Genomic DNA, 57,671 nt, shown 5'->3' with positions numbered 1-57,671 from the left:
AGACGCAGGATTAAATCCCAAGTCGGACTTGCAAATTCTATTTTTAGAAGAAAAGGCAGTGGAAGCGTTAGCAAAAGGAATTGTTGATGTCTGTACACTTGCTAGTACGGCATATCAAAGACAATTACAAAAGGCAGGTTTATCTGAGAGTGCATTTTCAGTGATAGCAACTGGATCAAATCTCCCCGATGATGTGTTTGTTGCTAGTAGTCAGCTTGCTCCCGCCTTTATCGAACAGATGCAACAGTTGATGCTCAAGCATCAAGATAAACTCATTCAAGCTATTTTGGTATCCCCAGCTAACAAGAAGTTTAAAGGCTCCAAAATGGTTACGGCTGTTGATGCTGATTACAACACGATTCGGGAAGTTTATAAAGCAATTGGACAAGGTGATTTCATTAACTGAGTAATAAATTAATTATCAAAAAAATGAAACGGCGTAATTTTATTTGGCAATCTCTACTATTTGTTGGTGGTTGTACAGTAGCTACTAATTCCAGTAATAGTACTTTTAACAAAGTGCTGGACAGTGCGCCCAAGCAACTAAAATTTGCAGTCACAGATATTAAGGGACTACAAGATTTACAGCGGGATTATGGAGCCTTTCGCACTGCATTAGAAGATGTATTAGATATCAAGATTGATTTTATCCCCGTTGAAAATACCATAGCGGCGGCACCAGCATTGCAGTTGGGTCAGATAAATCTAGTTCTTGCAGGCCCATCAGAATACGTGATTTTAAATGCCAGGGCGAAAGCAATTCCTGTTGTTGCTCTCGAACGACCAAAGTACTACTCAATAGTTGCTGTTCGTGCCAACAGTGGTATCAAGTCACTGTCTCAATTAAAAGGGAAAAAAATTGCTCTGCGAGCAAAGGCAGGAACTGGTGGCCATCTTTACCCGACAAAGCTTCTTATGGATGCTGGGTTAAATCCTAAGTCAGACTACCAAAGTTTGTTTTTAGAAGACAAGGGCTTGGAAGCGTTAAGAAAAGGAGATGTTGATGCCTGGGCAGTTTCTATTTCAAGGTATGAAAAAATGCTGCGAAAGGCAGGTTTATCTACAACAGAATTTCCAATCATAGCGACTGGATCAAACCTGCCCAGCGATGTTTTTGTTGCTAGCAGCCAGCTTGCTCCCGCCTTCATCCAACAAATGCAACAGCTCATGCTCAAGCATCAAGATAAACTCATCCAAGCTATCTTGGCATCCCCAGAAAATGAGAAGTTTAAAGGCTCCAAAATGTTAGCGGCTACTGATGCCGATTACAACATGATTCGAGAAGTTTACAAAGCAATCGGACAAGGCGAGTTCATTAGCTAAGTGCTATCAGAATTTCAAAGTAATTTTATCTATTAAGCAACTATATGCAACGACGAAATTTCATCTATTATTCCCTACTATTTGCCGCTGGTTGTACGGCAGCTAGCAGCAATAAATATAATGTTATAAGTTCTAAATCAAGTGTGAGTTTGCCCAAAAACCTAAGATTTACATCCACAGATGAAAAAAATATCGAAGAATTACAAAGCAATTTTGGGGCATTTAAAACAGCAATAGAGCAGGTTTTGGAAACAAAAATTGAGATGGTTTTGGTTCAAAATTACATTGCGGCGGTGACAGCCCTACAGTTGGGTCAGCTGGATCTCGTCCTGCTTGGGCCATCTGAATATGTGATTTCACGGGCGAGAACGCAAGCTGTTCCCCTTACTGCTATTACACGCCCAAACTATTACTCTCTGTTTGCAGTCTATACTAAAAGCGGAATCAAATCACTGGCACAATTGAAAGGTAAAAAAATCGCTTTAGGAAACTTGGGTGCAGCAGGTAGTTATATTGGTCCAATGAAGATTTTGATAGATGCTGGATTAAATCCCAAGACAGACGTCGAAATTGTGCTAATTAAAGAAGAACAGAAGCGCATTCTGGCTTTAAAAAAGGGTGAAATTTATGCCTCAGCATTTTCTAACAACACCTATGACCGAGAAGTTATACAAAAAAAAGCAGATAGCGAGTTTTTAGTCATAGCAAAAAGCCCACCTCTACCCAACGATGTCTTTGTTCTCAGTAGTAAATTTGAGCCTGCTGTTGTTGAACTGGTGCGATCGCGCATTCTTCAAAACCAAGATAAACTTATTCAAGCTCTTTTAGTCGGTCGCAAGCATAAAAAGTACAATCAATCCCAGTTCATCCCTGCGAATGATGCTGATTACAACATGATTCGCGAGGTTTATCAAGCAATTGGACAAGGACAATTTCTTTAAAACTTGAAGGTCGTTCGCATGGTTCCTACAAATATACTATCGTTGTTATCGTTGTTATCGTTGTGTTCTGGATTGGTAATCACAAATAAGCCAGGGGTAATAGTGATGTTATCTGTGAGTTTGAACCGATAGAAACCCTCTATATGTAAGGAGGTGTCCCGATCGGCGACTAGGCTACTTTCTGTAACCTTTGGTGGCATACCGATGACAATACCAGCTAAATTACCTTTTCCTCCCAAATCTGGAAAAGCTAAAGTTACAGCATAGTTCAAGATATCTGCGTTGTCGTCGCTGACTTCCGAGTGGGCAAATGAATAGCCTAACCAACCAGAAACAGTAAATTGAGGACTAATTCGCCAGCTAGTTTCTAAACCAAAGGAATCTGCGGAAGTAGCGACATTATCAAAGGGTCTACGGGCATTATCGCTACCTGTACTACCCGTCAGGTTGACACCACTATTGCTCCCTCCAGCATAGTAGGAGTGGACGTATGTCAATCCTATATCTAAATTCTTGATTGGCGCAAAAAGTACTTGTGCTAAAGCGCTGTAGTTACCATCGAAAAGCCCATTTTTCTTAGCAGGATCTTCAGCATCACTGACCATATAGGCGAAAGTGAGACTGGCGCGATCGCTAAACTCGTAGTTTATCCCAAATCCTGTACCGTCATTAGTTCGGTAGATGGGGTTATACCGCCCAAAGCGAGAAATCGCGCCGCTGCTAGCGCTACTTACGGGACTCAGCGTTTCTGCAATGTCTGTCATTTCTGTTTCCGCAGCAGCAACCGTAACTCTCACGCGATCGCCGATTGGGAAGTAATAGTACAGGTCATCTATACTAACTCGGTTGTCTTCATCTCCATCGAACCCCAAACGAGTCATTCTAGTACCTGTGACATCGCCTTGAAACTCAGTTATGTTTTTGGTTTGCAAGCGGGTTCTTAAAAGGTCTTTGCCAGTAAAGCTAGTATCAAAATTCAGACGTACCCGATTGGCAAATATAATATTATCTTGCAAATCTGGGTTGTTATTGCCATTGTCGTCTTCGTCAGCTGCTTCCTCACCAAAAACACCAGCTACAGCAAAGATAGCCTCACCTGTGAGTTTCGTGGTGGTAGAAAACTGATTTGCCTCAAGTTCAGCGGTACGCATTTCCAACGCATCTACACGACTCCGCAGGGTAGCTAGTTCAGCGGAAAACTCCTCTCGCAGCTTTTGGAATGTAGCTAAATCTTCTTTAGTTACCAAATCAGCTGTAGCAGTAGCAATTAATTCATTCACCCGATCTAAACAAGCATTCAAACCAGCAGCAAATTCGTATCGCGTCATGGTTCGATTGCCGCGATACGTACCATTTGGATAGCCAGCAATACAACCATACCGTTCTACCAGGGATTGCAATGCATCGAATGCCCAATCTGAAGGTTGTACGTCAGACAGTTGAGAGACAGAGGTGACTTGCGCCACGGCTGCCGATACTTCAGCTGTAACTTTTGAGGACGATAAAAACAAGGTTGTGACTATAACAGCGGGACTAAACAGCAAAGAATTGAACAAAATTCTTGATATCACTTTTTCACATCTAATCTAAATTGGCTTAAAATCTAAAAAAAAATTGATACTAAACAAACTGTAAAATTACTGAAAATTTACGCCCAATTGCAAGTACTTACGTAGAAATACTGTGGTGACAATTTGTCATGCAACTATAATTGGGTGCATTTTAGGAGAACAGTTAACAGTTATACGGATGACTGCATAAGTTTTTTAGAAGCTGATTTCCGCTGTACTGATTTGTGATATCTCAGTAATACCACTACTGTTTGATGCGTGATTTCCGAATAAAATCAATGCTGTATCTCTATTCGCATCACCATTTTGAATGTATTTGCCAGCATACTGATGAGTATAGAATATTTTCTCAGATATTAGCTACAAAAAGCATTTACCTATAGCTTTGTTTATTACTATTTTTTTTTTAAATGAAATTGATAAAAATGCTATTTCGAGGTTCTAGTTCTTCTTTAGAAAATAAAGCGAAAACAAAACAGGTAAATTCAAAAGCTTTACCTACTTTCCTGAATCGCTTCACCAGCAGCTTGAGTATTGCCAAAAAAATTGGTTATGGATATTCACTGTCAATTGGTATTGCTGTTTTAGGAACTAGTAGCGGCTTAGCGATCGCTGATTACTACGAAAAACAAGCTCAGAAGCAACTAGAATTAGCCTCTCAGCAAGAAAGTAATTTAAGGAAGTTAGAAAATGCAGTGATAATGACACGAATACATCCGCAACGCTTAGTTAGCGTGCTTGAAGATTCCATTTGGTTAGAATTTGAAAAAAGTAAATTTTTGGCAGATATTTCTCAAGTGAAGGCAGAATTAACTGAGCTAGAAGATTTTGTGAAAAATAATCCTAATGGATTAGCTGTAGAAAATAAAGATTTACACAAATTATTAAATAAATATCAAACTAATACAGAAAAATATACTGAACTTGTCAAATCATGGTGGCAAATAATAGACTTTAATAAGTTAAACTCTGGAAAAATTCAAAGTAACCAAAATGACTTAGCAGTTTTGCTGAAAGGAGAGCAAAGTATTCGCATTAATGTTAACTTTGAAATGCTCACAGAGGAGTTAAGTCGAATCTTAAAAATAGCTGAAAATCAAAAACAGCAAGCAAATGCCAGATTTAGGCTTGCTCAAGAGTTGCAACTGCTAATTATTATTGGCAGTATGGTGTTATCGGTTGTATTAGCAGCAGTACTAGCACTGTATACTAGTAGAGCGATCGCCAGTCCCCTACAAGCAGTAACAAACGTCGCCAGACAAATCACCGCAGAATCAGATTTTAGCCTGAGAGCTAATGTCGCAAGCACTGATGAAGTGGGTACATTAGCAACCTCCCTAAATCAATTGGTGCAATGGGTGGGAGATTACACTCATGAATTAGAACTAGCTCGCCAAACCTTAGAAGAACGGGTAGAAGAACGAACCCTAGAACTAAAAGAAACGCTGCAAGACCTGAAAGAAACTCAAACGCAGTTAATTCAAACAGAAAAAATGTCCTCTCTTGGACAGATGGTAGCAGGAATAGCTCATGAAATCAATAACCCTGTTAATTTTATTTACGGCAATATTGAATGTGCTAATAATTATATTCAAGATTTACTGAATTTATTAAATTTATATCAGCAGCATTACCCCGATCCACAGTCGGCAATTGAAGAAAAAATAGAAGAAATTGATTTAGATTATCTGTGCGAGGATGTATCAAAAGTTTTGTCTTCAATGAAAATAGGCGCTCAGCGCATTCGGGAAATTGTACTGTCTTTGCGGAACTTCTCCCGCTTAGATGAAGCTGACATCAAAAAGGTAGATATTCATGAAGGAATTGAGAACACGCTGTTAATTCTCAATCACCGATTTAAGCAAGGAGTTGAAGTTATTAAAGCTTATGGTAATTTACCTTTGATTGAGTGCTATCCAGCGCAACTCAACCAAGTGTTTATGAATATTATTAGCAATGCTATAGATGCACTGTTAGACGATAAAAGTGATGAAACAAGTAAAGAAATTAAGATTGCTACATCCAGAGTCAATGATAGCTATATTAAGGTCAGTATCAGCGATAATGGCCCTGGAATTTCACCGGAGATAAAAGCAAAGCTATTTGACCCTTTTTTCACAACTAAACCAGTAGGTAAAGGTACTGGTTTAGGGTTAAGTATATGTTACAAAATCGTTGAAAAACATCACGGAAAAATTGAAATTTTTTCCGAAATTGGTCGAGGTACAGAATTTGTAATTTCCCTACCTATTCAAACAGTATAGGGACTCCAGCAGAACCAATTGCTAGCGATCGCCAATCGTTAATTGCAGCCTGTTTTTGCAATTTTTGTAAACCGAACTAAGTACAGCTTTGCGTAAAAAAGTGGCGATTTCAAACGCAGAGGGGCGCAGAGTCAGCGCAGAGGTTCGCAGAGTATTTCAGAATTGTATTCGCTACAAATTTATGAAATGTTGTACTAAGCACCAGCGGCTTTCGTCCGTCCGCTGCGTTGATTTATTATACCAATTTAAAAAATGATTATTTTGTGTAGCTCTGAGGTTATTTGACTTCTATGATGTGTTTGATGGTTAAACATTTGCACGTAGTAGAAGGATCTGGGTACTCTTCTATTTCTATTCAATCTCTCACTCCAAAATTCAAATATCTCATCAAGCCAATCCTGAGAAGATTCTTGAGATTATTGAACAAGTTTTTCGTCAAATTCAAAACGTGCAGATTTTAATTCACTATATTCAGAATACGGGATGAAGCTTGGATCGAATTTGGAAAGAGTTTTCGTAATCTCCATAATATTCTTCCTGTAATTTGAGATTAAATTCTCGCTCAATATCTGGAAGTACTAAATTGCGAACCTCGCCTGTAATTTGAACTTCTGTGTTACCACCCTTGGGCAAATCGAAAGGCTGACCGGAAGCATTTATGACTAAGATTGGTTCACCGCCAAAGTATTGGCGATCGCTCACTGTGAAGGATGTTGAACCGACTGTTTGCAGCGGCTTGCTTCTAACCGTCACAGTTCTTCCAACCAGTTCTTCGGATCGGTTGATCACCTCCGATGTGGTGACAGTTCCTGGAGGTGCAGCTTCCGGTTGCCCACTGACATAAGAAAGCACGAGGTGATACCATATCCCCTCGCTTTTTATAAATTGTTAACTCTCTTGACAAAGACTGCAAAAATTAATACACCTAATTTAATTATTGCCGGAGATACAATTTATGCAACATGCAGTTAAGATTCTAGAACCAACAGATTTATGGTATTTGCAGAATAATATCAATAAAGAAACTAATAAATATTACCATCCCACCAAAAATATTCCATTTGTTCAGCAAGTTGAAATTAGCCTGGAAAATTCAGGAACTATAATTCAAAAAGGAGCTTTGCACAGATGTGTAGGTAAGTTAACTTATGGTGTTTATAAAACTGATAACCGTTTGAGAGATATGTGGGTAGCTTTGAGAACGGAAATCGAATATAACGCACCTGTATATCAAGGTACGGGTATGGTTTACCTAGAACCTAGACCAAAAGGACATTTCTTACATTACACATCTGTTGAAATATCAGACCGAGAGCAATGGGAATTTGATGATGGTGTTTTTCAATTTTGTTCAGATAATGTAGTTATGGGTGCAAAAAGATTAAAATTCCGACAAATTGCTGGTTCTGGTGATGGTAAATGGAGGCTTGCTTTAAGAGCCTTATCCGGACAGATTGCTCAAGTTGTTACAGGTACCACTGCACCCGCTAGGATTATTGAATTAAGAAGAGGAGAAGTTTTAATTGCTGATTATGACATGGTGAAAGGATATACAAACGGTATTGAAGAAGATTATCGCAAATTAGGTCATTTTGGCAGAGGCGGTGGAGAGGGTTTTATTTGGATGTATGGTGGTGAAGGTAAATTATTAGTAACTGAAACTGATGGTATGGGTCTAGGTTAAAGTCAAAAGTCAAAAGCATGCCCAAGGGGCGCAGCGAAGGGTCAAAAGTCAAAAGACTCCTCTTGTCAGGCAAAGACGCAATTTGTAGAAGAAATTCTTCAACAAGCACTGTCGTGATGCCTTGCTTATCATCCCATCGGTTATCCGGGTGATTGTCTATCGTGGAGTTCCGGCAATGGCAATGTTGCGTTTGCCCACGCGGGCTTCTGATGGTAAAGCGAATTTACACAGAGGTGGTGTTGGTGTAGGTATTGACCTCTCGACGGGGAAAACATTGGTTGGTATCCAGAAAAACCGCTACATTGACAACCATCCTGAGACGGGACACCCGTTGCGCGATCGCCAAATTCCTCATTGGCAAACTATTTTGGAGATGGCTGCAAAGTTAGGCGATAAAACAGAGTTTGGCTATCTCGGTGTTGATATTGTTCTCGATCGCCAAAAAGGGCCGCTGTTATTGGAGATAAATGCTCGTCCGGGACTTTCAATCCAAATTGCCAATCAAGAGGGGTTGATTCCACGACTAGAGGCAATTGATTCTGCCTTGCCAAAACTCTCAGGAATTCAAGACAAGATTGCGTTTTCACAAAAAACATTTGCAGTAGAAATCAGGTAAAATACCTGACGCGATAAGAGTACTAAGTACAGCTTTGCATAAAAAAGTAGCGATTTGAAACGCAGAGGCTCGCAAAGGTAAACGCAGAGGAACGCGGAGTCTTTGTGCAAAAATTTCGCGCGCGAACTTACGAAATGTTGTACTAAGCTAATTGGCATTTAAGTTGCATATTTAGTTAGGATTGGGAATTCAGAATTTACCAGACAAGAGGCTTGTGTATTTTGACTCCCGAATTCTGACATCCCTGGTTGAGAAGAATGCAAGTTAAATGCACATCAGCTTACCCCAAGAAGCCTGACCGCACAGCTAGGATGAACAAAGATATAGTCTTATATTTGTTTCGGAATTGGCTGCGAGGCAATAGCAACATGCCCAAATGGAAATTAGTAACTGAATTCTCGTTTGACAGTGCCCACTACATCAAAGATTACGATGGCCCGTGCGGTCGGATGCATGGGCATACTTACAAAGTGCGAATCGAAGCAACTTCAACAAAACTGCATTCTTCACAATACTGTCCGCATCCAGTTATGGTGTCTGATTTTAGAACCTTGCGCTGGGCTAAGCAAGATGTTTCCAAGGGAGGACTCGATCATTGCGTGCTTAACGAAGTCTTGCCTCCTGAATACGAAACAACTGCTGAGATGATTGCTAAGTATATTTATGACGAAACTAAGAAGCGAGTGCCACCAGATGTACTGTTAAAGGTTGCGGTGTCAGAAACTCCGAATTCTTGGGCAGAGTATGAGGATGATTGATCCACCCACTGCGATCGCTCATACTACAAGGCTAGCAGGAGAGCAGTGTAAATTGCCGCACCCAAGACAAATGCCCAAAAGCGGCTTTCTCGTTCTTCTGGTAGTTCTTCTTTGAGAACATTGAGAACAACTCCCCCCGCTAAAAAGGCAAATAAAACCGCGATCGCTGCTTGGTCAATTTCAGTACTGCTACCCAGCACCCAACCGATAATAATTGCTGCTGCTAGTATCCAACGACCGATGCGATCGTAGACATGCATATAAAAGCTATCGATGTTGGTAATTAATAGCTAGGAAATTTCTGATGGTAGAGGTGAAATAGCCAAAAAAGCATCAGTATTTTAAATAGGGATTTAACTAACTTATATCTAATCAAAATAAAGTCATATGCGAACAACAAGTAGAAATAATAATCAGAATCCTTCTGAGTTTAATTGTTCTGAGCTTAATCTGCAATTTATCAACCTTAAGATAGATGCATTAGCGAAAACAAATAATCAAAAGTCGAAACTTTGGGAACACAAAGGCGCAACTCACTTATTGCTAGCGCTGATGACAACAGGAATCGGGTTGTTAAGTGGTTGTGCAGTCGAATTTGATCGAATTATTCCATCTGCACGCGACACTTCCCCCCAAGTGCAACGAACGGAAGAACCTGGCGATCGCCCACTGACACCAACTCCAGAAGACACCAATTTTGTGGTTGCAGTTGTAGAAAAAGTAGAACCAGCTGTAGTACGAATTAATACTGCTCGAACCGTAAGACCCGAACTTCCGGAGGTTTTTAACGATCCGTTCTTTCGGCGGTTTTTTGGCGACCGGATACCAACACAGCCGCAAGAGCGAGTTGTGCGCGGAGTTGGCTCTGGTTTTGTCATCAATCCTAATGGCCAAATTTTGACTAATGCTCACGTAGTCAATGATGCTGATACAGTTACGGTAACTTTTTCTAACGGTCAAACTTTTGAAGGTAAAGTACTAGGAACAGACACCGTATCAGATATTGCAGTGGTGCAGGTTCCTGCTCAGAATTTGCCAACTTTAGAATTGGGAAATTCCGAGCAAGTGCGACCAGGACAATGGGCGATCGCTATTGGCAATCCCTTAGGTTTGCAAGAAACTGTGACAGTAGGCGTTGTTAGTGCGGTAGATCGCTCTGTCAGCGATTTTGGAATTTCCGATCGAGGCGCTGGCTTTATTCAAACTGATGCAGCTATTAATCCTGGTAACTCCGGCGGGCCTCTTTTAAATGCTCGCGGTCAAGTTATTGGCGTCAACACTGCTATTATCCAAGGTGCTCAAGGGATAGGCTTTGCCATTCCTATCGACAGAGCACAAAGAATTGCCCAACAATTGATTACCGAAGGCAAAGTTGAATATCCTTACATAGGTATTGAAATGGTAAGCCTCACACCAGATGTTAGGCAAAGAATTAACAATCTTCCCAATAGTGATATTCGCGTGGAAGCAGACAGAGGAGTTGTCATTATCCGTGTCGTTCCTGGTTCTCCAGCAGATCGAGCAGGATTGCGATCGGGAGATGTCATCCAGCAAATCAACAACCAACCAGTTACTACAGCGGAAGAAATTCAGCAAATAGCTGATAAAAGCGGTATTGGTAGCAACTTGCAAATACAACTTTTACGTAATGGACAGACTCAGCAAGTCACAGTCCAACTGGCACCTCGTCCAGCCCAAAACCAGTAAATTTTTCCTTTGCTCAAGTACGGTTGGGCTGGCTATGTATATTCCGAAGATCCCCCCAACCCCCCTTAGCAAGGGGGGCTATAAAATTCTATGCCCCTACCCAATGACAAATGACCAATGACAAATGACAAATGACGACCCTCACGAGTTAAATTTATTCGTGCCGATCTATTTTTCCACAGAAGAATTAGATTTGTGATGTGCGATCGCGGTTGGTGTTTCTTGCTCGTAATATTTTTTTGTGTCTCCCTGCCATTGGTTCAGTATATCTTTGACCAAAACTTCTTTGATCCAAAGCGGAGGTTTCCTCCGTAGACGCCCTCCGGGCGGCTTTCCAAAGGGTTCGGAACTTCGGAGCATCCTGCCCGCCCGTATAAAATACAAGATATTTTACGTTTAATTATGTTGACCTACTTATATCAAGTCCGGATAATCACTTGATATTCCCACTGCGATGCTCCGAAGGAGCGGTTTTTGACCATCGCAAGTATTAGGTAATACCCCAATTACCAATTACCAATTACCGACCTCAACGGATAGTATAAGTGTTCAAGCAGACATGAGATTACTTGTCCTACTGTAAGGGTAAATAAATAGTGAATGTGGCTCCCTCACCGAACTTGCTATTAGCAGTAATGCTACCTCCGTGGGCTTCGATAATGCGTTTGGCGATCGCCAAGCCTAACCCCACTCCCCGACCTTGACGAGAGCGATCGCCTGTGTAGAATTGCTCAAAAATCCGGGGAAGATCGCTGTCTTTTATCCCTTGGCCTTGATCGCGGATTGTCACAACTGCTTGTTTATCTTGCTTGTAAGCAGTGATGAATATTCGGGAATTGGGGGTTGAATGTTTAATGGCGTTATCCAATAAGTTGAGAAATGCTTGCAACAGCCGTTCTGAATCACCCTGTACTTGCAAGTCAGCTACGTTTACATGGGCGGAAATTTGCGAATTTTGCATTCGCGTTTCCACAGCCCTGACTGCACGGCTAATTAAACTAGCAAGCGGGATATTTTGTTTTTCTAGGTGTGTCACCCCAGTTTCCAAACGTCCCAAATCCAGCAGATCGCCAATTAGCCGTGAGAGTCGTTTGGTTTCGTCTTCTACATTTTGAAAAAAGCGATCGCGCACCGCCGGATCGGAAGCAGCCCCACCACGGAGGGCTTCAACCGTCACCAAGACATTACTGATGGGAGTGCGGAGTTCGTGAGATACGTTTGCTAGAAACGCCCGTCGTTCTTGGTCGAGTGAAGCCAAGCGTTCACTCATACGATTAAGTTCTAGTGCTAACTGATCCAACTCGTTGCTTTGGCGAATGTGCAGCTTATCGCCAAAATGACCACTACCTAGGCGAGTTGGAGGGCAACGATTGTAATTGAAAAAGCTGTAGCAGTAACGCTGACAAGCGAACCAGCAACGGCTGAGAGCAGACCACGCGCACCATCCGGGCCACCAGTGTAAATCCAGCCCCACTCTTCAAATGGCCCGTAATAGCCAGCTCGATCAAGAGTCAACATTGCCAACGTCAAGGCGATGGCGATCGCTGCCATAATTGTTGGGACGAACCAGTAACTAGAATGGAGCGAGTCCCAAAGCTTGCTCAGCTTGATGTTGTTCATAGTTCGCCGGGAGTAGATGAGCCGTTGTTTTGCGATCGCATTTCAGCGAGTTTTCTGAGCGAACCACTGATGCTGCGAGGTTTCGGCACTTCACCCCGACCAGCAGGCCAGCCTTCGCGTTGACGAGTGCGATCGCCATCCGTCTCTTCCGTTTGGTCGTGGAAGAGAATTTGCTGTGTGGGGAAAGGTAAGTCAATACCGTTAGCCATCAGTTTCTTCTTAATGTTAGTCAAAACCCGATCTCGCGCATCCAACGCATCAGCACGTCGCGGTGGTTGAATCCACCAACGAGCGCGGATATTTACGGTACTCTCTGCTAATTCCATTACCAGTGCATCTGGGGCAGGTTCTGCCAAGACTCCTTCTGTTTCGTACATCGCTTCCAGAATTAAATGCTTGGCTCGATCAATATCATCCCCGTACCCAATACCAACATCGTACTCGATGCGACAACGCTAAAACAATGTTTGGCAGCAGGACAAAAAAACCATTGACCATCGCCTGAACCTTTTCCCAGGCACTTGATATCTCTGCGTTCATCCCTCTACTCGCTCATCAGTCGTAGCTGATGATAGCCAAAAATAAAAGGGTGAAAATCTACCTCAGGACTTTTAATTGGTGTAACGCGAGGAAGATTGTATTTGGCACTAAAACTCTTGGTGTCTTGGTGTCTTGGTGGTTCAAGATTTTTTAACCACCAAGGCACAAAGACACCAAGTATTCTCAGACTATTGCTAAACGATAGTGAAGGCAGATTGTTGCAGAAGATTGGCATTGACGCCGTTGAGAACGGCTAAAGTTTCGTTTTCAATCCCAATGACTGTATTGTTACCAGATTGGGTGATAGATATTTGCCCGAAGCTCAAGCCGCCTGTAAGACCAATGAAATCTTCACTGATGTTGAAGTCAACAATGGTGTCGGAACCTTCACCTTCTGCTAAAACAAAGGTATCGCGATCGCTTCCTCCAAAGAGAATATCATTTCCCAGACCGCCGCGTAGCGAATCGTCGCCAGCACCAGCCCAAAGTAAATCGTTGCCTTCTGTACCAATCAATTCGTTGTTGCTGTCATTGCCAATAATGAGAGCATTACCAGCGCCATCATCAAAGATAATATTTTCCTCAGAAGTATTGCCATTACCAGATGATGAATTTTCTAATACAGTATCAGTACGGAAGTCAAGATTTTGGATGCGCGTATCTTCCTCTGGAGAAACATCTTCCAGGTCAAATGGAACTTCGCTAAAGTTAGCGGCTAGATATTCTGCGAAAGCATCTTGTTCGGAGTAGTCCGGTGCGAAGGTTGCTGCACCTGTGCGCGTACTGGGGTCGGGATTGTCTGTATCTTCTGTTACCAAATCTAGCCGTTCTGTGTCGGGGAAGGTATAGCCATCGCCTCCGTTTGCTAAGAAGTTGAGGGTAACGGTACGGAAGGTACGAGTAGCATCGCCGACTAACTCACCATTTTCAACGACAACATCAAGAATGTTACCTTCTTGATCTTGCACTGCCAGAGACTGGACGCGATCGCCTGCTGGCAAATCTGGGTCAAAGCTAAACGCCAATCCCGATACTTGTGGGAAGCGTCCGGGTGTTGCTCCTTCCTCTGTCGCCGCTACGCCATGCTCAATTACCCCCAAGAGTTCTTCTGCGGTTAGGGTTACTAGTGTTAATTCGTTATTGAAACGCAGGGCATTAGCAATGTCGAGTTGGGAAATATCCCCCTCTTGTTTGCCTGAGACGGGGTTAGCTTCGGTGGGAGCTTTAATTGCATCTTCGGGGTTGGTCGAACCAGGAGGAAAGGTAAACACACCAATGTTATCACGGATACCACCACCATTTTTGATGGAGATAACTGCATCAGGATCGATTTGCTGGGCAACTGCTAAGTTGGCATCGGCTGTTAAGTTACCTAAATTCGTTTCTTGGGTACGAACATCGCTGCGCGTACCGTTGAGGAAGACACTTGTTTTACCGAAAATATTCCCGTCTTGGGCAACAATTACTTCCTCAAGAGCATCCGTAATTTCCACTATTTCTGGGTCAGGAGTACCATCAACAGCTACAACTCCTTCTTGGTCAGTAGCGTAAGCACCACTGATATTAGGGTCAACGCTATCGGGAATAATCACCCCGTTTTCGTCAAAGTCAACAACCAGACAACCGACATATTTATAGTTACCATCGGTGTTGACTACAGCCACAGGATTACCATCAGCAGCTGTCTGTAGAATTGGGTAAGGGCCTTCTACTTCGTCTCCAACTCGCAGGCGATCGCTCTCATCGGCTAGCAAGGTGTTGGAACCACCGGCGACGATGATATCTACCCCAGTCAGTAACTCTGCTAGCTGTTGCTCTATGCTAATTTGTTGCATATGAGCTAGCAAAACTACTTTGTTAATTTCTGGGTTGTTAGTCAAAAGCTCATCAACAGAAGTTTGAATTTCTGCTGCGAGTGCTGCAACATCAGCCGGATCGCTATCATCAAAGTCTTCTGGCAGTACGGTTACACCACCGGGAGAGGAAATTGTCCGCAGTGTGGGAGTTGTAGCACCGACAACACCAATCTTTTCACCATTTACGGTAATGATAGTGTTGCCAGCAATACTGTTGGGAATTTCACTGGCTTCTTGTCCATCTTCAGTGACTAATGCTGCCAGGTCTTCATCAGTGCTAAAGTCTAAGTTGGCGCTGAGATAGGGAAAATTAGTTCCGGGGTAATCTTCGTCAGCTTGGATTAAATCTGCAACTGTGCCAGTACCCAGGTCAAATTCGTGGTTGCCAAAAGCGATCGCATCAAAGCCCAGTTCGTTTTGAATTAAAATATCTCCTCGACCCTGACCGCCAAAAGCCGTTTCACTGGCAAAGAAGAACGGGCTGGGAATATAGGCATCTCCTGATGAAAGTACTAAGGTGTTAGGATAATCGGGGTTGCCATCACTGTCAGCGTCCTGATTTTTAAGGGCGTTGAGAACTGCGGAAAAGTTGGGCGCATCCTCTAAAGCTGGAACACCTGCTTCTTGATCGGCGGCGTGCAACAGCTGGAGTGTGAAAGCAGAGGTTGATGGTGCTGGAATCTTAACTTCGTAAACTGTCGTTGAACCGCTAACTTCATTGGCAACAACCAGCAAAGGTTGACCGTTAGGACTATCCTCCGCAGAGATGAAAGTTAATCCTTCTGGCCCGAGGTCGCCTACTGCTGCTAACTGTTCTGGTGTGGGGGTGGGATCTCCTTCTTCGTCAACATCAAACTCAACGCTGAAGTCGCGGGGGTTAATATATTGAACAAAGCTGGGGTGAGTTGGTTGGGTGATATCATAGACCATGACTCCGCCAACTCGCTCTAGACCGAGAAATGCGTATGTGCGATCGCCAATAACTCCTGTCACCACTCCCTCTGGTTCCGGGCCTTTATCGTCACTGCGGCTATCAAAGGAGTTGTTACTATCGTTGTTAGAGTTGAAATCTTTGGGTAATAGTTGAGCCGTTATCCGTTCAAATTCATCACCGCTATCGTAAACGAGGTTTCCCTGACTGTCCCAGATGGCGAAGGAACGACCCCCAAAGCTGTAAAGTTCATCAAAATCCCCGTCGCCATCCGTATCGCCTAAAGTATTAGTTACCAACAGGCGTCCTAACGCTGCATCTGCTTGCAGTGCCTCTGCATCCGGGAAAGCTTCAGGGTCTAGTGTCAAATCTTTGACTCGCACCTCTTCGCTAAAAGCGTCATAATCACGGGAATCGCCTTCATTGGCGGTAATAATGTAATTTTCACCAGCAATTGCAAAAGTGGCGATCGCATCAGGTTGATAAATACCTTTGACAGGCCAGTTACGGATGTTAATCTCTTCATCGCGATCGCTGGCATCAAAAGCATGGGATTTCGGATCGACAAGATTTTTGTTAGTTAGCCCTGACCCTACAATATTATCTCCAGAAAACTCATAAGTTTGTAGCGACGAGGCGTAAAGATTATGATCTTTGAAGCCGAGGGGCAAAATATCATTAACAGTACCGCTTTCTATGTCAACCACTGCCAAGGCGTTATTTTCTTGCAATGCTACCCAGGCAGTTTGAGAATCTGGGGAAATAGTGATATATTCTGGCTCTAGATCCTCAGCAACAGAAGCATTCGGCCCAAAAATGCGAACACCTGCATTTTTCAACTCATGAAGTTGGTGATTAAATGCTTTAAAGTCAGCAGTGGTAATATTATCGTCGGTGAGGTTCTCTACTCCAGAGGAAATGTCGATAATACTTACAGAACCTTCTGGGTCAATAGTGTAGTCGTCGTTGGGTTCCCCTTCATTCGCAACTAACACCTTCTTACCGTCGGGAGTGAAGGTTAACATATCAGGCAATGCGCCAACAGTGACAGCATTCAAAAAGTTGCCATCAGTATCGGTGAAAACGACTTTGCCTGGTTCCTGTGTGTTGTCATTTTCGATCGCGATCGCTACGATGCCATTGTTGATGGCAACACTATTAGCACTACCACCAAAAGCTGAAGCGTCGATAGCAAATAGCTTAGTCGGATTGCTAGGTTCACTCAAATCCAAGACATCGACTGTTACATCTTCAGCATTGACTACAAACAGGCGTTGCGAAGTTGGATCGTAAGCTGGAATTTCGGTTGCTCCCTCGTCAAAGATACCTGTTGTATATCTGCCAATTGGCGAAAGTTTAATTGAAGTTGTCATGAGTTTCTAATGACAGTATTTTTATGGTGATTGAAAGTTAACAATGCCACTTGACGAGTTTGTCAACTAAACTACAATAGTGACTTTACGTGTGTAATGTTATTTTTTGATTAAAAAAAGGTAAATAAAAGTTAAAAAGCAGATATTCTTGGATTTTCTTCATTTTTGCAACTAATTCTTTATCTAATCTTTATTGAACTTACATCTCGGAGGCTTTGGCTCCCTACTCAAAACATCTGTGCACAGTGAAAATACGCAAAATTAAGCAAACAATAATTTTTTCTTAAACTTCCAATGAGATTTATGAAGTCAGAAGAGACAAAAAAGAGTTTCTAATTTGACTTCTACTGAACTTGGAGGCATTAATGGCAGATTTGTTGTTCTCGGAATATATTGAGGGAAGCAGTAACAATAAAGCGCTGGAAATTTACAACGGTACTGGTGCTGCCATCGACTTGAGTCTAGAAGGCTACATCATCCAGATGTATTTCAACGGCAACAATTCTCCTGGTCTGACAATTAATCTAACTGGTACAGTCGCAGATGAGGATGTTTTCGTAATTGCCCAAAGTAGTGCTAATGAAGTGATTCTTACTCAAGCAGATCAAACGAATGGCTCGGGATGGTTCAATGGTGATGATGCGATCGTCCTGCGTAAAGGCGGTGTAAATGGTACGATTGTTGATTCTATTGGTCAAATTGGCTTTGATCCGGGTACTGAGTGGGGAAGTGGATTAACTAGTACAGCAGACAACACCTTGCGCCGCAAACTTAGTGTTACAAATGGCGATACCAACCCCTCTGATGTTTTTGACCCCAGCGTTGAATGGGATGGTTACGCCATAGATACATTTGACGACCTGGGAACATATACAACAAATGGTGGTGCAACGCCTTCGCTGAGTTTAAGTGTTTCTCCTATTAGCTTCTTGGAAGCAGCCGGAAATAATGCTGCGATTGGCACACTCACCCGCACGGGAAGCACAGCCAGCGCACTCACCGTCACCTTAGCTAGCAGCGATACTAGCGAGGCGACTGTTCCCACAACAGTGGAAATTCCCGCTGGGGAATCTTCAATAACATTTGATATTGCTGCTGTTGATGATGCGATCGCTGATGGTTCGCAAACTGTTACCTTCACCGCTTCTGCATCTGGGTTTACTAACGGCACAACTACCGTTACAGTAACAGATGATGAAACCACTCCCGGGACTATCCGCATTCGTGATATTCAAGGTGCCAGCCATGTTTCACCCCTGGTTGGTCAAACAGTTTCCGGTGTTCCCGGTATTGTCACGGCGCTGCGTTCTAATGGCTTTTATTTACAAGATCCGAATCCTGATAATAGTGATGCCACTTCCGAAGGAATTTTTGTCTTTACCTCCTCTGCACCCACGGTAACTATTGGTGACTCGGTTTTAGTCAGTGGTACGGTCAGTGAGTTTCGTCCTGGTGGTAGCGACAGCAACAATCTTTCGATTACGCAAATTGGCAGTAACCCAAATATCACTGTACTGTCAAGCGGTAACTCCTTACCTACAGCTACAATTCTAGGCAACGGTGGGCGGACAATCCCAACAACCGCGATCGAAGACGATGCTAATGGTAGTGTAGAAACTAGTGGCAGTTTTGACCCAGCCCAAGATGGCATTGACTTTTACGAAAGTGTAGAAGGAATGCTGGTACAGGTTAATAATGGAGTGGCAGTAGGGCCTACCAATGATTTTGGTGAAATCCCTGTTCTAGCTGACAATGGTGTCAATGCAGGCGTCCGCACGAGTCGCGGCGGCATGGTTATCCAGCCTGACGATTTCAATCCAGAGCGCATTATTATTGATGATGCCATCATTCCCAATGAGCCACAGGTGAATGTCGGCGACAGTTTCAATGGCTCAGTTACAGGTGTAATTGACTACAGCTTTGGTAACTTTAAGTTACTAAATACTGCGCCTCTCCCAAACGTCACCTCTGGTGGCCTAACTCAAGAGACAACAACTCTCACAGGTAGTGAAGACAAACTGACTGTTGCAACCTTCAACGTCGAAAACCTTGACCCTGGTGATGGTAGCGATAAATTTACTCGCCTCGCCAGCGCCATTGTCAACAATCTCAATTCACCAGATATTGTCAGTTTAGAAGAGGTGCAAGATAACAACGGCCCTACCAATGACTCTGTTGTCGATGCTAGCCTTACCTACCAAACCTTAATAAATGCGATCGCCCAAGCAGGTGGCCCTACTTACGAATATCGTCAAATTGACCCAGTAGACGACCAAGACGGCGGTCAACCAGGCGGCAATATTCGCGTTGGTTTCCTATTTAACCCTAATCGTGTTGACTTTGTAGACCGTCCGGGTGGTACATCCACAACGAATACAACTGTAAGCAATGGTGACTCTGGTCCCGAACTTTCTGCTAGTCCTGGTCGCCTCATTGACACCGATCTCTCAAATGCTGATGCTTTCGAGGATAGCCGTAAGCCTGTGGTTGGCGAGTTTGTGTTTAATGGCAATAAAGTGTTTGTGGTGGGCAATCACTTCAATTCCAAAGGCGGCGACCAACCCTTATTCGGACGCTTCCAACCGCCAACACTCACTTCTGAAGCGCAGCGAATTCAACAAGCCGAGATTGTAAATAACTTTGTAGACAGCGTTTTGGCAGCAGATCCTAATGCCAATGTCGTTGTCATGGGCGACCTCAACGACTTCCAATTTTCCAACCCGATCGCAACTTTGAAGGGTAATGTCCTCACTAACCTAATTGATACCCTACCACTGAATGAGCAATACACCTACATCTTTGAGGGTAACTCCCAGGTACTCGACCACATTTTGGTGAGTGATAATCTGGTCAATCGGTCTGAATTTGATGTTGTACATATCAATGCTGAGTTTGCCAATCAAGTCAGCGACCACGATCCGGTGATGGCAAGCTTCACCTTACCTGAACTGTATAACGAAATACTTGGCACAGCAGGCAATGATCATCTTGTGGGAACAGCTAAGAGCGATCGCATCCAGGGTTTAGCCAAAAATGATACTCTCAAAGGCTTGGCTGGCAACGATATTCTTAAAGGCGATGCAGGTAACGACAAACTTTACGGTGGTGAAGGCAACGATATCATCTATGCTGGTCAAGGCAACGATAAAATCTATGCTGACGATGGCGATGACGTAATTTTTGCTGAAGCTGGCAATAATAAAATCGATTCTGGTTTGGGCTTCGATACAGTATTTAGTGGCAGTGGTCGGGATACGTTTGTGCTAGCCTCTGGCGAAGGATTTGATCGGATTGAAAACTTTACAGTCAGTCAAGACCGAATCGAGTTAAGTGGCTTAAAGTTTGCAGACATAACAATTACCCAAGGTACTGGCACGGATGCAAATAACACGCTCATTACTATGACAAATACTGAGGATTTTTTAGCTTCTTTAATTGGAGTGCAAGCTAACACAATCACAAGTTCTGTCTTCAGCGTGATTTAATATACCTCTAAAACAGCGATCGGCGATCGGTTACTTGGTGTCTTAGTGTCTTGGTGAGACCAGCCCCCGTCTTGGCTTCTGCCGAGATGGGGGACTGGCGAACCCGAAGGGTGGTTAATAAAATTTGTTTTTGAACCACAAAGGCACAAAGACACAAAGTAAATCTTAAGTAGCGTGCGTTACGGCTTTGCTATCACGCACAACCTGACAAAGTTTGTGGCGATCGCCTCACATAATATTTAAGTTACTGGGTGGCTTTTTCCCCAAAAGATTGAGACTTTGCACTATTAAAGGAATTGCACTCAGGATAATCAATGCTGACACAAATAAACTAATTATACTGTCAGCCCATAGCCAGTGCATTAACCATACAGCGATCGCTGCCAAAATCACCCCAACTGAACTAATTAAATCTGCTATTACATGCAGAAAAGCTCCCCGCATATTCAAGTCATGGTGACTGCTATCGTGCAACAGAACTACATTCACACCATTCACCCCTAGTCCGATACCAGCAGTAATTAACATAGGTAAACTCAGGATATCAGCAGGGGGAGATTGCAAAGATGCGATCGCTTCGATGCCAATCCAAATTGCGATCGCTACTAGCCCAATGCTATTGAATAATGCTGCCAACACTTCTACCCGATCGCCCAAGTTAGCGCGATCCTTGGATTGGCGTTGAGCAATCCAACTCGCCACCATCGATAGACTCAGCGCGAAACTATCTGAGATCATATGACCGGATTCAGCTTGTAGAGCCACACTATGACAGAAATAGCCAATCGCTAGTTCTGAACCGGCAAAGCAGAGAACTAGTACTAACGCCGTCCCCAGTATGCGAACTTTCTGCTCAGAGAATTGACTGCCTTCACTGTTCAAGGCACAGCCATGAATGCAATCTTGCGAATGGTGATGAAGCATTAAATTAAACACTGAATTTACCTTATTTTGCCATTTTAAGTCCCTAGTATATTTGCTTGTGAATTATGCCATAAATTTCTTTGACGATATTTAAAATCTGGGGTAATGTTAATGCCCTGTTTGCATTTTTAGTTAGGTGGCGATCGCATCTGAGAAAAATTCCTCCGATAGCGTCACAAGTTTGTTACTATGTTTTGCCTAAACTACAGGATATGGTTCTAATCTCAACCGGCATCATCAGGCTAGTTGAGCCTCAAATAATTAGGAGGGAAATTAAATGAAATTTAACCTCGAAATAAAAGATTTGCTCCCCACCGGAAAAATCAAGACCACTCCAAATGAGCAAGAACTGGTGGTTGGATGCGAAAACAGCGATCGCTAATGCGTTTCAATTTGGGTGATTTGCCTTCCATATGAAAAAAACATAAGATGTAGTGGCGTGACCGGACTAATTTGGTGCATTATGATTTTCTTGTGGGACGGGCGTCTCGCCCGTCCCATGCGGCTGTCTGCCCGCTCCACAAAAACTGCATTAGATGCATCATTTTGGGATAAACGCGCCACTACTGGTGTGTCAAGACTAAAATGTTGCATTATCGCTTTCTTGTGGGATGGGCTTCTAGCCCGTCCAGTGCGGACAGGATGTCCACACCACAAGATTTATATTTATGCACTAAATTAGTCCGGTCACGCCACTACACGGATTTTATGTTTAATTTGGTTGAATTACTTACTTAAGTTAGTGTCTGAAATTACTGATTTATCAGCATTCCAAGATAGGCTTTTTTGAGTGCGAGAATTTCGTGACACTAACCATTTTGCATCAGTCAATAAATCAGAGTACAATTGCCTCTAAATTTATTAGTCTGATGCTCAAAAAATCGCGTAATTATCATTAATTTGCAATGATTAACGCACCTGTTTAAGACTCTCAATTTGCTTGGTAAACAGCTCTGTAAACAGACTAATTACCCTCCGTTCTTCGCGTACCTTAATATTAGCAGAAATAGACATTCCTGATTGTAAAGAAATGCTTTTACCTTTAACATTTAGTGATTGTTCATTCAAGCGAATTGTTGCCGGAAAACGATAGTATGGATGTGTTTCAGTTGGTGGTAATGCATCCGAACCTACTGAAATTACTTCTCCTTTGATATCACCAAATTCGCTAAAAGGAAAGGAGTCAATTCTGACATCTACCTTCATTCCTTTCCGCACGAAACCAATATCTTTATTGGTGATGAAAGCTTCAGCAATAAATTTATCGCTTGGGACAATTTTGAGTAATTCTTCACTGCCCTTTGCCACAAATCCAGAATTTTTCGCTTGCAAATCAAAAACAACTCCGGCTACAGGAGCACGGAGTTCCTGATATTTGACGTTTGTTTCTGCTTGCGAAATTTTACTGTTGACGTCTGCCAATTGTTTTTCATTGTCGAGCATAATTTTAGTTAATTGGCTGTCAATCTCGGCAATGCGCTTTTTATTATCAGCTATCTGAGCCAGTACTTTTTTATTAGAACCAGCAACCGTATTTTTCAATTCCTGCTGTCCTTGCTCAATATCAAACTGTAGGCGTTGCTGTTCCTCAACTAATTCTGCTACTTGTGCTGTGAGGTTTTGCACCTTTTTTTGCTGTTGGAGATATTGAAGTTCTGCGATCGCACCTTCTTCTGATAAAGTTTTAAGTTTACCGAAAATTTTATCCTCTATATCTAAACTTGCTTTTGCATCATTAAGTTTAACTTGATTTTGAGCAAGTTTTTTCTTAAGTTGTTCAATCTCTAATTGTGCCGCAGCAGAGCGAGAATCTAATTCTTTTTTGGCTGTTTGTAAACGTTCTTGCTCGTCAATTCCTAAGTCTGTCGCACTAGAGCCAGAGTTTTTTAATTCTGTTCGCAATAACTTATTTTCTGCAATTAAAGCTGCCCGACTTTTTAGCAAAAAAGCAGCTTCTCTTGACAATTTTTCTCGTTCTAATAATTCAATTTCACTGATTTCAGTAGAATCTGCGTCTATTAAACGACGATAAACCTGATTCTCTTGAATCAAAGCAGCACGAATTTTGTTTAAAGAATTTAATTCAGCATTGGTAGCAGTGGAATCAAAAATCAGCAGCAAATCATCGGGTTTTACCTGCTGCCCATCTTTAACATAAACTTTTTTCACCACTCCACTGACTGGTGCTTGAATTTCTTTAACAGTTCCTTCCGGCTTTAATTGACCAGTTGCTGGAACTACTTGTTCAATTTTAGCAAAACTTGCCCAACCAATTCCAACACAAGCTAACCCGATCATGCTCAGCATAATTGCACGCGACCAAACTGGAGATTGGCGTAGCACAACGGATTGCTCAAATTTATCATCTTGATATTCTTGATTCTCTTTGTGATTTTCTGAGTCAATTAAAGGCGCTTCTGAATTTTTTGGTTTTTCATATGTAAGTACACGTGCATCTATTTTTGTTCCGTTTCTATGCTTGCCGTTACAAGAATTGCCATTCATAGCGATTTTAGATTGATAATTGTTAGTAGATAGTAGATAGTAGTTAGTAGTTACTAGTTAGTAGTTAGTTTTTTCCCACCAACCACTAACTACTAACCACTAACCATTCACAAATTCACTTCTTGTTGATTGTATAGGTAATAATAATGGCCTTTTAAAGCCATTAATTCATCATGACTTCCTTGTTCTATAACTCTTCCAGAATCCATTACAACAATAATATCTGCATGTAAAATAGTATTCAGACGATGGGTAATACAAAATACTGTATTTCCCTTAAATGCTTCTGCTAAATTTAGACAAACTTGCCGTTCTGTGGGGTAATCTAAGGCGCTAGTTGCTTCGTCTAATACTAATAACTTTGGTCTTTGTAAAACCGAACGAGCAATGGCAATTCTTTGTCTTTGTCCGCCAGAAAGTCCAGCACCCCGTTCGCCTACTCGCGTATTATAACCGTTTGGCAAGTTCATAATAAATTCGTGAGCGGCTGCGATTTTTGCAGCTGCAATTATTTCGTCTGTTGTTGCTTCGGGATTTGTCAAAGCAATGTTTTCTTGCACTGTACCGTCAAACAACAGCGTCTCTTGAGGAACTACTCCAACTTGTCTTCGTAGGGAATAAAGTTCTACTTTGGCAATATCGTAACCATCAATTAAAATTCTGCCTGATTCTGGTTCGTACAGCCTGAGCAGCAACTTCATCATCGTACTTTTACCCGACCCACTTTGTCCAACAATTCCGATAAATTTTCCACTAGGAAAATCGAGATTGATATTGCAAAGTTGCAAGGGGCCACCTCTGTTAAAGCGGAAGGAAATATTTTCATATTTCACTACTCCTTCAATGGCAGGTAAGGGAATGTTGTAGCGGTCTTGTTCGGCTTCCTGGGGTGTATCAACAATATCACTTAAACGCTCTAGAGATAGAGCGGTTTCTTGGAAGCTTTGCCAAAGTTGAGCCAAACGCAATATGGGGCTAGTGACGTAACCTGAGATAATTCTAAAGGCGATTAATTCTCCTAAAGTTAATTCCCCTTGGAGTACTAAATAAGCTCCTACCCATAAAATTAACAAGCTACTTAGTTTATTGAGAAAGTTACTAGTAGAACTAGCGAGGGTAGATGTGACTACCGTTTTGAAACCAGCTGCGACATAACGAGCATAACGCTCTTGCCAAGAAAAGCGCGATCGCAACTCGATATTTTGCGCTTTGACTGTTTGTATTCCCGACATTACCTCAACTAAATAAGATTGAGTTTCGGCATTGCGTTCGGCTTTGGTTCGTAACTGTTTTCTGATCGTGGGAGCGGCGATAGAAGTAATGATGATAAATACTGGAATAGTGGCTAAACCAACAAGGGTTAATTTCCAGCTGTAAATCACCATCACGATGATATAAACCACCGAAAATAGTGCATCTAACCCGACTGTTAAAGCAGTACCAGTGAGAAAAGAGCGGATATGTTCTAATTCGTTGATGCGAGTAGAAATTTCTCCGACGGGTCGGCGTTCAAAATATTGCAGTGGTAGACGCAGCAAGTGGTCGATAATTTCCGACCCCAAACTCATGTCAATGCGATTGGTAGTGTCAACAAATAAATATGTGCGTAGTGTGGTCAGTATAGCTTCAAACAACCCTACAACTAATAGTAAAGCACCTAAAATATGCAGGGTGTTAATACTATTATTATTAATTACTTGATCGATAATTAACTGAATTACTAGTGGGTTCGCTAATCCTGCTAATTGCACGAAGAAGGAAGCAACAAAGACTTCTAAAAGTACGCGGCGGTAGCGTGATAAATAGGGAAGAAACCATTGCAAACCAAAGCGTTGTTGGGGTGTTGCTTTGGTGCGAGAAAGTAGTAATACCCTTATCCGAAGCGGATAATTGCTTTCTTCTACATCTAATTTGGCAAGCAGTTCAGTAGGTTTCCATCGCTGGATTCCCTGGGATGGTACACCTAAAACTACAACGCGATCGCTCGCTTCATAAACAACACCATAACTTTCGCCATAGCGAATCAGTGCAGGGGTGGGAATGCGCGTTAGGCGATCGCAAGGTATATCTAGCAATTGCGCCCTGAGTCCGATTAATTCTGACAAGTAAGCACATAGTTGAAACGATATCGTACTCTGTCGTTTCATCTGCTCTGTTAAGATACGGCGAATCACCTCGCGGCGAAAAGGCATTTCCAAATGTTTCGAGACCATTTGGAAACAGGCGATCGCTGAATTTAATTGTCCTTCACCGTGAAAATACGGATACTTTTTGAGTTTTTGTTTACTTTTTGTGGTAGTGCGTTGTGGTGGTGACGCTTCTTCGTAAGGTGCATAGGGAATTTCAATTTCATCCGTTATCTCTGCGTTAGTGTTGTTTAGTATTTGTAAATCCGACGCACGCAAACCAATCAATCGTGCCGGACTTTTCCCCTGAACCTCAACCGTGTCTTGCAGATTTCTGAATTCCAAACGAGAACCACAAGCAAAGTTCTTTACAGTTCCGCCGCCATTGACAAACCAGATGCTTTCACGATCCAGTTGACGAAGTGGTGTTTTTCCTGGTGGGAGGTAATCTACTTTCGCTTCTGCCAAAGCATTTTGAGCGAGTTCTTTCAGATTTAAACTGCTTAAAGCTTGCACTTCTGGTTGCACACCGAGGACATCAAAGATTTCCACCAAGTGGCAACAGTTTTTGCGAATCTCGGCAAAAGGCTGGAAGGTGAGTAAGCGTAAATACTCGTCAGCACTCAACGTTAAACATGTGACTTCGGTAGAAGCGATCGCGATCTCACAGGCAACCTCTCGCAACAGACTAATCTCGCCGAGAATTGCTCCTGGTTGCAGCAACTTTAACGTGGTTGGCTGTTGCGTACGGGGATCGTATGCCAATAGGCGAGCTTTTCCTTCATAAATAATTATTACTCGCTCAGGAATTCTTTCTTTGCCGATAATCTTCTGACCTAGACGATAGCGCCAAGGTTGGAGTTGTTGTGATAAATCTGCGATAACTTCACTTGATAATTGGTCAAAACCCTCAAGTGTGGCGAGAAATTCTTGAAAAGTGCTTTTAGTATAAGTCATGCTAAATAGAATGAGGAGTGAAAAATTATAGTTAACGTCTAAAAAGATGAAAAGCTCACATTTGCAGGAACTCAGCTTACCGCCAAACCTATCTGTTCTCCAATTAAGTTGAGAAATCCCGTTCCAAAATGTTGAATCTCCAAAAAACTTGCGTGTTCCGGTGCAGTTTTATAAACCCGGAATGTCTTCATCAGCCCCAAAGTTGCAGCACTTTCTAAAGGACTAACAAAGCTGGTATCGCGGTCAAGAAAATAAGACTGGCTAGCCCAATAAGCCATTTGATTGGCATTCAAAAAGTAGCAGCCAGCATGGGGATTAAGGGTACGACGAAAGGTGATTGGCATCCCCAAAATTTTGCCTTTGAGTTCTGGTTGCTCATTTACATTTTGAAAACGTGCAGTCACCCGTGGCGCTAAATCACCATCAATATAGGCTTTGCAATTCAAATTGCGAGTAGAAACTTCGTAGCGATTAGGCTGGAGTAGACATAGATCGCTTGCTTGTTGAGTAAACCAATTTAATTTGATAAAAAACCAAGGATCGTGAAGGATCAAATCATCTTCGAGGAAACAATAGTAATCGTACTGACCTAAGCAATCCCGCAGCACCGCTTGGCATTCAAATCCTAACAGCAATGGTTCTGCTTTAGTAGGATAATGCTCGTAAAAATGAGCAGGCAAACGCAAATGATTGAGGAGATGATAATCTTTGGTCGTACAAATAACAATATCCAGATGGTTGGCTTGCATCTGGTTCGCAGGAAAAGCCAGCTTCTGCCCAATATTGATAATACTTTGAGATTTACCAAACAGCTGATGCAAAGCAGCAAGGCTTTGACTTAACGCTAACAGGCGAGGTCGGGGATCTTTCCTTTGGGAAGCGTGCTTACCCTTGCTGTCAGGATTAAAAAAGTGGGCAATAGTAACAAGAATCCGCATTGACGTTACAAGGTTTTGAAACTAAGTTGCTAGGTATAAAAATTGTTTTTAGTTCAATACGGTTCAGTTAAGGTTTTGATCCCCCCTAGCCCCCCGATGAATTGGGGGGAAATTTACTTTAAAGTCCCCCTTGGGAAGGGGGATTTAGGAGGATCTCCAAAGATTGAATTGTACTAACTGAACTGTATTGGTTTTTGGTTATGGTTGCAGTCAGGTGACGAAACTGGGTAGGAACATTTTAGGTTTTTGGGCGGGCAGGATGCCCACCCCACTTAATATTGGATAATTAATGTGATATCATCCGAAGTTGCGGAATATGGAATTAAATCCATATTCCTAAGCGGATGTCTGTAAAGTTAGAAGACAAAGTCGGTAGCATCAACATTGGTGGCAGTGAAGTTTGCCAGGGTAATCGTATCTGTACCGAAAAGCGAGCTAGAAATCACCGTGTTTGCACCATTTTGAGTGACCGTCAAATTTGTGAAGTCGGTCTCAAATGCCGTAAGGTCAATTTTGTCTGCACCATCCGCGAAACCATTAATGCGATCGCTACCGAAGCCCGATGCAAAGATAAAGGTGTCGTTGCCAGCTCCACCATTCATGGTATCGTTGCCAGCTCCACCAATGAGGGTATCAATGCCACCCCCACCATTGAGGTTGTCATTACCAGCACCGCCTGTCAGGGTATCACGGCCACCTGCCCCAGCTAAGATATCATTGCCGTTACCACCATTGAGATAATCATTACCATCAACCCCATTGAGGTTATCATTACCATCACCGCCATCGAGGTAATCATTACCACCAGCACCGTTAAGGGTATCATTGCCATCAAAGCCGAAGATGTTATCTTTGCCACTCGTTCCGTTAATGGTATCGTCAGCAGCAGTTCCCAGGGTGAGACCAATAGTATCAACCGCGATCGCTCCTGTGAGGTTCGCCCCGATAAAGGTGGAATCGGTAAAGTTGCCTTTCGACAGGTTAGCGTTGGTCAAATCGGCATTTGTGAAATTTGCATTCACAGCGATCGCGTCGGTGGTGAGTACCCCACTCAAGTTGGCGCCTGTGAAGTTGGCATCGGTAAAGTTGCCTTTCGACAGGTTAGCGTTATTAGTCAGATTGGCATTGGTGAAATTGGCATTATTTGCAACAGCCTCCGTCAGGTCGCCTCCCGTCAGATTCACATTAGTCAGGTTAGTACCAGTGAGGTTAGCACCCTTTAAGTTACCCTCTGTCAGGTTAGCACCCGTCAAGTCAGCTCCACTGAGGTCGGCAAATTCCAAAACGGCATTGTCAAGTTGAACACCTCCTGTAAGGTTTGCTCCTGTCAAATTCGCGTCTCCAAGAAAGGCTCCACTCAAGTCTGCTCCTACAAAGGAAGCATTACTCAGATTGGCATCGTCTAAGAATATCCCTTCTCCGTTGACTTGAGTAAAGTTAGCTCCACTCAGATTAGTGTCAGCAAATCTCGCACCACTGAGGTTAGTCACAGTAACGTTGCCACTGCCATCTACAAACGGACTAAAATCAGTACCTGTGAGAACGATATCTTCTGCGCTAAAGTTGCTTAAATTAGCGCCACGAAAGCTGGTAGCAGTTATTTCTGTTGGAGTCAGGGGAGTTGTATCAGTCAGGACAACACCACTCAAATTAGCTAGGTCAAAGGTACTATTTTGCAGAGTAACGTCAGTGAAATTGCTTAGGCGGAAGTCGGCACCTGTTGCATTGACGTTGATCAGGAGAGTAGCTTCCAGATCAGCCTCTTGCAAGTTGGCATTCACTAGCGTCGCACCCGTGAAGTCAGCCGCTTTCAGCTTAGCCAGAGACAAATCGGCTCCCGTAAAGTTAGCCCCAGTCAGGTTGGGACGTTCAGATTGTTCGCCGCTAAGATTGGCTTCCCGCAGGTCAGCATTGGTCAGGTTGGCATTTGACAGATTGATGTCTGTCGTGTTGATTTTAAATAGATTAGCCTGTTCCAAGTTTGCCCCACTGAGATTGACATTCTGCAATGTGGCTAGAGAAAAATTAGCTGGTGTCGGAAAGCTGGCATTCGGGGCAAAGATGGCATTTGATGCATTAACGTTGATCAGAACTGCTTCTGAGAAGTTAGTGCTTCTCAGCAGCGTATCAACGAATTGGACATCGGTGAGGCTGGCTTTGAAAAAAGTCGAGCCATTCAGGTCTTGACCGTTAAAGTTGTCTCCATTGAGGATTTGATTGCTAAAGTCTAAAGCTGGCATGATTATGTACCCTCAGAAAATCTAATTGGTTTGAAGTTTGAAAATTTAAGCTGTTTTTTTACTTCCACTTATTGGGAAGTTTTTTGTTGCAGTTGCTTTTTGGGCTTTGCAATTAAAGGATGCGATCGCTTTCTCAATTGCAAGTAATGACTGAAGCTGAAAATCTATTCCCCAATCCCCGATCCCTATTAGAAGATAAAGTCGGTAGCATCAACATTGCTGGCAGTAAAGTTTGCCAGGGTAATCGTATCTGTACCGAAAAGCGAGCTGGAAATCATCGTGTTTGCACCATTTTGAGTGGCCGTCAAAGACCCGAAACTGGTCGCAAATGCCGTTAGGTCAATTTTGTCTTCACCGTCCGCGAAACCATTAATGCGATCGCTACCGAAGCCCGATGCAAAGATAAAAGTATCGTTCCCAGCCCCACCATTGAGGGTATCGTTACCACCACCACCAATCAAGGTATCATTACCACCTGCCCCAAGCAGTATATCAGCGCCAGCACCACCAATCAGGGTATCTCGTCCGGCACCACCATTGAGGCTATCACTACCAGCACCACCATCGAGATAATCATTACCTGCATTACCAGTGAGGGTGTCATTGCCAGCATTACCAAAGATGTTATCGTTGCCATCTGTCCCATTCAGAATGTTGTCTCCAGCATCTCCAACAATTAGACCAATGGCATCAACCGCGATCGCACCAGTGAGATCGGCTCCAAAAAAGGTGGCATCAGTGAAGTTGCCTTTAGACAAGATTGTATTGGTCAAGTTGGCATTGGTGAAATTGGTATTATTTGCAACAACTTCCGTCAGATCGCCTCCGGTCAGATTAACATTAGTAAGGTTAGCACCTGTAAGGTTAGCAGCCTTTAAGTTACCCTCTGTCAGGTTAGCACCTGTGAAGTTTGCACCTGTCAAGTTAGTATCGTCTAAGAAGATGCCTTCTGCGTTGGCTTGTGTGAAATTAGCTCCACTAAAATCGCTATCAGCAAATTTAGCCCCACTGAGGTTTGTGTTCGTAGAACCTGAAGGACTGAAATCTGCCCCCGTCAAAATAAGGTCTTCTGCGTCAAGGTTGCTTAAATTAGCGCCACGAAATCTGACATTGCTTGGCTGTGTTGGGTCGAGTAATCCCACATCACTTATAGAGACTTCACTGAAATTAGCTAGGTCAAAGATAGGGTTTTGCAGAGTCACATCTGTGAAGTTACTCTTAGTGAAGTTAGCACCCGTTGCATCGACGTTGACCAAGAGAGTGGCTTCCAGATCAGCTTCTTCTAGGTTAGCATTCACTAGCTTCGCGCCCGTTAAGTCAGCGGCTTTCAGCTTAGCCTTAAATAAATCGGCTCCCGTGAAGTTAGCCCCAGCTAGATTCGGGCGTTCAGACTGTTCACCACTAAGATTGGCTTCCCGCAGGTTAGCATTAGTCAGGTTGGCGTTTGACAGGTTGATGTCTTTGGTGTTGATCAGCGACAGATTAGCCTGTCTCAGATTGGCTCCACTGAGATTGACATTCTCTAATGTCGCCTTGAAGAAATTAGCTGGTTGAGGAAAGTTATTATTAGGGGCAAAAATAGCACCAGATGCATTAACGTTGTACAGCTTGGCTTCTTCAAAGTTAGTGCCTCTTAGCCCTGTATTGACAAATTGGACATTTGTAAGGGTGGCTTTGAAAAAAGTGGAACCATTCAGGTTTTGACTGCTAAAGTCGTTTCCTACCAAGTTTTGTTCGCTGAAGTCTAAAGCTGGCATGGTAAGCTCCTCACAAAAATTTTATCGGTTTGCAGTTTCAGAATTTAAGCTGGTTTTTGCACTTCCACAGCTTGTGGTGTGGAAGCTTGCTGTTGTAGTTGCTCTTTTAACCAAGAAGAGAAGAGTTCGTTCAGTAACCGTTGCCGCATAGTATCGTCAAGCTGTGCTGGTATAAACTTTTCCAGCCGCACAATCACCCACCAATCTCCGATGTGGATTGGTGGCGATAGCTGACCTACTTGGCTGATAGCAAGAATTCGGGCTAATTTAGGATGGGGTGTACTCAATGCTACTGGCCCTATTAAGCCACCAGTCTGAGCCTCTGAACCTTGGGAGTATTGCCTTGCTAGTTCGGGAAAGGACTGTTCACCCTCTAGAAGGCGGAAGTAAAGTTCTTGAGCAACATCTGCATCTTGAGTGCGAAGTAGGGAATAGACTACTTGGTCAAGTTGTTGTTTGCGTTTGTAAAAGTAGGATTCTAATTTGCTACCCCAAGTGGCTTGTTTAAATTTCTCAATTTTCAGGTTCCGGGTTGCTAGGTCTAAAAATTGTGTTTCACTCATACCCTGCTGCTGCAACCAAGCTTGGCGTTCAGCCTCTGATGTCAATTGATGCTGTTCGCAAAAGTCTTGGCAACACTTGGCTTGTTCTTCGCTTGTGCTGCTAAAAGATGCGATCGCTTCATCAATAACAAGTTCTTGCTTGAGTTTTGGTAGCAGTTGATACCTACTTAACAGGGGAATAATTTCTTGAGTTGTCACCGTCTGGTTATGGATTTGTAAGATAGCTGGAGATGTTGCTAATGAATTCTCCGCATCTTTATGTCTCCCATTTGAACCGTTTTTTTCAGTTATGGCTATTGGCTTTAGCTTAGTTCCCTCCCACGGGGAAACTAATTTGCCGTTGCTGTTATCTTCTTGCTGCTGTATCCATTGCAGATGTTGCGGCAATAACTCCGACAAGTCATAGCGCTTTTGAATTGTTTCCCTCGCCTTGACACGGATCGAAGCCATTCGGTCTCGATGCTTGAGCGCTTCTTCAATGCGATCGCAAATTTCCTGGGGTGAAAAGAAGTCTACCAAAAAACCATTGGCGCCATCTTGGATCACCTCAGTCACAGGAGGAGTTCTAGAAGCTACCAGCAAGCAACCTGCGGATAAAACCTCCAGCATTGACCAAGACAAGACGAAGGGACGGGTGAGATAAACGTGTACAGAGGAAGCCTGGAGAACTTGCAGATATTCATGATAAGGCAACCAGCCCGTAAAATGAACTCTGCTGAGGTCGAGAGGATATTTTCCCAGCATCACCTCTTTGTAACTTTTGCCATCAGGCAGAGGCTTGCCATAGGCTACCCGGTTTTCTCCCACAATTACTACATGACACTGGGGTCGTCGCTGCTGAAGTAGAGCAACTGCCTCAATGAACTGCGGAAAACCCCGATAAGGTTCCATACCGCGTGCTACATAAGTAACAAGTTCTTCTGCGTGAGAAAGGTCTAGATTGATCCGGGGGAGAACTAACTTTGCCCCTGGCTTGGGGCAAAAGAATTCAGTGTCAATACCATCATGAAGCACGTTAATCTTATTGTGATACTCTAGTGGGAATTGCTGGCGCTGCCAATAAGTTGGAGAAAGACCGCGATCGCAACTATATAAATCTATTAAGATAGGAGCATTTTTAATGCGAATCCGGGCTTCATCGTCAGCAGTAAGTGATTCGGTGGGATCAAAGTCTGCATCAGAACCATGAGCATGGTAAAACCATTCAAAATAGCACAGTAATTTGGCTTTTGGAAAAATATCTTTGATTAACAGAGTTGGACCCCAGCCCGAATGACCATAGACTACATCTGGGATAAACCCACGAGCTTTTAGTTGTTCTGCCATTCTATAAACGCCCTGAGCTTGAAGAACGGCATTCTCCAAAGGTCGAACATAGTGGTGAGTTTCTGGTCGAGCTTCTCGTTTAGCCTTATAAAAGGCTTTGTTGACACCAGGTAAACTTCCTTCACGACGAGTAGTACCGAAAACAACTTGGTTATTACTATCTTTGGCAATAGCTGCTGCCACATGACGAAATTGGGCAGGGAAATTGGGGTGCAAAAATAAAATTCGCATGGCTTTTTGATTATTCATCTCCTGCTGTCCCTCTAGTTGGGACAGCAAGAGATTAAAATGGAGACACAATCCGAAAAGTAGCTCAGCAAGTTATGGAGACGCTGGGCTGCTCATTTAGGTTTGGGGTAACTTCAGGTGCGTTCTACTCGGATTTTTCCAAGTACACTGCCTGGTTGCCCATTTTTTAGGCGAGAAAATCTGCCTCTGTGATATTGCTGGGATTTGTGTTAAGCACAGTTGCTATCAGTTCGCCAGTTTCAGTAACTGTGATCAAAGTATTATTACCACTGCCTGAGATCGTCAGCGTCTCAAAGGCGAAATCATACTCGAAGAAGTCTACACCATCCTGGAAGCCTTGGATGATGTCGCCTACAGGAGCAGGTACTGGTGGCTCACCTGGATCTGGTGGCTCTGGCACAAATTCCGTGTTTATCAACACAAATACATCACTGCCGTCACCGCCAATCAGCGTGTCGGCTGCGGTTTGGTCTTCAAGGTCTTCACCGCCAGTAAGAGTGTCATTTCCAGGCCCACCCAAAACTCTATCAACGCCAGTACCGCCATCGACAAAGTCATCGCCAGCTTGACCATTAAGGGTGTCATTGCCACCACCGCCGAGGACGGTGTCATTACCACCTGCACCAAAGAGGGAGTCGTTGTCTTCTCCACCATCAATCAAGTCAGCTTCAGCTCCACCAGTGATGGTCTCTAAGCCAGCACCGCCCAACAGTGTGCTTGGGCCTGCTCCGCCATCAAGGACATCATTGCCGTCTCCACCATCTAAGGTGTCAGCACCGTCTCCACCCGAGAGGATGTCATCACCACCATAGCCATAGAGAACGTCATCGCCTGCTCCACCAACGAGGGAATCATTGGCACCAGCACTTAAGCTGTCAGCATCACCGTAAAGGGTGTCATTGCCATCTCCGCCTACGAGGGTATCAGCGCCAGCGGCACCCAAGGTGTCATCACCTTCAAGAACGTCATTCCCAGCTAAACCATTTAGGAAGTCACTGTCAGCACCGCCCTGAAGGGTGTCGCCTTCATTTAGGCTGTTGCTACCAACTAGCGAGTCATTGCCTGCCCCACCATCAACCTCGCTCTTACCATCAGGGTTATTCTCAATTGTCAGAGTGTCATTACCAGCTCCGCCCAACAGAGTATCCTCGAAGCCACCAAATATCCAGTCGTTGCCAGCACCACCTTCCAAGAGGTCTTTGCCATCAAGAACATCAGTAGGACTCGTCCCACCATTGAGGGTGTCATTACCGTTCTCACCATAGAGTGAATCCTCACCTGCATCCCCAAATAGTCTGTCGGCACCGTTTCCACCAAATATGGTGTCCTTATCTTCCCCACCTTGGATCAGGTCAGGGCCGCCTAAGCCGGAGAGTTCGTCTTCACCAGCAAAGCCTCGTATTGTATCAGCGTTATTAGTACCTTGAAGGGTATCCTTGTCTGGCGTTCCGTTGATTATTGCCATAAACTAATTCCTTGTTTTCCAAACACAATTTTGCTAGCTAACTTGAACGTGCTGGATGCACGGTACAAAGTCAGTTGTTGCACTCTCACCATTCCCCCCTCTCCCAAACTTAGGAGAGGGGCATCAAAGTCATGGTGAGAAGATATTGTAGGAAGTTTTCAAACATACTCCACACAACCTCACGATTAAGCATCTGCAATAGAAATGGATTGGTACTTTAGCTCATGTAGTAACGCAAGGATGGACATTGGTAGCTTTCAACAGAGTTGAAGCAATACAAGTAACAACAATGCAAGCATGTCAAACAATGACGTAATTGCACGTCTTAACTTGCCATCCTGTTTCTAGAAGGTCGATTCAGTATTCAGAATTGTCTTTATGGGTGAGACAAGGCAGGGGGGGGAGACGCAGACTAAAGATTTCTCCGCAGCTTACTTTCTCTTCCACACTAGATTAATTAGTATGACCAAAAATCTCAGGTCATAAATTAACTTTTTGAATGCATCCCTACATTCTGAAAATAAGCCGTGAGAGTCAAACTCTTGAGGATGATAAAAAAACTGCTTGCAGCTTTGTCACCAAGCCTGCTTGTGAAAAAACAATTTATTTTTCAACTTCTCTTTACATTTCTCTTTTTCAGAGAAATTGCTTCGGAACACGCTATTTATTTTTATGGTAACAGACTGCACTTGTCAATACTTTGTGTCGGTTTTAATCATAAGATATATCTATAGATAAATAAAAAAAGCCAGTTTAAATATTGGCTGAATAAGAAACTCGGCTAAGTTCAGTCATTTCAATCTCAATAATTAAAAAATGTTTAACTGACAAATCAGTGAAACGGACTAGTCAATTTCCCAGATGGCACAGAATCTTCTTTGGCCTTCGCACACATATCCTGGTTGGATATGTTGTGTTGATGGTCTTTTCTGCTACGGTAGCTATCCTAGCTATTCGCCAGGTTCTCTTTTTTCGTCTAGAAAAACGGATAGAAAGGTCTTTGCTTCAAGAAATGAAGGAATTCCAGCAGTTGACTACGAGAATAAATCCCAAAACTAATCAACCTTTTGGAGATGACATTCGTTCCATTTTTAATGTATTTCTTAATACTAATATCCCCAGTGATGATGAATTTCTTTTGACATTGTTGAACGGTAAAATCTACAAGTATAGCCCGAGAGCACTACCGAGCTGGATCAAAGAAAATTATTATTTACTAGAGCATTTAGCTCAACTAACAAAGGCTGAGCGAGGTAAATTCTACACCATAGACGGTGTTGTAATTTACCTCGCTCAGCCTGTAATTAGGGGAAAAACTCACGGAGTATTCGTGGTGCTTCAATCTACTGCTGGTGAAAGTTGGGAGGTGGCTGAGACGGTTTTTGTCATTATCCAGGTGATGCTTGTTGTTGCGATTTTAGCTTCGTTATTGGCTTGGGTAATAGCTGGAAGGGTGCTCACACCCCTACGCCTGCTTACTGAAACTACTCGTTCGATTAGCGAGTCTGACCTGATGCGACGCATCCCTGTAAAAGGTTCAGACGAAATCGCCGAACTCACTATTACTTTCAACGAGATGCTCCAAAGACTGCAAGCAGCCTTTTCTAGTCAACGAGATTTTATTGATGATGCAAGTCATGAACTGCGGACGCCGATTACAATTATCCGAGGTCATCTGGAACTGCTGGGTGAAGACCCTCAAGAACGACGGGAAACGATAGAATTAGTCACTGATGAGCTAGACCGCATGAGTCGCTTTGTCGATGACCTGCTATTACTAGCTAAGGCTGAGCGACCCGATTTTTTAAAGTTAGAAATCGTAGAAATTAGCTCATTCACCAAAGAACTGTACGCTAAGGCCAAAACTTTAGCCCATCGAAACTGGTGTTTAGAGGCTGTGGCTAGTGGTCGCATTACGGTTGATCCTCAGCGACTGACTCAGGCAATCATAAACTTGGTTGTGAATGCTACTCAACATACCCAAGAAGGTGATGCGATCGCCCTTGGTTCGGCGCTAACAAATGGTAAAGCGCGTTTCTGGGTGCGTGACACAGGCGAAGGAATCTCCTTTTGTGACCAAAAACGGATTTTTGAGCGCTTTGCTCGTGGCTCTAGCAGTCCCCGTCGTTCCGAGGGTGCTGGTTTGGGATTGGCAATTGTAAAGAAAATAACAGAAGCTCACAGCGGTTGGGTCGAACTTGTGAGCCGCCCGCTGGGGGGTTCTACTTTCACCATAGTTATTCCCCTGAAATCAAACTAGGAAGGTCTTTGTATGAGCCGAATTTTGATCGCAGAAGATGAACCTCGCATTGCCAGCTTTTTAGAGAAAGGTTTTAAGGCTAGTGGTTTTACCACCTCCGTAGTGTCCAACGGTGATGAAGCTATTTTCATGGCTTGTAGTGGTGATTTTGATCTACTGATCTTGGATATTGGTATTCCAGGCAAAAATGGGTGGGTAGTGTTGGCAGAATTACGCGGGCAGGGACAACTACTACCTGTGATTATTCTCACCGCTCGCGACAGTATAAAGGATAAGGTAAATGGTTTGGAAGGAGGCGCTGACGACTACGTTACTAAGCCATTTAAATTTGAGGAGCTTTTAGCTAGGGTACGCCTGCGATTGCGTAATCGTCAGCCCAAGGATGAAGATCAGATGTTGTTGAGTTTAGGCGATATTGTCCTTGACCTGCGTACTCGTCAGGTGAGAGTAGGCAACCACTCCATTGAACTATCAGCTAAAGAATTTGCCTTGACTGAAACTTTTATGCGTTATCCTGGGCAAGTCTTGACCCGGCAGCAACTGCTTAGTCATGCCTGGGGTTATGATTATGACCCTTATACCAATATTGTTGATGTCTACGTTGGTTATCTGCGTAAAAAGCTAGGTGACAAACGCATTGAGACGGTTAGGGGCATGGGCTATCGGTTGCGTTCATGAGAAAATTCTCATCAAAAACTTAATAGTAATTTATCTGCGTAGATCAAAATAGGAATAAGCAAAGGAACACAACATTATTTTTCCCTATAAAATCGGCTAGAGCCGCAGTTTAGTAAAAAGAATTGACAACAACAGTTTTTCTAGAACTCTCAAGTGAGGTGAATATGGCGTAATGTCTCTCTATCACTTTAGTCAAAAACTATATCTGAGATCTGTCCTGAAAATAAGAAACTCTTAACAGGGAACAGAGAACAGGGAAGAGAGATTTTCATCCTTTGCTGTGCGCCTCGGTGCATGGAATTCGTTGAACCTGGTAAAAACACCCCAAATTTTCTTGTGGGATGGGTGTCTCCACCCGTCCCATCTGAAGGGCGAGCAGGATGCCCACCCTACAATCCGGGATAATTTATTTCTTGGAAATCCCTAATACCCAAACCCAACAACAAGATTTGGAAGGATTGGCGAAATTTTATAATTGTTCGCAAGGTGAAAGAAAGCGAGATTAATCCCATGATGAGTATGGCAAAAATTGCAACACGTCTCACTCGCGCGCGATCGCCCAATTTGGTTTGTGCCTGTTGGAGCCTCACCCAAAATCAAATAAGCTGTTAGATGCAGTATTTGTAAACTCCAAAGGCGAATATATTGTTAAATTCGCCCTTACTAATTGCTTACGTAATTTTAGAGTCAATCATCTTTACAACAGTCTCCATAATATTGACTAGTTGTTTCATTTCTAGTTTTGGTAATAGTCTGAGAATTAATGCTTCAATATCTTCTGGTGATTCCGGTTCTGTTATCTCTTCATCATCTGCATTGACAGGCTCAAGAAAGATTTCATCACAAGCAAAGCTGTCTAACCATTGATTCAACTCTGGAGGTAAGTGTTTGTAGTTATGTTTGCCTTTGAAGATATTCCAATCAGAGTTGAAATCTAAGAAGCGAATCTCCCCATTTTCATCAACGTATCCTCCCCAGTTTATGTCTTCCACGCCTTTAAGTTTGACGAGGTACTGTGGCGGCTCATTTTCCTTAGTTGACTCAATATAAAATAGACCCAAATCCCACCATTTTTCAGGCAAGTCAAACTGCACAAAAAATTGGTAGAGCGCATCCCTTTCACTCATTTGCTCAGGCATTGCTTAATCCTCTATTTGCGATCGTAAGCCAGCCTTGACTGGAAGGTCTGCGTTTATATCCTGCCTGTTGTTGACACCAATTGTTCATGCGGACAAGACTTTTTACTTAACTTTGTTCCAATTATTCAAGTAAAAAATCTCACCTTTGTGACGCAAACAAGTAATATTTTTACATTTTTTATGAACTAAAGAATGATTTAAACACAAAGACACTAAGACACAAAGAGGAAAATAGTCTTCTCTACTAAGATAGTGGTTCGTTTTTTACACACCTTGACAGGGCTACCTTTACAGGATTAGTTTTTGTAGCCACACGCTTTAGGTGTGGAAATATTTCAGAAAAAAGCAGAGACTTCCCCTCGTCAAGAGCTAGCTTGACACACCTTAAATTCGACATTAGTGCATAAATAAATTTTAGTCCTGTTATTGACTTTCAACACAGGAGAAAGTCATTAAAAAATGCTTATGAATTATTTGTATTTCAATCACGAAATATCTCTGATTATGTAAATCATAATAAGCTTATTATCAATAATTAATATTTTGTTATATGACTAAGCCTGTTGGAAGCAAGACCAAAGCTACTGTCTGGGTGGTGGAAAATGACAAAATGCGATCGCGCCTAGACGATCTGACCACTGAAGAACCTTTAGAGATTCGCCTTGCCTATCCCCGTCGTACAGTTGCTGTAACCATGCGAACACCAGGGGCAGATTTTGAACTTGCTGCTGGTTTTCTCTACACTGAAGGAGTTATTAGCGATCGCCAAGATATCCAACGTTTGAGTTATTGCGTGGATACCGAAATAGATAGCGAACAACGCTACAATATTGTAAATGTAGAACTCAAAGAAGATTTGCATCCAGATTTACAGCTTTTGGAGCGTCACTTCTACACCTCCAGCGCCTGTGGAGTTTGTGGCAAAGCTAGTCTTGAAGCTTTGCATTTGCGTGGTTGTTCCGTAATACCGCCAACACCAACAGTTACATCAGAAATTTTCTACAGCCTACCAGAGCAACTGAGGGCGGCTCAAGGTGTATTTAAAGCAACAGGAAGTTTGCACGCTGCGGCATTGTTTGATGTCCAAGGGCAGTTATTGACACTGAGAGAGGACGTAGGACGCCACAATGCCCTAGATAAATTAATAGGTTCGGCTTTGCTGAGTGACAACTTACCTTTGAGCGATCGCATTGTCATGGTCAGCGGACGTTCTAGTTTTGAGATTCTACAAAAGTGTACAGCAGCAGGAGTTCCGATTGTCTGTGCTGTTTCCGCTCCTAGCAGTTTAGCAGTTTCCGTGGCTCAGGAATTTGGAATTACTTTAATTGGATTTTTACGCGGGGAACGGTTCAACGTATATTCTGGAGTGGAGAGGATAGTAACGAAAGCTTGACAAAGCCAATGTAAATTATACCAACAGGTGAGTGACATGAAAGATTTTCAAATACAAGGAGTAAACCATATTGCGTTAGTCTGTAAGGATATGGCACGCACCGTAGACTTTTACACTAACGTACTTGGTCTAGATTTAATCAAAACCATTGCCCTACCAGACGGTGGTCAACATTTCTTTTTTGATATTGGTAACGGAGATGCTTTGGCTTTTTTCTGGTTTCCGCAAGCACCAGAAGCTGTACCAGGTATTGCATCGCCTCCCCGTGATGCTTGGCAAACTGGCAATATAGCCACAGCGCATGGCTCAATGAATCATTTGGCCTTCAATGTTCCAGTCGAAAAACTGGAGGAGTATAAAGAAAAATTGGTTGCCAAAGGTGTAGAAGTAACTCCTGTTATGCACCATGCCGATGTTCCTTCTGGCTTTGTTCCAGAACAGGATGAAACTACATTTATTTCCTCAATTTATTTCTTCGATCCTGATGGTATCTTGCTTGAATTTGCCACAAATGTGCGCCAGTTGGGCGATCCTGAAAGGGATCTACAGCATAAACCAATTTCAGCAGTCGGTAGAGTAGAATAAACTAGCTAAACAGAATTATCATGCCATGATGGCGAGTGAGGACTTCACAGCTAAAGCTATTTTTCGCTTCCAATATCAGACAAATATGGTTTTCCAATGTACTGATGCATTCGTCACCCTGGCATCTTCTCAGATTGAAAAATTAGTTGATTTCTACACTAATTTACTATCTAGTAACCCAGTAATCATAATTCCAAATGTGTATGCAGAGTTTCAATTTCCTGGTTTGCGATTGGGTATTTTTAAACCAAAACAAACCCACAATTCAGAATTTGAGAACTCCGCTAAAACCAAGATGAGTTTGTGTTTACAGGTAAATAATTTAGAAAATGCGATCGCTCACCTTACAGCCTTGGGCTATCCCCCACCCGGAGAAATTATCAACACTTCCCACGGTCGAGAAATTTACGCCTACGATCCTGATGGTAATCGTCTAATTTTACATCAATCTGCTATACAAGATCATTAGTCATTCGTTATTAGTATAGACAAATGACAAATGACTAAGGACTAAGAAAAAAAATGGCCATTAATCAAAACTATAAATTAAACCTAATCCAGTGGTATCCCGGTCATATTGCCAAAGCCGAAAAAGCACTTCAGGAACAGCTCAAGCTGGTAGATGTAGTACTAGAAGTACGAGATGCTAGAATTCCTTTGGCAACCTACCATCCCCAAATACCAAAGTGGGTGGGTAGTAAAAAACGGGTGTTGGTGCTGAACCGCTTAGATATGATTTCTCCGCAAGTACGGCAATTGTGGACAGATTGGTTTAAAAGTCAAGGTGAAGTACCTTATTTTACTAATGCCCAACAAGGGCAAGGAGTGGCGGCGGTGTCAAAAGCAGCACAAGCTGCTGGGGTGGAGATAAATCAACGAAGACGCGATCGCGGTATGCTACCCCGTCCAGTCCGTGCTGTGGTGATTGGTTTTCCCAATGTTGGCAAGTCGGCTTTAATTAACCGCTTGGTAGGAAAGCGAGTAGTGGAAAGCGCGGCTCGTCCTGGGGTGACTCGTCAACTGCGCTGGGTGCGAATTTCGCAAGATTTAGAATTGCTGGATGCTCCTGGTGTTATTCCTGCCAAGTTGGAAGATCAAGAAGCTGGATTGAAACTAGCCATTTGTGATGATATTGGTGAAGCAGCTTATGATAATCAACTAATCGCAGCAGCATTCGTAGATTTACTGAACGACCTCTATTATAGAGCACCTGATTTATTACCAAAAAATCCCTTGCGATCTCGCTATCAACTCGATCCCACATCTTCCACGGGCGAATCATATTTACACGAATTAGCAGAACTTCGCAATAAAGGTGATGTAGAGAGAACTGCACGCCAACTTTTAACAGATTTTCGTAAGGGTTTATTGGGTACTATTCCCCTGGAATTACCGCCAATCTGAAGGCAGAAAATTTATTTCCACCGTTGAGGTAAATTAAAGCCGTCACAAAATCATGTTTTAGAAATCGACAGATGCACAATAAAAGTTTTTCCTCTACCTTCCCCCCTATAAGAGGGGGGAATGAGGGGGTACACACGGATTGATTTTCCGTATGCCCTCTGCCTTCTGCCTTATTTCCCAGAACAAACATTTCTCGTTCGACTCTTCCAAATCCAACCAGACTCGGGAGAACTAATTTCTAGCCAGCCGCCTTGTTGTCTGCCAGTAACTGTCACTTTCGTTCCGGCTTTCACAACTTTTCCTGTTTTCCTGTGTCCAGATAAAGAGCGTAAATTGGATGACCTAACAACAACAATACAATTATTTTTTTCTTCCGTTTTATTTTTATTATCAGCCGTTTCTGTAACTTGATTTTTTGCAACGATAGGCGAGGGTTGGGGTGGACGACTTGTCATAATTACACCCACAGCAAGGAGAACGCTAGCACCACCACCAGCTATTAACAATGGCAAGTGGCGACGTTTGATTTGAAAATTGCTTTGTGAAGCACCAGTTTTCACCAGGTTCTGTGTTTGGGGTATTGTTGGTGGAATAGTGATTGGCGATTTAGTTGTGGGATCTGGCGGAACGTAGCAAGGTTTTGCTAATTCTTGGAGCGATCGCACAATCTTAGTTGCAGACAAATAGCCTTGTTGCAAATACTCGCGTAATACCTGGTTGACAACCACCGCTACAGCCGTTGGTGTGTTGGGACTGGTAATAGCAGCGACTGCTTCCCGGACATCGGCTGCTGACTGATAGCGGTATTTGTAATATTGGCGCACCATCTTACTCAAGATCGCTGCTAAGGAGTCGCTAACTTGGGCATGATGCTGCCAGAGTATTTCTCCACTTACAGGTTCTTCTCCTAGCTGTTTGGGATTCATGCCTGTTAAAGCTTGAATAGCAATCATACCAAGAGCATAAATATCACTATTGGGATGTGGCTTACCCAATGCTTGCTCACTTGGCATATAACCAGGTGTACCAATGGGAACCGTTTCATTTTTGAGTTGTTCTGGAGTCATCAGTGAATACATCTTCACTTGCTTGACAGCACCAAAGTCAACTAGAACCAGCTTGTTGTCTGAACTGCGACGGATTAAATTAGGGGGCTTGAGATCCTGATGGATGACCTCATGACTGTGGACAAATTCTAAAATGGGTAAAACTTCTTGCAGGAGGTGAATTACTTGGTCTTCACTCCACCGCACTCCTGGTTGTATTTCCAACGACAGCGGATTACCAGGGATATACTCCTGCACCAAGTAGAATTCTTCGTCTTCCTCAAAGTAAGCTAACAGTCGGGGAATCTGGTCATGATTGCCCAGCTTTTCCAGGGTTTCGGCTTCCCTTTTAAACAAGCGTCTAGCTGTTTCCAAAAAATCGGGATCGCTGATAGCTGGTTGGAGATGTTTTACTACGCACAGAGGATTGCCAGGACGGCGAGTGTCTTCGGCAATATAAGTATGACCGAATCCTCCTTGACCTAGCATTTTAACCACCTTGTATCGCCGATCTAGCAATGTGCCAATCATGCTATGGCTAAACTAATGTAAAAAATTAACAACAATAGACTTTTACAATAATTCAGTATTTTCTTCAGGATTAATCGCAAAATTTATGTATAAAGATTGAATATCCAATTTTTCACAGCATTTTGTTGATGAATGCGGATGAATGCGATCGCCCCTTGATCTCACATTCCATGCAAACAAATCATACTTGCACACCTTACCAGAACTTCGCTAGCAAGGTGATGTAGAACAGATTGCACCTCAGTGACTAAGCTAAAGCACATTTAAATTGCATATTATATTTTCTCAATTTCTTGTGGGGTGGGCATCCTGCCCGCCCGTATAAAATACGTTTAATTATGTTGACCTACTTAAAATAATTCAATTTAACAGTAATATTTATAACTTAATTGCTAATTTCGAGTTGTCGGAATGCTCGGGGAAGTGCCATAAATAATAAGGATTAAACCTTGGCATATTCCCCAGTTTCCAAGATAGATCACACCCATGACTGAACTCAAACTGCGCTTGCAAGAGGGAAATACAGAAAGAACGGTGACAGTCGATCAAGATGTATTCACCATCGGTCGTTTGCCGGAATGCGATCTATACTTACCCTTTGGAGGAGTTTCTCGTTGGCACGCCCGTCTGGTGAGAACGGCTGCGAATATCTGGGCGATTGAGGATATGGGCAGTAAAAACGGGACGCAATTGAACGATCGCCTTGTCACCTCTCCTCAGCAGGTGCGTCACGGTGACATTATTTGGTTGGGGGATGTGAGTGTTGTAGTACTGTTGACAGATGCTTTGGCAACAGTAATGCCCAAGCAGATTGACACTGGCGAACACAGAACTATTTTTCACAACGTCAAACAACTACAACAACAATGGATACAAGGTGATAGTCACAACGGTGATATCAGCAACAAAGATAAAAGTATTGCTCGTCTCAAAGACTTGGTAGATATAGCCAAAAATCTTTCTGCGGCAGCATCTATAGAAGCAATTTTCTCGCAAGTACAGGAAGTCGTCTTTCGTTATTTAAATAGTATCGATCGCTTGGCATTGTTAATCGATATCAGTGGTGGCGGCAAATTGGAGTTATTGAATGCTGCTACTAGAAATACTTGTCAATATGAATATCTACCAAATGATGGTAGCTGGATTAGCCGTAGTATTTGTCAGAAGGTATTTGAAGAAAAAGTTGCCATTCAAACCGCTGATGCCCAGCATGATGAACGCTTTGCCGGCGAACACAGTATTTTAGTCAAAGATATTCGCAGTGCAATGGCAGTACCTTTGTGGGATGAAAATAAGGTGGTTGGTGTTCTCTATGCCGATGCCCATCTCTCTTCTTACCATTGGGCAAAAGAAGGTGAAGAAGAACTCAGCTTTTTTTCCGCTTTGGCAAACCTTGTCGCTTCCAGCGTCCAACGTTGGCTATTGGCAGAAAAACTCAAAAGTGAAGAAGTGATTCGCCACAGACTAGAACGCTATCATTCTCCGGGAGTTGTGCAGCAATTGATAGCAGTGGGAGCATTGCCTGATGGCCGTTTACCTCCACGCGAGAGTGAAATCAGCATTTTGTTTGCAGATATTGTCGGTTTTACCGCGATCTCTGAACGGTTCACAGCCAATGAGATTGCCGAATTGCTGAATAAATTATTTGAGGAAATGCTGCAAGAAGTGTTTGCCTATGGCGGCACTTTGGATAAGTATATTGGCGATTGTATCATGGCATTTTTTGGCGCTCCCGAACCACAACCAGATCATGCCGAACGCGCAGTGTCTTCAGCAATGAAAATGCTTGCTCGTCTGGAACATCTGAATGCTAGTAATTTTTGGCAGGAACCTCTGCAATTAAGGATTGCAATTAATAGCGGTAAGGCTGTAGTTGGAGATGTCGGCAGTTCCCAACGGGTAGACTACACTGCCTTAGGTGCAACTATAAATCTGGCTGCACGCATGGAAGCAATTTGTCCCCCTGGTGAATGCGTTGTCAGTGAAGTCACTTATCGAATGCTGTCAAAATCTTCATACTTTCAAGTGATGGGAGACTATCGCTTTAAGGGTATTGATCGATTAGTCAAAGTTTATAAAACTTGTCATCAACCTTAAATTTGAACCTACTTGTGAGAAAAGTAGGTAGTGGCAAAAGCATTAAAAACTATATTCCCAACCTTTAGAAAAAAAGTAGGAAAAGTAAGAAAAGTATGCAAATAATTCTAGTAGAAAAGCTAATAGTATTGCTGGAAAGTTAGATAGGGTAAAGAATAACGCTATTTTATCTAGTGTGTAATACTGACTGTAAAAATATTTGAACGTGTGATTTGTTAATTGACATTTATAATTTCAATTGTATAAGATAAGTATGAGAAAACTATAACTTCATAACTAATGCATTGTCTTGAATGTTACAGTTTCAAGTTTTTGGAAATTCTAACTACAGGGGTAAGCTGTTGCACTGTCAAGCATGTATCTTGATGCTAAATTTGTGTCAAAAACAGTAAATATTTCCTCTTATTTTTCAGAATTGCTCATATCCACAATATTATAGCTAGCCTATTAATTAACCCCCACAAAATGCTGTCTAGCCTAATACATATACACTATCTTTACAATTCCTCAAGGTTGTCAAATGACCGTTTATAAATATCAGGTCGGTGGCAGTCTAACTATTGATGCTCCTAGTTATGTTGAGCGACAGGCTGACACGCAACTATATGAAGCGCTCAAAGCTGGTGAATTTTGTTATGTTCTCAACTCCCGGCAAATGGGTAAATCTTCACTGCTAGTTAGAACTCGGCATCGCTTGCAACAAGAAGGGTTCAAATGCACGACAGTCGATATGACCAATATTGGCTGCGAAAATATTACTCCTCAGCAGTGGTACAAGGGAATTGTTGGTGAGTTATGTTTAGGTTTTAAGCTGTTAGGAAAGATTAACTTAAAAAAGTGGTGGCAGGAACATGAAGATATTCCTTTACTTCAGAGATTGAGCCGATTTATTTCTGAAGTACTGCTAGTTCAACTTCCTGATGAAAGACCGTTCATCTTTATTGATGAAGTTGATAGTATTAAGAGCCTAAATTTTTCCGTTGATGACTTTTTTGCTTTGATTCGGTTTTGCTATAACCAAAGAGCGGTAGACCCAGAATACAATCGCATTACATTTGCTATTTGTGGGGTGACAACACCATCAGATTTAATTCAAGATCCAAAGCGCACCCCTTTTAATATTGGTAAAGCAATAGAACTGCATGGCTTTACTTTAGATGAAGTCCAGCCATTAGCTCAAGGATTAAAAGTTAAAGAAGGTAATGCTCAGGCAATTCTCAAAGAAATTTTAGCTTGGACAGGGGGGCAACCTTTTCTGACGCAAAAATTGTGTCAGTTGGTAATGAGTTCAAGTCAAGACACAGTGCCCCCCGGTACAGAGGCGTTTTGGGTGGAAGGTATTGTTAAATCTCGTATTATCCAAAAGTGGGAATCTCAGGACGAACCAGAACATTTGCGGACAATTCGCGATCGCCTCCTCTCGAACGAACAAATAGCAGGGCGCGTCCTGGGAATATACCAGCAAATTTTGGCTGGTACGGTTGTACCAAGCAACGACAGTCGAGAACAAATTGAACTACTTCTGTCGGGTTTAGTTGTCAATCGGCAGGGATATCTAGAAGTAAAGAACCCAATCTATCAAGCAATCTTTAGCTCTGAATGGGTTGCAAGACACATAGAGAATCTGCCTCCCTACGCTCAACGCTTCAATGCTTGGATCGCCTCACACGAACAAGATGAGTCTCAGCTTTTGATTGGAACGGCATTAGACTCAGCATTGACTTGGGCCAGAAATAAAAGCCTCAGCGACCTAGATTATCGCTTTTTAGCCGCAAGTCAGGAACTAACAAAACGAGAAATTGAAAGCGATTTAGCAGCACAAAAGCAGGCTAGACAAATTGAACGAGAAAAAGCGAAATTTGCGATACTCGCTGCCAAACAAGCTCATCAAATCCTGGCAGACGCACGCAAAACTGCTAAACGAAATGCTCAAAAGTTGCGCCTGGGCAAAGGTTGGATCGCCAGCATTGCTGGGGGAGTAACTAGTTTAGTCCTGCTTGTGCGTACAAGCGGACTACTACAAGGTATGGAGTGGACAATACTAGATCGCTTTTTTCAAGCACGTCCAAGACCAGAAATTGAGCCTCAGATTACGATTATTACGATTGATGAGCCACATATTCAGCAAATAGGTCAGTTTCCTGTGCCAGATCGCGTGTTAGCTCAAGCTATCCAGACTTTAAGAAGCAAAAAACCCAGAGCAATTGGACTGGATTTATATCGAGATTTGCCTGTAGAACCCGGTTATCAGGAATTAGTCAGACAGTTTAGGACAACTCCCAACTTGATTGGCATTGAAAAAGCAGTGGGTCATCAGGTTCCCTCATCACCTGTTTTAGCTCAATTGGGTCAGGTGGCCCTTGCCGATCGGGTTTTGGATGCAGATGGCAAGGTGCGTCGTGCTTTGCTGTCAGTGAAACTTTCAAACAATGAATTACGCCTTAATCTAGGCTTGCGACTGGCGCTACGCTACTTGGAAGATCTTGGTATTAAACCTGAACCCCTCCCAAACAATCCCAATCGGATACGTCTGGGGAAAGCTATACTTGTTCCTTTTCAAGCCAACGATGGGGGCTATGTCCGGGCTGATGCAGGCGGGTATCAAATTTTGCTTAACTATCACAGCACTCAGGAACAATTTCAAACCTTCTCGATCGCAGATTTGTTAGCTAATCGCATACCATCAGAAAAATTGCGCGATCGCGTTGTCCTGATCGGTTCAATTGCTGAAAGTGTCAACGACAGGTTTCAAACACCTTACAGCAACCAGATTTTTGGTTCTCCGAAACAAATGGCAGGTGTGATGGTTCATGCAAACATCACCAGCCAGATTGTAAGTGCAGCGTTACAAGGACAGCCCATACTACAAGTTTGGTCGGAAGGAGTCGAATGGCTTTGGATTTTGCTTTGGTCTGGAGTGGGAGCAGTGTTAAGTTGGCAACTTAAGTCATCCAGATCGATAGTCGCTGCTGTTGCGATTGCAGGAGGAGGGCTGATGGGAATTGCCTACCTTACCTTTTTACAGGGTTGGTGGATTCCTACTGTCCCTCCGATGATTGGGCTTGTAGTTACTGCTATGACTCTGCCGATAGTCACTAATAGGCATTTAGAAAAAATTCAGCTTCGTCAAACTTTAGAATTGCTGGTTGCTATTACCAAAGAACAACCAGCTGCTGGACAAATTGCCATTGAATATCTCAAGCAGGCAGAAAGCCAAGAAAATCAGGCATTGATTGAGCGGATGGTTGCTCAAGAACCAAGAATCATCTTGGAACATCTTCAGAGTCAAAATGGACTTAATTGAACAATCGGGTCGCGATCGCCAAATAACTAGTATCTAGATATACTTTTTTCCTAATTCAACTTAGTGTCTTAGTGTCTTAGTGGTTCAATAAAATTTAACTTTCCATAAAACAGACCAATAACGGAGTATAAAATGGCGAAAGAAATAGAGCGTAAATTTTTACTTAAAGGAGATGATTGGAGAAAACTAGCTGAGGGTAGTGTATACCGTCAAGGATACATTCCTACACAAGGAGCGACTGTACGTGTTCGCATAGTAGGAAACCAAGGTTACTTAACAATTAAAGGCCCCAGTGTCAAATATTCGAGGTCTGAGTTTGAGTACCCCATTCCGATTGAAGATGCGAAGGAAATGCTTGAAACATTGTGCGATCGCCCTTTAATAGAAAAAATCAGATACAAAGTAGAGTGGGGTGGTTTGATCTGGGAAATAGATGAGTTTGAAGGAGTCAATAAAGGACTGATATTAGCAGAAGTCGAACTCAGCGATGAAAAACAAGAGATTGAATTGCCAAGCTGGATTGGCGAAGAAGTTTCAAGCAACCCCAGGTATTACAACAGAAATTTAGTGAAATACCCCTTTTCGCAATGGTAATTAATGGTAATTAGCGATCGCTTGCCAACTTATCAGCAATACGTGTAGTCTCTGGCAACCGATATTTGGGCGTGCAACGCAATACATAATCAATTGCTGTAGTCAGGCTGATGCGATGACCGCTAGAGACATATACAGGCTTAACTCCAATGCGTGTCCTTAACACAGCCCCAATAGTTTCACCTTTATGTACCAGTGGCTGCCAGCTACCTCTTGTTTCTGACAAGTCTTCATGCTTGCCGATGAGTAAGGATTTAGCTACACCGATAGTAGGAATATCTACTAGTACACCCAGATGACAAGCTATTCCAAATCTGCGGGGATGAGCTATTCCTTGACCATCACACAAAATTAAATCTGGTGTTATTTTTATCTTTTCTAGAGCATCCAAAACAGCTGGTATTTCCCGAAAAGAGAGAAAACCAGGAATATAGGGAAAAGATGTGGGACGACGTGCAATGCTCGTCTCTTGTAACTGCAAATCAGGAAAACTCAGTACTGCTACTGCCGCACGGCTAATTGTACCATCAGTTTCAAAACCCATATCTACTCCAGCAACGTATTGCACAGGTTCTTGGAATTGATCGCTGGTAATGACCTCAGATTGCAGTTTTTCTTGGATTGCTATAGCTTCCTCTACTGTCAGAGTCCAAGCATGACGTTGATAAATCTTCATACTTAAAGTTGCAGTTGAAAAGTAATTTTTCGGCGTTGCTGATTGCGGTATGAATTAAGCAGATACAGGAAAGAGCTTTAATAATATTGTGGGGTGGGCATCCTGCCCGCCCGTATAAAATACAAGATCGCGCACTTTCCTATATTGAGTATTTAATAAAATTGAGCCAGAGTGATTCCATAACAAGCTGTCGTTAGGAACGCACTTATTGTCATTACAACACTAAGTCTTGTGGTTAGGAACGCACTTGTCGTCGTTACGACACCAAGTCTTGTCATTACAACACAGCGAAACTTTTGCACCAAGACTTTGCGATCCTCTGCGCTTACCTCCGCGTCCCTCTGCGTTTAAAATCCCTACTCTTTTACTTCACCTCAACCCCAACTGCTGCTTTAACGCCTCTGGCATATTCACCGCTTTATCTAAGCCACGCACACCGCCCCACTCTAAATTTTCATTCCAAGTCATTTTTTCTAAGTTAGCGTCGCTAAGGTCAGCACCACTAAGGTCAGCTTCGTTAAGAATGACGCCACTAAGATCGGCTTCGTTGAGAATTACTTCACTAAGATCTACACCGCTGAGGTCAGCACCGAGGAGAATCGCACTTTTGAGGTTAGCACCGTGGAGTTTGGCACCGTTGAGTTTAGCGTAGCTGAGATCCGCAGCAATGAGGATGGCATCCCGGAGATTGGCACCAAAGAGGATGGTGTCGCTGAGGTTAGTACCTTTGAGAGTGGCATGATTGAGGTCAGTACCGCTGAGGTCGGCGCGGCAAAGGTCGGCATGACTAAGGTTAGCGCCGTTGAGGATCGCGTCACTGAGGTTAGCACCAAAGAGGATGGCGTGATTAAGGTGGCTGCTGCTGAGTTTGGCATCCCGGAAGTTCGCGCTGGTGAGGTTGGCGTGGCTGAGGTCAGCACCGTTTAGATTAGCACTGCTAAGGTCAGCACTGGAAAGCTCAGCACGGTTGAGGTCAGCACCACTGAAATTAGCACCACTAAGGTTAGCACTGCTGAGGTCGGTACATCTGAGGCTAGCAGCACTGAGGTTAGCACCGCTGAGGTTGGCATCGCCAAGGTTAGCAGCACTGAGATTAGCACCGCTGAAGTTAGCACCAGTGAGATTAGCATCACCAAAATAAGCACCGCTAAGGTTGGCATTGCTGAAGTTAACACCAGTCAGGTTTGCATCGCCGAGATAAGCACCGCTTAAGTTGCTGCCTTGGAGAAATTCCCCGACAATATTACTAAAATTGCCGATTTCTATGGCATCACTATAGTTGATAACACGCAGCAGCCCGGATGTGAAGAAGTTATCTGTATCGCGTTGACCAGAGGGATAGAAAATTATTTTTGCCTTTAGGTCATCTCGATGTTGAGCATAGCAGTGTAACTCTAACAGCAAAATCAGCACGTTCAGCCCTGTATTGATGTCTACTTGCCGCAGTCCGATCGCCATATTTTGCGCTTGCAACTGCAACATCTTTTTCTGTGGTAGGTTATCATGAGGTGCTGCGTCTATAAATTCCCCTTGACACCAGCGCTGATAAAATTGGTCTAAACGCTGAAATAGCGCCACCGGGCAGAAATCGCGACTGGCAATCAGTTTCTGGATGAGAACTTCTACAATTTCTCCTTGGAGTGCCCCATTGCCAAATAAATCGTAAATCTTTTCATCCAACTGGCGATCGCTAATTCTAAAACTCCCACCAGCAACCGTTTTTGTCCATTCTTCTAAACTTTCTTGCAATTGTTCGCTCAACAGCAATTCTCTGAAATTAGTTTGAGTCTTGTTAATTTTTAATAAAGTCAAACCTAATTCGGACTCAAGATGTGTTTGGTCTGACATCTGTTCTGCTTGCGATCTCCTGACATAAGTTATCAAACGCTTCCATACTTCAGATAACCGTGCCATACTTGTATCCATGAATACTATTACACCCGCTGATGATCTAGAGCTAACCTGAAGACTTTTCTTTGCCAAGATGGTTGTCAACCATCTAAAGTATTAGTATTATTTGTTACGCTTTTTGCATTTCATCTTTTAATCGACTTTTCCTTTTATTTAACCTAAAATGTCTAGCTAAAACGTTTTTTGTTTGTCAGTAACTCCCAGCAATCTGATTGAATTGTTATACTATCTTGTCAGCAACTTTATCTGGTCAGATGTAAAAATAACACGTACTGTCTGCTACAGATACAATTGTTAGCAAAAATACTACAGTAAAACATTGCAACAAGGTTCTTAAATGTCAGTGATAAACGACAGAAAAGTTTATTGCTTGATATTAGGCAGCTATATATATTGTCATCTGCCAATAGTATGGTGAGGAGTGGAGAAAGCAGTATTAGTTTACAGGTATTAGAACTTAGATAGAGAACGAAGCCAGGGACAGTTCGGATGAAGAGACTTACTTGTTGTGTTGTTGCTTTACATGGTTTGCTTTTTGGAATAGTTACCGCTAATGCCAAGTCACTGGCGGTGGAAGCAGGACAAAAAGGCATACAGACGTCGGAACGTGGGGACGCGCACAGAGGAGTTAACGATCTTCCCCTACCCTTGTCTAAAGTTTGGACGATCGATAACAACCAAAAGCCACAGCGCCAATCTTTTATTTGGGTACAGAATACTAAAAAAGCAGGGCACCAACCATTTTTGTTAGTAGGGAAAAATCCAGATAAACCGGATAAAGAGAAGCCAGAAGACGAAGACGACAAGCCTAGTTCAAAACCGTCAAAGAAGGATGAAGATGAGCTTAAAGCCTTTGATGAAGTAGTAAAAGATACTAAAAAACAGCAAGGACTGTTTACTCTATATCGCAGTAAGAAAAATAATAAACTATATCTGGAGATTAAACCGGAGCAGCTCAATCAAAATTTCTTGGCCACAGCGACGTTAGAATCGGGCATTGGTGAAGCTGGAATCTACAGCGGTATGCCTTTGCAGGATTTCTTATTTTACTTTCAGCGGGTGGATAATAAATTAAACTTTGTTGTCCGCAATGTCAATTTCCGTACTCGTGAAGGAGATCCACAGGCGCGATCGCTAGCTAGATCATTTAGTGACTCAGTTCTTTACACCATTGATATTAAAAGCGTTCATGCACAACGCAAATCCATTTTGATCGACTTGAGTGACTTGCTGCTTACAGACATAGCAGGATTATCTTCTAGTTTGGGACTGCCAGAAAGTGCAGACAAATCGTATTTTGGTAATGCCAAAGCTTTCCCAGAAAATATCGAGATTGAGTCCATAATGAATTTCTCTGGCAGTAATAGCGATGAATATGACGAACAAACGCTGGGTTTTACAGCCCTACCTGACAGTCGTGGCTTTACCCTGCGCGTTCACTACAGTCTTTCTCAACTCCCAAATAATAATTATCAACCCAGGTTAGCAGACGATCGCGTTGGTTATTTCATCACCGCTTACCAAGATGTATCCAACGACGAACGTAGAGATCCGTTTGTCCGTTACATCAACCGCTGGCATTTAGAAAAACAAGACCCCAACGCCCCAATTTCTCCGCCCAAACAACCAATAGTCTTTTGGATTGACAATGCTGTTCCTCTCGAATACCGTAATGCCATTAAAGAAGGTGTCTTGATGTGGAACAAAGCCTTTGAAGCAGCTGGTTTTAAAGATGCGATCCAGGTGCAGCAAATGCCGAATGATGCAAAATGGGAACCTGCGGATATCCGCTTCAACACAATTCGTTGGATCAATACGATAGATGGATATTTTGCGATGGGGCCTTCCCGTGTCAATCCACTGACGGGACAAATTTTGAACGCCAGCATTTTAGTGGATGCAAGTTTTATCCGCGCCCTTAAGAGTGAGTATCGCCAGATAGTGCAGCCTAACGAAGAACTAAAAACTCGTACTTCCTTAACGGCGTTGATGCAAAATCGCCTGCTTTGCACCAATGGTTTAGAAGCGAAAGGCAATGATGTTGCTACCAACAAGCAGCAATTACAGAAGCCATTTGCCAGACGTTTGTCCAAACTGGCAGGAGAGTATGACCTTTGTTATGGCATGGAAGCTGCTAACCAATTTGCCTTTGGTTCCTTGGCTATGTCACTGCTGCAACAGATGCCTCCTACTAGTAACCAGGTGAAAAACTATATCCATCAGTATTTAAGGCTAATTATTGCTCACGAAGTCGGACACACCTTGGGGTTACGACACAACTTCCGTGGTAGTACTCTTCTACCACCAGAAGAAATGCACAACACACAAGTCACCAATAAAACAGGTCTTGTCTCGTCTGTGATGGACTACATTCCACCAAACATTGCACCTCAAGGCACCAAGCAGGGAGATTATTTTCCTAGTTCGGTAGGATCTTATGACGAGTGGGCCATTCAGTATGGTTATACACAATTTCCGATTGCATCTCCCATATCTCCCGTAGCTGAAAAGCCATTTTTGAATAAAATTCTCGAACAATCTGAAAAGCCGGAATTGAGCTATGCTACAGACGAAGATGTGTATGACCTAGACCCGACTGCTGACGCTTGGGATAACAGCAGTAACGTTTTGCTTTACTCACAGTGGCAGCTGGAAAATGCGCGGACAATGTGGGGTCGTCTCAACCAGCGGTATCCGGTTGAGGGCGAGAGTTACACTGATGTCAGAGAACGGTTTGGTACAGTATTGGGAAATTATTTCCAAAACATTTATTACGCTACAAAATATATTGGCGGACAGTCGTTTTACAGAGTTCATGGTGGCAACAAGCAAGGAAAATTACCATTTCAACCAGTGCCATTAGAAAAACAACGTAAAGCCTTAGCACTTGTGCAAAAATATGTCTTTTCTGAAGAAGCCTTTAACTTCTCGCCAGATCTGCTGAATAAATTAGCACCTTCCCGTTGGCGGCACTGGGGTAGCAACCCTCGTATTGGTCGCTTGGACTATCCCATTCACGACTTGGTATTGTTTATGCAGAGTTTGGTTTTGTGGGATTTGCTATCAAGCGATCGCCTCTCCCGCCTCAAGGATCTCGAACTCAAAAATGAGGAAGGAAAATCACTTACTTTGCCTGAGTTATTTGATACTCTCCAATCAGGAATTTGGACAGAGGTAGTAAAACCCGATGGCAAGAACATCAAAATTTCTAGCCTGCGTCGCGGCATCCAGCGACAATACCTGGAAACCTTGATAGAAATGGTGTTGCGAAAACAAGATGTCCCTGAAGACGCCCGTACTCTGGCTTGGTATAAACTACGGCAACTAAATGAAAAGCTGGCAGGCATGAGTTCTGAAGATGAGTATACCAAGGCACATTTATTAGAGACGCGCGATCGCATTCAGAAAGTTTTGGACGCGCCTTTGCAAGGGAATTAATTTAAGGGGAAAGGGTAAAGGAGAAAGGGAAAAGGGAAAGGGATGGATATTTACCCTTTCCCCTTACCCTTTAACATGCATCTCAGCTATAACTCAGATCAAAGGTGCTAATCCGAAAAGTATTGAAAGGGATTTCATTAATCCTTTACCCGACTTTTGCAAGAAGTCTAATTGTGAAATCAGTTGCAAACGAAATTTGCGATCGCCAATCTTAATAAGAATAATTTCGGTTAGTTTTTCAGGCTTCCTTTACATACTTCTCAGCCAACTCTCAGAAAATTTAGGTGGCATTGTTTTAATATCGCTATAGCTTTGCATCTAGTACAGTACGGCGTCAATAAACCTACCATACAAAATGGCGCAAAAGCGCGGAATACAATTATTTTGACTTTAGACTTTTGAATGCGTAAATGCGTGACTTCCGCACAGCGGTACTAGCTGCCCTGACACTAAAACTCAATTCTGGACAAGGAAACTAAATTTTGTCTGCCTATAACGGCGATGACTCCTTTGAGTTGCCCCTGACTGCTACCTATATCATCAACACCGATCGCACTGTTGCTTTCAGCTACGTCAACCCGAACTATACCCAGCGCCTCGATCCAGCAGATATCATTGCTGCTCTCTCCCAGTTGCAAGCGAAAGCTGAAGTTTAACGAGGATTTTTCCATTAATTAACGCAGACATACTTGTACATTTTAACAAGCTTAAAATCGTCAATCCCCAACCCACAAGGGGATTGAGGAGAAGACTCTCTAACGCGCTAGCTCAAATTTTGGCGTTGCTGAATTTGGTCATGAATTATGTTTGCATACATTTTTGTAGCTCGATGCCAAATCATTGTAGAGACGTAGCATTGCTACGTCTCTACATATCCGTGAATTGTAAATTCATAT

Annotated in this window: 40 protein-coding genes and 3 pseudogenes (1 of these 43 running past the window's edge); 22 read left to right on the top strand and 21 right to left on the bottom strand. The window is 42.9% G+C overall.

What is annotated here, in order from left to right; genetic code table 11:
* The 3 genes in view from phnD (HXY43_RS13625) to phnD (HXY43_RS13615) are tightly spaced (at most 44 nt apart) and all read left to right on the top strand, a layout consistent with a single transcriptional unit that may run on beyond the window.
* A protein-coding gene (phnD, locus tag HXY43_RS13625; protein ID WP_290883710.1) for a phosphate/phosphite/phosphonate ABC transporter substrate-binding protein crosses the window boundary here: on the top strand, window positions 1-406 show its 3' portion. The gene continues 488 nt to the left of window position 1, outside the view; the window shows 406 of its 894 coding nt (coding positions 489-894); its start codon lies beyond the left edge, outside the window; its stop codon occupies window positions 404-406.
* 23 nt (window positions 407-429) lie between these two features.
* Entirely contained in the window at window positions 430-1,323 is an 894-nt protein-coding gene (locus tag HXY43_RS13620; RefSeq protein ID WP_290883709.1) for a PhnD/SsuA/transferrin family substrate-binding protein, read from the top strand.
* Between the two features lie 44 nt (window positions 1,324-1,367).
* On the top strand, window positions 1,368-2,264 hold the full coding sequence (gene phnD, locus HXY43_RS13615; RefSeq protein ID WP_290883708.1) for a phosphate/phosphite/phosphonate ABC transporter substrate-binding protein: 897 nt from the start codon (window positions 1,368-1,370) through the stop codon (window positions 2,262-2,264).
* Here phnD (HXY43_RS13615) and HXY43_RS13610 read toward each other — a convergent pair.
* Window positions 2,261-3,835 carry an iron uptake porin gene (locus HXY43_RS13610; protein ID WP_290883707.1) on the bottom strand — a complete coding sequence of 525 codons (1,575 nt, stop codon included), beginning with the start codon at window positions 3,833-3,835 and terminating at the stop codon, window positions 2,261-2,263. The genes phnD (HXY43_RS13615) and HXY43_RS13610 overlap by 4 nt on opposite strands.
* A gap of 410 nt (window positions 3,836-4,245) precedes the next feature.
* Here HXY43_RS13610 and HXY43_RS13605 point away from each other — a divergent pair, with 410 nt between their 5' ends.
* Window positions 4,246-6,099, top strand: coding sequence for an ATP-binding protein (locus HXY43_RS13605; protein WP_290883706.1), 1,854 nt, complete (start codon window positions 4,246-4,248; stop codon window positions 6,097-6,099).
* Window positions 6,100-6,570: 471 nt separating this feature from the next.
* On the opposite strand, the gene HXY43_RS13600 is transcribed toward HXY43_RS13605, so the two are convergent.
* A complete protein-coding gene (locus tag HXY43_RS13600; RefSeq protein WP_290883705.1) occupies window positions 6,571-6,951 on the bottom strand; it encodes a hypothetical protein in 381 nt (126 codons plus the stop codon).
* A 103-nt stretch (window positions 6,952-7,054) separates the two neighbouring features.
* Here HXY43_RS13600 and HXY43_RS13595 point away from each other — a divergent pair, with 103 nt between their 5' ends.
* The 3 genes from HXY43_RS13595 (at window position 7,055) to HXY43_RS13585 (ending at window position 9,157) form a co-directional block, all read left to right on the top strand.
* Window positions 7,055-7,783 carry an AIM24 family protein gene (locus HXY43_RS13595; RefSeq protein ID WP_290883704.1) on the top strand — a complete coding sequence of 243 codons (729 nt, stop codon included), beginning with the start codon at window positions 7,055-7,057 and terminating at the stop codon, window positions 7,781-7,783.
* Window positions 7,784-7,904: 121 nt separating this feature from the next.
* On the top strand, window positions 7,905-8,399 hold the full coding sequence (locus HXY43_RS13590) for a sugar-transfer associated ATP-grasp domain-containing protein (RefSeq protein ID WP_290883703.1): 495 nt from the start codon (window positions 7,905-7,907) through the stop codon (window positions 8,397-8,399).
* A 368-nt stretch (window positions 8,400-8,767) separates the two neighbouring features.
* Window positions 8,768-9,157 carry a 6-carboxytetrahydropterin synthase gene (locus tag HXY43_RS13585; protein WP_290883702.1) on the top strand — a complete coding sequence of 130 codons (390 nt, stop codon included), beginning with the start codon at window positions 8,768-8,770 and terminating at the stop codon, window positions 9,155-9,157.
* A 23-nt stretch (window positions 9,158-9,180) separates the two neighbouring features.
* Here HXY43_RS13585 and HXY43_RS13580 read toward each other — a convergent pair whose 3' ends face one another.
* A complete protein-coding gene (locus HXY43_RS13580) occupies window positions 9,181-9,417 on the bottom strand; it encodes a hypothetical protein (RefSeq protein ID WP_290883701.1) in 237 nt (78 codons plus the stop codon).
* A gap of 127 nt (window positions 9,418-9,544) precedes the next feature.
* Between HXY43_RS13580 and HXY43_RS13575 the strand changes: the two genes are divergently transcribed.
* The gene (locus tag HXY43_RS13575) at window positions 9,545-10,864 is read left to right on the top strand and encodes an HhoA/HhoB/HtrA family serine endopeptidase (RefSeq protein WP_290883700.1); all 1,320 of its coding nucleotides are present in this window, start codon (window positions 9,545-9,547) and stop codon (window positions 10,862-10,864) included.
* 168 nt (window positions 10,865-11,032) lie between these two features.
* Here the strand turns inward: HXY43_RS13575 and HXY43_RS13570 are convergent, their stop codons facing one another.
* The 5 genes and pseudogenes from HXY43_RS13570 to HXY43_RS13550 form a co-directional block, all read right to left on the bottom strand.
* Window positions 11,033-11,224: a hypothetical protein gene (locus HXY43_RS13570; protein ID WP_290883699.1), complete on the bottom strand. Its 192-nt coding sequence runs from the start codon at window positions 11,222-11,224 to the stop codon at window positions 11,033-11,035.
* A 214-nt stretch (window positions 11,225-11,438) separates the two neighbouring features.
* A pseudogene (locus tag HXY43_RS13565) lies at window positions 11,439-12,218 on the bottom strand (sensor histidine kinase); the annotation flags it as partial.
* A pseudogene (locus HXY43_RS13560) lies at window positions 12,215-12,484 on the bottom strand (DUF2254 family protein); the annotation flags it as partial. The pseudogenes HXY43_RS13565 and HXY43_RS13560, both read right to left, overlap by 4 nt.
* Window positions 12,481-12,933: pseudogene (locus HXY43_RS13555) on the bottom strand (mechanosensitive ion channel family protein); the annotation flags it as partial. The pseudogenes HXY43_RS13555 and HXY43_RS13560, both read right to left, overlap by 4 nt.
* Window positions 12,934-13,218: 285 nt before the next feature.
* Complete coding sequence (locus tag HXY43_RS13550; protein WP_290883698.1) at window positions 13,219-17,184, bottom strand: choice-of-anchor I family protein; 3,966 nt, start codon at window positions 17,182-17,184, stop codon at window positions 13,219-13,221.
* Between the two features lie 365 nt (window positions 17,185-17,549).
* Between HXY43_RS13550 and HXY43_RS13545 the strand changes: the two genes are divergently transcribed.
* On the top strand, window positions 17,550-20,669 hold the full coding sequence (locus HXY43_RS13545) for a lamin tail domain-containing protein (protein WP_290883697.1): 3,120 nt from the start codon (window positions 17,550-17,552) through the stop codon (window positions 20,667-20,669).
* Between the two features lie 7 nt (window positions 20,670-20,676).
* Here HXY43_RS13545 and HXY43_RS13540 read toward each other — a convergent pair whose 3' ends face one another.
* Both HXY43_RS13540 and HXY43_RS13535 read right to left on the bottom strand, forming a co-directional pair.
* A complete protein-coding gene (locus tag HXY43_RS13540; protein ID WP_290883696.1) occupies window positions 20,677-20,808 on the bottom strand; it encodes a hypothetical protein in 132 nt (43 codons plus the stop codon).
* Window positions 20,809-20,897: 89 nt separating this feature from the next.
* Entirely contained in the window at window positions 20,898-21,605 is a 708-nt protein-coding gene (locus HXY43_RS13535; RefSeq protein ID WP_290883695.1) for a cation diffusion facilitator family transporter, read from the bottom strand.
* 451 nt (window positions 21,606-22,056) lie between these two features.
* On the opposite strand from HXY43_RS13535, the gene HXY43_RS13530 reads away from it, so the two are divergent.
* The gene (locus HXY43_RS13530; protein ID WP_290883694.1) at window positions 22,057-22,275 is read left to right on the top strand and encodes a hypothetical protein; all 219 of its coding nucleotides are present in this window, start codon (window positions 22,057-22,059) and stop codon (window positions 22,273-22,275) included.
* 227 nt (window positions 22,276-22,502) lie between these two features.
* On the opposite strand, the gene HXY43_RS13525 is transcribed toward HXY43_RS13530, so the two are convergent.
* From HXY43_RS13525 to HXY43_RS13495, 7 genes are all read right to left on the bottom strand, one after another.
* The gene (locus HXY43_RS13525; RefSeq protein WP_290883693.1) at window positions 22,503-24,098 is read right to left on the bottom strand and encodes an HlyD family efflux transporter periplasmic adaptor subunit; all 1,596 of its coding nucleotides are present in this window, start codon (window positions 24,096-24,098) and stop codon (window positions 22,503-22,505) included.
* Window positions 24,099-24,205: 107 nt separating this feature from the next.
* Window positions 24,206-27,181 carry a peptidase domain-containing ABC transporter gene (locus tag HXY43_RS13520; RefSeq protein WP_290883692.1) on the bottom strand — a complete coding sequence of 992 codons (2,976 nt, stop codon included), beginning with the start codon at window positions 27,179-27,181 and terminating at the stop codon, window positions 24,206-24,208.
* Between the two features lie 71 nt (window positions 27,182-27,252).
* Entirely contained in the window at window positions 27,253-28,119 is an 867-nt protein-coding gene (locus HXY43_RS13515) for a calcium-binding protein (RefSeq protein WP_290883691.1), read from the bottom strand.
* Between the two features lie 356 nt (window positions 28,120-28,475).
* Window positions 28,476-30,359 carry a pentapeptide repeat-containing protein gene (locus tag HXY43_RS13510; RefSeq protein WP_290883690.1) on the bottom strand — a complete coding sequence of 628 codons (1,884 nt, stop codon included), beginning with the start codon at window positions 30,357-30,359 and terminating at the stop codon, window positions 28,476-28,478.
* 188 nt (window positions 30,360-30,547) lie between these two features.
* A complete protein-coding gene (locus HXY43_RS13505) occupies window positions 30,548-32,116 on the bottom strand; it encodes a pentapeptide repeat-containing protein (RefSeq protein WP_290883689.1) in 1,569 nt (522 codons plus the stop codon).
* 44 nt (window positions 32,117-32,160) lie between these two features.
* Entirely contained in the window at window positions 32,161-34,254 is a 2,094-nt protein-coding gene (locus tag HXY43_RS13500; RefSeq protein ID WP_290883688.1) for a glycosyltransferase, read from the bottom strand.
* Window positions 34,255-34,420: 166 nt separating this feature from the next.
* Entirely contained in the window at window positions 34,421-35,719 is a 1,299-nt protein-coding gene (locus tag HXY43_RS13495) for a calcium-binding protein (RefSeq protein WP_290883687.1), read from the bottom strand.
* Between the two features lie 919 nt (window positions 35,720-36,638).
* On the opposite strand from HXY43_RS13495, the gene HXY43_RS13490 reads away from it, so the two are divergent.
* The 3 genes from HXY43_RS13490 to HXY43_RS13480 all read left to right on the top strand — a co-directional run bounded on the left by HXY43_RS13490 (window position 36,639) and on the right by HXY43_RS13480 (window position 39,163).
* A complete protein-coding gene (locus HXY43_RS13490) occupies window positions 36,639-37,979 on the top strand; it encodes a HAMP domain-containing sensor histidine kinase (protein WP_290883718.1) in 1,341 nt (446 codons plus the stop codon).
* A 12-nt stretch (window positions 37,980-37,991) separates the two neighbouring features.
* Window positions 37,992-38,657, top strand: a complete 666-nt coding sequence (locus HXY43_RS13485; RefSeq protein ID WP_290883686.1) for a response regulator transcription factor — start codon at window positions 37,992-37,994, stop codon at window positions 38,655-38,657.
* Window positions 38,658-39,037: 380 nt separating this feature from the next.
* Window positions 39,038-39,163 carry a hypothetical protein gene (locus HXY43_RS13480; RefSeq protein WP_290883685.1) on the top strand — a complete coding sequence of 42 codons (126 nt, stop codon included), beginning with the start codon at window positions 39,038-39,040 and terminating at the stop codon, window positions 39,161-39,163.
* Between the two features lie 165 nt (window positions 39,164-39,328).
* On the opposite strand, the gene HXY43_RS13475 is transcribed toward HXY43_RS13480, so the two are convergent.
* Window positions 39,329-39,796, bottom strand: a complete 468-nt coding sequence (locus tag HXY43_RS13475; RefSeq protein WP_290883684.1) for a hypothetical protein — start codon at window positions 39,794-39,796, stop codon at window positions 39,329-39,331.
* A gap of 550 nt (window positions 39,797-40,346) precedes the next feature.
* On the opposite strand from HXY43_RS13475, the gene fdhD reads away from it, so the two are divergent.
* The 4 genes from fdhD (at window position 40,347) to ylqF (ending at window position 43,178) form a co-directional block, all read left to right on the top strand.
* Complete coding sequence (gene fdhD, locus HXY43_RS13470) at window positions 40,347-41,189, top strand: formate dehydrogenase accessory sulfurtransferase FdhD (protein ID WP_290883683.1); 843 nt, start codon at window positions 40,347-40,349, stop codon at window positions 41,187-41,189.
* Window positions 41,190-41,225: 36 nt separating this feature from the next.
* Window positions 41,226-41,774 (top strand): VOC family protein, encoded by a 549-nt coding sequence (locus tag HXY43_RS13465; RefSeq protein ID WP_290883682.1) that lies wholly within the window; start codon window positions 41,226-41,228, stop codon window positions 41,772-41,774.
* A gap of 85 nt (window positions 41,775-41,859) precedes the next feature.
* Window positions 41,860-42,243 (top strand): VOC family protein, encoded by a 384-nt coding sequence (locus HXY43_RS13460; protein ID WP_290883717.1) that lies wholly within the window; start codon window positions 41,860-41,862, stop codon window positions 42,241-42,243.
* Window positions 42,244-42,296: 53 nt separating this feature from the next.
* Window positions 42,297-43,178, top strand: a complete 882-nt coding sequence (gene ylqF / locus HXY43_RS13455) for a ribosome biogenesis GTPase YlqF (RefSeq protein WP_290883681.1) — start codon at window positions 42,297-42,299, stop codon at window positions 43,176-43,178.
* 170 nt (window positions 43,179-43,348) lie between these two features.
* On the opposite strand, the gene HXY43_RS13450 is transcribed toward ylqF, so the two are convergent.
* Window positions 43,349-44,755: a serine/threonine protein kinase gene (locus HXY43_RS13450; RefSeq protein WP_026734834.1), complete on the bottom strand. Its 1,407-nt coding sequence runs from the start codon at window positions 44,753-44,755 to the stop codon at window positions 43,349-43,351.
* 486 nt (window positions 44,756-45,241) lie between these two features.
* Here HXY43_RS13450 and HXY43_RS13445 point away from each other — a divergent pair, with 486 nt between their 5' ends.
* The 3 genes from HXY43_RS13445 (at window position 45,242) to HXY43_RS13435 (ending at window position 50,750) form a co-directional block, all read left to right on the top strand.
* A complete protein-coding gene (locus HXY43_RS13445) occupies window positions 45,242-46,852 on the top strand; it encodes an adenylate/guanylate cyclase domain-containing protein (RefSeq protein WP_290883680.1) in 1,611 nt (536 codons plus the stop codon).
* Window positions 46,853-47,372: 520 nt separating this feature from the next.
* Complete coding sequence (locus HXY43_RS13440) at window positions 47,373-50,156, top strand: CHASE2 domain-containing protein (protein WP_290883679.1); 2,784 nt, start codon at window positions 47,373-47,375, stop codon at window positions 50,154-50,156.
* Between the two features lie 132 nt (window positions 50,157-50,288).
* The gene (locus HXY43_RS13435; RefSeq protein WP_290883678.1) at window positions 50,289-50,750 is read left to right on the top strand and encodes a CYTH domain-containing protein; all 462 of its coding nucleotides are present in this window, start codon (window positions 50,289-50,291) and stop codon (window positions 50,748-50,750) included.
* 10 nt (window positions 50,751-50,760) lie between these two features.
* Here the strand turns inward: HXY43_RS13435 and nfi are convergent, their stop codons facing one another.
* The gene (gene nfi / locus HXY43_RS13430; RefSeq protein ID WP_290883677.1) at window positions 50,761-51,426 is read right to left on the bottom strand and encodes a deoxyribonuclease V; all 666 of its coding nucleotides are present in this window, start codon (window positions 51,424-51,426) and stop codon (window positions 50,761-50,763) included.
* A 369-nt stretch (window positions 51,427-51,795) separates the two neighbouring features.
* Complete coding sequence (locus HXY43_RS13425) at window positions 51,796-53,340, bottom strand: pentapeptide repeat-containing protein (protein ID WP_290883676.1); 1,545 nt, start codon at window positions 53,338-53,340, stop codon at window positions 51,796-51,798.
* A gap of 486 nt (window positions 53,341-53,826) precedes the next feature.
* Between HXY43_RS13425 and HXY43_RS13420 the strand changes: the two genes are divergently transcribed.
* Both HXY43_RS13420 and HXY43_RS13415 read left to right on the top strand, forming a co-directional pair.
* On the top strand, window positions 53,827-56,775 hold the full coding sequence (locus HXY43_RS13420) for a zinc-dependent metalloprotease (protein WP_290883675.1): 2,949 nt from the start codon (window positions 53,827-53,829) through the stop codon (window positions 56,773-56,775).
* A 482-nt stretch (window positions 56,776-57,257) separates the two neighbouring features.
* Entirely contained in the window at window positions 57,258-57,431 is a 174-nt protein-coding gene (locus tag HXY43_RS13415; protein ID WP_290883674.1) for a hypothetical protein, read from the top strand.
* Window positions 57,432-57,671 lie beyond the last annotated feature (240 nt).

Source organism: Fischerella sp., assembly GCF_013388695.1.
GTDB lineage: Bacteria > Cyanobacteriota > Cyanobacteriia > Cyanobacteriales > Nostocaceae > PCC9605.
The sequence above is the reverse complement of the archived record's forward strand: the minus strand, read 5'-3'. Positions and strand labels throughout refer to the sequence as shown.

Excerpts from the sequence above, each read along its gene's own strand:
- HXY43_RS13495 (WP_290883687.1), bottom strand. The coding sequence starts at position 35,719 with ATGGCAATAATCAACGGAACGCCAGACAAGGATACCCTTCAAGGTACT.
- HXY43_RS13525 (WP_290883693.1), bottom strand. The coding sequence starts at position 24,098 with ATGAATGGCAATTCTTGTAACGGCAAGCATAGAAACGGAACAAAAATA.
- fdhD (WP_290883683.1), top strand. The coding sequence starts at position 40,347 with ATGACTAAGCCTGTTGGAAGCAAGACCAAAGCTACTGTCTGGGTGGTG.
- HXY43_RS13595 (WP_290883704.1), top strand. The coding sequence starts at position 7,055 with ATGCAACATGCAGTTAAGATTCTAGAACCAACAGATTTATGGTATTTG.
- HXY43_RS13570 (WP_290883699.1), bottom strand. The coding sequence starts at position 11,224 with ATGCTCCGAAGTTCCGAACCCTTTGGAAAGCCGCCCGGAGGGCGTCTA.
- HXY43_RS13530 (WP_290883694.1), top strand. The coding sequence starts at position 22,057 with ATGATTTTCTTGTGGGACGGGCGTCTCGCCCGTCCCATGCGGCTGTCT.
- HXY43_RS13420 (WP_290883675.1), top strand. The coding sequence starts at position 53,827 with ATGAAGAGACTTACTTGTTGTGTTGTTGCTTTACATGGTTTGCTTTTT.
- HXY43_RS13500 (WP_290883688.1), bottom strand. The coding sequence starts at position 34,254 with ATGAATAATCAAAAAGCCATGCGAATTTTATTTTTGCACCCCAATTTC.
- HXY43_RS13445 (WP_290883680.1), top strand. The coding sequence starts at position 45,242 with ATGACTGAACTCAAACTGCGCTTGCAAGAGGGAAATACAGAAAGAACG.
- HXY43_RS13550 (WP_290883698.1), bottom strand. The coding sequence starts at position 17,184 with ATGACAACTTCAATTAAACTTTCGCCAATTGGCAGATATACAACAGGT.
- HXY43_RS13465 (WP_290883682.1), top strand. The coding sequence starts at position 41,226 with ATGAAAGATTTTCAAATACAAGGAGTAAACCATATTGCGTTAGTCTGT.
- HXY43_RS13425 (WP_290883676.1), bottom strand. The coding sequence starts at position 53,340 with ATGGCACGGTTATCTGAAGTATGGAAGCGTTTGATAACTTATGTCAGG.
- HXY43_RS13440 (WP_290883679.1), top strand. The coding sequence starts at position 47,373 with ATGACCGTTTATAAATATCAGGTCGGTGGCAGTCTAACTATTGATGCT.
- HXY43_RS13480 (WP_290883685.1), top strand. The coding sequence starts at position 39,038 with ATGCCCACCCTACAATCCGGGATAATTTATTTCTTGGAAATCCCTAAT.
- HXY43_RS13510 (WP_290883690.1), bottom strand. The coding sequence starts at position 30,359 with ATGCCAGCTTTAGACTTTAGCAATCAAATCCTCAATGGAGACAACTTT.
- ylqF (WP_290883681.1), top strand. The coding sequence starts at position 42,297 with ATGGCCATTAATCAAAACTATAAATTAAACCTAATCCAGTGGTATCCC.
- HXY43_RS13575 (WP_290883700.1), top strand. The coding sequence starts at position 9,545 with ATGCGAACAACAAGTAGAAATAATAATCAGAATCCTTCTGAGTTTAAT.
- HXY43_RS13545 (WP_290883697.1), top strand. The coding sequence starts at position 17,550 with ATGGCAGATTTGTTGTTCTCGGAATATATTGAGGGAAGCAGTAACAAT.
- HXY43_RS13460 (WP_290883717.1), top strand. The coding sequence starts at position 41,860 with ATGGTTTTCCAATGTACTGATGCATTCGTCACCCTGGCATCTTCTCAG.
- HXY43_RS13485 (WP_290883686.1), top strand. The coding sequence starts at position 37,992 with ATGAGCCGAATTTTGATCGCAGAAGATGAACCTCGCATTGCCAGCTTT.
- HXY43_RS13515 (WP_290883691.1), bottom strand. The coding sequence starts at position 28,119 with ATGCGGATTCTTGTTACTATTGCCCACTTTTTTAATCCTGACAGCAAG.
- HXY43_RS13435 (WP_290883678.1), top strand. The coding sequence starts at position 50,289 with ATGGCGAAAGAAATAGAGCGTAAATTTTTACTTAAAGGAGATGATTGG.
- HXY43_RS13580 (WP_290883701.1), bottom strand. The coding sequence starts at position 9,417 with ATGCATGTCTACGATCGCATCGGTCGTTGGATACTAGCAGCAGCAATT.
- HXY43_RS13490 (WP_290883718.1), top strand. The coding sequence starts at position 36,639 with ATGGTCTTTTCTGCTACGGTAGCTATCCTAGCTATTCGCCAGGTTCTC.
- HXY43_RS13520 (WP_290883692.1), bottom strand. The coding sequence starts at position 27,181 with ATGACTTATACTAAAAGCACTTTTCAAGAATTTCTCGCCACACTTGAG.
- phnD (WP_290883708.1), top strand. The coding sequence starts at position 1,368 with ATGCAACGACGAAATTTCATCTATTATTCCCTACTATTTGCCGCTGGT.
- HXY43_RS13505 (WP_290883689.1), bottom strand. The coding sequence starts at position 32,116 with ATGCCAGCTTTAGACTTCAGCGAACAAAACTTGGTAGGAAACGACTTT.
- HXY43_RS13475 (WP_290883684.1), bottom strand. The coding sequence starts at position 39,796 with ATGCCTGAGCAAATGAGTGAAAGGGATGCGCTCTACCAATTTTTTGTG.
- HXY43_RS13450 (WP_026734834.1), bottom strand. The coding sequence starts at position 44,755 with ATGATTGGCACATTGCTAGATCGGCGATACAAGGTGGTTAAAATGCTA.
- HXY43_RS13605 (WP_290883706.1), top strand. The coding sequence starts at position 4,246 with ATGAAATTGATAAAAATGCTATTTCGAGGTTCTAGTTCTTCTTTAGAA.
- HXY43_RS13585 (WP_290883702.1), top strand. The coding sequence starts at position 8,768 with ATGCCCAAATGGAAATTAGTAACTGAATTCTCGTTTGACAGTGCCCAC.
- nfi (WP_290883677.1), bottom strand. The coding sequence starts at position 51,426 with ATGAAGATTTATCAACGTCATGCTTGGACTCTGACAGTAGAGGAAGCT.
- HXY43_RS13620 (WP_290883709.1), top strand. The coding sequence starts at position 430 with ATGAAACGGCGTAATTTTATTTGGCAATCTCTACTATTTGTTGGTGGT.